This window comes from Rhodococcus sp. IEGM1339 (genome assembly GCF_050321925.1).
Taxonomy (GTDB): Bacteria; Actinomycetota; Actinomycetes; order Mycobacteriales; family Mycobacteriaceae; genus Rhodococcus; species Rhodococcus pyridinivorans.
Genome location: NZ_JBNQFT010000010.1, coordinates 57,672 through 105,242, shown reverse-complemented (window position 1 = coordinate 105,242; position 47,571 = coordinate 57,672). Strand labels below are relative to the sequence as shown.

Below are 47,571 nucleotides of genomic sequence, written 5' to 3'. Positions count from 1 at the left end.
GCCTTGAGCCAGCGGGTGACGGTGCCTTCGGTGACCGACTCGCCCAGTGCCGGCATGGTGACCGGGGTGCCCTCGCCGCTACCACCCGAGGATGCGGGCTGCGCGGGGGCGGACGGAGCCGGAGCGGCCTCCTCGGACGGCTCGGTGGTGGGCTCGACGGCCGGCGCCGACTCCTCGGCCGGGGGGGACTGCTCGGCGGGAGCGGACTGCTGAGCCGGGGCCTCGCTGCCGATGACGGCGAGCTGTCCGCCGACCTCGACGGTCTCGTCCTCCTGAGCGGTGATCTCGGTGAGGATGCCGGCGACCGGGGAGGGGATCTCGGTGTCGACCTTGTCGGTGGAGACCTCGAGGAGCGGTTCGTCCACGGCGACCTCGTCGCCGACGGCCTTGAGCCAGCGGGTGACGGTGCCTTCGGTGACCGACTCGCCCAGTGCCGGCATGGTGACCGGGGTGCCCTCGCCGCTACCACCCGAGGATGCGGGCCGCGCGGGGGCGGACTCCGCGGCGGGCTCCTCCGCGGGAGCCTCTTCGGCCGGTGCCTTTTCGGCGGCGGGTGCGGACTCTTCGCCGGCTTCCTCACCGGCGTCACCGATCACCGCCAGTTCGCCACCGATCTCGACCGTGTCATCCTCCTGGGCGACGATCTTGACCAGCACGCCGGCTGCAGGCGACGGGATCTCGGTGTCGACCTTGTCCGTGGAGACTTCGAGCAAGGGCTCGTCGACTTCGACCGTGTCTCCTTCCTGCTTGAGCCATCGCGTGACAGTTCCCTCGGTGACGCTCTCACCAAGCGCTGGCATCTGGACGGAGAAGGCCATGTCTGTTGACTCCTCGACGGTTGTGTTCGTGTGTGTTGAGTTGTACCGACTCGTGGTCGCCGACCATTGTGTGGTCGTTGACCATTGTGCGCGGGCCAGGAACCCCGTGCCTGCTGGTTCACGTGTTCGGTCGGGCCGATACCGGCGGGGCATGGCCCCTCCCATCCTTGCACCTATCTTTCGGTGATGTTCGGGGAGGGGCGGATCACCTCACACCGGGGTTCCGCTGTTACCGATCACACCGGTCCTCTCCCTTGCCCCGGGCGGGGCCAGGCGGGGAGAGGACCGGTGCGGAAGATCATCCGTTGGCGGCGATGTCCTCGATCACGGCGAGCATGGTGCGCACGGGCACGCCGGTGCCGCCCTTGCCGACGTAACCGAACGGTCCGCCGGTGTTGAAGGCCGGGCCGGCGACGTCGATGTGCGCCCACTGCACACCCTCGGCGACGAACTCCTTCAGGAAGATGCCGGCCGTGAGCATGCCGCCCCACCGGTGGGGGGAGACGTTCGCGAGGTCGGCCACGCGGGACTCGAGATCACCGCGCAGTTCCTTCGGGAAGGGCATCGCCCAGCCGTTCTCGCCGACCTCCTGGGACAGCGCGGCCACGCGGTCGCGGAACTCGTCGTGACCCATGACGCCCGGCGTCCGGGTGCCGAGGGCGACCATCTGTGCGCCGGTGAGGGTCGCGGTGTCGATGAGGTAGTCGGGATCGTCCTCGCATGCGCGCACGATGGCGTCGGCGAGGATCAGGCGACCCTCGGCGTCGGTGTTGATGACCTCGACGGTGGTTCCACCGTACTGGGTCAGCACGTCGCCCGGACGCTGCGCGGTCGACGACGGCATGTTCTCGGCCATCGGCACGGTCGCGGTGACGTCGGCGGCGACACCGAGCTTCGCGGCGAGCACGACGGTCGCGACGACCGCGGCGGCGCCGGCCATGTCGGAGGTCATCGCCTCCATGCCGGCGGCGGGCTTGATGGAGATGCCGCCGGTGTCGAAGGTGATGCCCTTGCCCACGAGCGCGACCTTCGGGGCCTTGCGCTTCTTCGACGAGTAGGACAGGCGCACGAGACGCGGGGGACGCGACGAGCCCTTGCCGACGCCGACGATGCCGCCGAAGCCCTTCTTCTCGAGCACCTTCTCGTCGAGGATCTCGACCTTCAGACCGGCGGCCTCGCCGAGTGCCTTCGCGCGCTCGGCGAACTCGGCCGGGAACAGGTGGCTCGGCGGGGTGTTCACGAAGTTCCGGGCCGTCGCGACGGCCTCGGCGATCGCGACGGAGCGGGAGAGCGCCGCCTTCGCCGCGCGGTCGCGGGTCGAGGGCACGAGCAGTTCCACCCGCGCGACCGGCTGCGCGTCCTTCTTGGGTGCGGACTTCTCCGACCGGAACTCGGTGTAGGTGTAGGCGCCGAGCGCGAAACCTTCCGCCGCGGCACCGAGGTCGACGGCGGACAGCGTGGTCGCGACCGTCTCCACACCTGTCAGTGCGCGCGCCGCGGTACCGGCGGAGCGGCGGACCTGCTCGGCGTCGATCTTGTCGGCGTCGCCGAGACCGACGGCGAGCACGCTCGCCACGGGCAGGGAGGCAGGCGCCGGCACGCGGGTGAGCTCCTCGCCGCGGCCCTTCGCGCCCACGGCGACCAGGGAGTCGAGCAGTTCGCCGAGAACCGCTTCGTCGATCGGGGCGTCGCCCGCGAGGATCTCGGGGGTGCCGTCGGCGGAGGTCACGCCGATCACCAGGACATCGGCTCGTTTGGAAACCGAACCGGCGAGAACGAGTTCGGGAAGATCGGGAGTGGGTGCACTCACAGGGCATCTCCTTGGAGCTTGGTCGGGAACGAGCGAGTCGTTCTCTTGCGGCGTCGTTCGGTGCGAGGGGAATCGCCTCGATGTAATCGACCCTAATGACAACGACGCCCGGCGTCGCTGTCGGACACGGTGGCGGTGGGATAGCGTCGTACGCCATGAGCGACGAGGAACTGAAGCAGGGCCCCATCCACACCGTGCACGTCGAACTCGGTGCGACCTTCGCTCCGTTCGGCGGCTGGGAGATGCCGGTCTCCTACGCAGGGACGGTCGCCGAGCACACGGCCGTGCGCGAGAACGTGGGACTGTTCGACGTCAGCCACCTGGGCAAGGCACTCGTCGCCGGACCGGATGCCGCCCAGTTCCTGAACACCACGCTCAGCAACGACCTCACCCGCATCGGTCCCGGCAAGGCGCAGTACACCCTGTGTTGCACCGAGAACGGCGGTGTCGTCGACGACCTGATCGTCTACCACGTCTCCGACGACGAGCTCTTCCTCGTTCCGAACGCGGCCAACACCGCAGCGGTCGTCGAGGCGCTGACCGCCGCGGCACCGGCCGGCGTCACAGTGACGAACCAGCATCGCGACCACGCGGTGTTCGCCGTCCAGGGGCCGAAGGCCGTCGAGGTCCTCGAGGCGCTCGGCCTGCCCACCGACATCGCCTACATGGGCTTCGATGACGCCGAGTACGAGGGTGCTCCGGTGCGCGTGTGCCGCAGCGGCTACACCGGTGAACGGGGCTACGAGGTGCTGCCGCGCTGGGACGACGCCGAATGTGTCTTCCGCGCGCTGCTCGACGCCGTCCGCGCACAGGGCGGTCAGGCCGCCGGTCTCGGCGCCCGCGACACTTTGCGCACCGAGATGGGCTACGCGCTGCACGGGCACGAGCTGTCCGTCGACATCTCGCCGCTCGAAGCGCGGGTCGGCTGGGCCGTGGGCTGGAAGAAGCCGCAGTTCTGGGGTCGCGACGCGCTGGTCCGCGAGAAGGAGGCGGGCCCGGCACGGAAACTGTGGGGCCTGCGGGCGCTCGACCGCGGCGTCCTGCGTCAGGACCTGACCGTGCGTCGCGACGGTGACAAGGTCGGGCGGACCACCTCGGGCACCTTCTCGCCGACCCTCAAGATCGGCATCGCCCTCGCACTCCTCGACACCGCCGCCGGACTCGAACCCGGCGACGAAGTGAGCGTGGACGTGCGCGGACGGTCGCTGCGCGCCGAAGTGGTGGCTCCGCCGTTCGTCGAGGACCACACCAGATAGGGCTTCTGCAGGCGGTTGTACCATTGTCCTCCATGACAGGTGTCCTCGAATTCGCCCGCGTCCAGCATCCTTCACCGAGCTCTGCGGAGCGGCGCCAGGAGGTTCTGTCGAATCCCGGTTTCGGGCAGTACTTCACCGATCACATGGTGTCGATCACCTACACCGGCGGGATCGGTTGGCACGACGCGAAAGTCGAGCCGTACGCCCCGATATCCCTGGACCCGGCCGCGATGGTCCTGCACTACGGGCAGGCGATCTTCGAGGGTCTCAAGGCCTACCGGCAGGCCGACGGCAGCATCGCGTCGTTCCGCGTGACCGCCAATGCCGCGCGCATGAACCGGTCCGCGGAGCGGCTCGCGATGCCGTACCTGCCGCCGGAGCTGTTCGTGAAGGCGATCACCGAGCTGGTCGAGGTCGACAACGAGTGGGTTCCCGCCGCCGGCGGCGAGGATTCGCTCTACCTGCGTCCCTTCGCCTTCGCGACCGAGCCGGCTCTCGGCGTGCGGCCCGCGAAGGAATACAAGTTCCTCGTCATCGCGTCCCCGGCGGGTGCCTACTTCCCGCGCGGCGTGAAGCCGGTCAACGTGTGGCTCTCCCGCGAGTACGTGCGCGCCTCCCCGGGCGGCACGGGCGCCGCGAAGTTCGCCGGCAACTACGCGGCTTCGCTCGTCGCGCAGGCGCACGCTGCCGAGCAGGGCTGCGACCAGGTGGTCTGGCTCGACGCGATCGAGCGCAAGTACGTCGAGGAGATGGGCGGCATGAACCTGTACTTCGTGTACGGGTCCGGTGCCGACGCGCGTCTGGTCACCCCGGAGCTGTCCGGCTCGCTGCTCCCCGGCATCACCCGCGACTCGCTGCTCACCCTCGCCAAGGACTCCGGTCTCTCGGTCGAGGAGCGACGCATCAGCACCGACGAGTGGCGCGAGAAGGCCGGCAGCGGTGAGATCACCGAGGTGTTCGCGTGCGGTACCGCCGCGGTCATCACGCCGGTCGGCAGCGTCAAGGACAAGGACGGCGAGTTCACCATCGCCGACGGCGAGCCCGGCCCCATCACGATGGCCCTGCGCGACACCCTGACCGGCATCCAGCGCGGTACCTTCGCCGACACCCACGGATGGATGACGACGCTGCGCAAGTGACGTAGCCACGAACGCGAAGGGGTGTTGCCGGATTTCCGGCAGCACCCCTTCGTCGTTTCCGGACGCAGTGCGATCTAGAACAAGGCCGCCGCAGCCACCGCGACGGCAGAGACCGTGCCCTCGGCGACCGCGCCGAGCACGTCGCCGTTCATGCCGCCGAAGCGCGCGACGCAGTGACGGGCGAAAAGCACCGAGGCGACCAGCACCACCGTGACGACGAGCGGTCCCGCCCAGAGCGGACCGGGCAGGCACACGAGCGACAGTGCCACCGCGGCCACCGTCCACACCGTGATCGGCACGACACCCTGCGTTCCCGCCACGAGCGAGCCGAAGCCGCTGCCGGGCGCTGCCGGGACACCGCGCCGGCACGCGACGACCACGGCCACACGTCCGGAGAAGACCGCGAACCCGACCGCCCCCCACGCGTCGGTGTCGACGAGCGCACCGAACGAGGCGGCCTGCAGACCGAGGACGACGACGAGCGCCGCCACACCGAAGGGACCCGCGCCGCCGCTGTGCATCACCTCGCGCGCCCGCTCGGGCGGGCCGTAGCAGCCGAGACCGTCGGCGGTGTCACTCAGGCCGTCGACGTGCATTCCGCGGGTGCCGACCGCCAGCACCCCGACACACACCAGGCCCGTCACCAGTGGTGGCGTCCCGACGCCGGAACCGATCAGGCAGACGGCGGTGGCCGCGGCGGCGAGTACGGCACCGGCGATCGGCGCCACGGAGATCGCACGTCCGGCGACCGTCCGGTCGATCTCCGTCGGGCCTCGTGCGGGCAGGACCGTCAACCACGACAGGGCCAGCGCGACCCCGCCGAGCCAGGCGCGGATCATCAGTCGGCGTTGGCCGGGGCGCTCTCGTCGCGGGTGCTCACGCCCGCTTCGGAGAAGGTGGCCATCTGCGCGAGAATCGCGACCGCACCTTGCAGCACCGGCAGCGCCGTCACGGCTCCCGATCCCTCGCCGAGGCGCATACCGAGGTCGACGATCGGTTCGAGCCGGAGATGACGCAGCGCGATGGTATGGGCGGGTTCGGCCGACCGGTGACCGGACACCCACCAGCGTGCCGCGCCGGGTGCGAGTTCCTCGGCGACCATCGCAGCAGCGGTGACGACGACGCCGTCGAGGATCACCGGCGTCCGGCGGACCGCGGCCTGCGCGAGGAATCCCGCCATCGCAGCGAAGTCCGCGCCACCGGCGGTGCGCAGCAGGGCGACGGGATTGCGTACGTGGGGCCGCGCCCGCCACATGGCGTCGCGGATCGCGGTGACCTTGCGCATCCACCCCGCGTCGTCGACGCCGGTGCCGCGGCCGACCGCGGCCACGGGTTCGGTGGAGGTGAGGATGGCGATGAGAACGGTTGCAGGAGTGGTGTTCCCGATCCCCATATCGCCCGCGACGAGGAGATCGGCGCCTTCGTCGACCTCGCGGTCGGCGAGCGCACGGCCGGCCTCGATCGCGCGGACCGTCTCGTCGTGCGTGAGCGCGTCCTCGCGGTCGATGCTGCCGCTCGAGTGACGGATCTTGAACTCGGACACCTCGGGGGAGGTGTCGCTCTCGACTGCCATGTCGACGACCCGCACTCCTGCGCCCGCGGCGGCGGCGAGCACGTTCACGGCGGCGCCACCCGCGGACAGGTTCGCCACCATCTGCGCGGTGACCTCCGGCGGATAGGCCGAGACCCCGTTGCGCGCGACGCCGTGGTCACCTGCGAAGACCACGACCCGCGGTCGGCGGAAGGGATGGGGCGGGACCTCGCCCTGACAGGCGGCGACCCAGCACCCGAGTTCCTCGAGCCGTCCGAGTGAGCGGGCGGGTTTCGTCAGATCCCGCTGGCGTTCCTCGGCGGCGACGCGTGCTTCGAGATCGGGTGGGTCGACGCGCGGGAACTCGACGTCGGCGGGGGAATCGGAACCGCTGGTCACAGGTCACCTCTCGGACGGATCTTCACGCGAGAACGCTATCAACCGCCCGCTCTGGCAGAAATCCGATGCTATGCGTCATCACTGCCACTTCTCGGCGATCGGATTCGGTCGGAGGATCGAGACATGATCGAACTCACAGTCACCGGCCTGGTCCTGTCCACCCTGGTCATCGGTCTCGAGGTGCTCCGCCGGCGGACCGCTACCGCGCCGGCCTGGGTCCGGCGCGCGCCCTGGCGACTCCACTGGGAGCGCCCCGCACGGACGACTCGGCCGCGGCACCGCATGTCGCAGGACGTGCAGGCCGCGGCCGAGATCCGGAGCTACCGCCGGTGGTGTGCGGGGCGCCTCACAACTGAGGTCGCCGGGAGGTCAGACGGCGTCCCCCGGGCCGACCCGGGGGAGCGGTGCACGCAGCTTCTTGATCTGGGAGGCGCGCACGAAGGCGTACCAGCCGAGGCCGAAGCCACCGTCGGTCGAATCGGGGAAGCGCTCGCGCACCTTCTTGTTGACCATTCGCCCGAGATAGATGCCCTCGATGATCATCAGGAACATCATCACGAACATCGCGAGCGTGACGTACTGCTGCACCACCGGCCCGAGGAACATCGACATGATGAGCACGAGCGCGAGCGGCATGAACAGGCCGACGAGATTGCGCCGGCTGTCGACGATGTCGCGCACGTAGGCGCGCACTGGGCCGCGGTCGCGGGGGAGCAGGTACTTCTCCTCGCCCGCGAGCATCCGGTTGCGACGCTCGGACGCGTCGGCGCGACGCTGCGCGGCGGCCGCCTTGCGCTCCTCCTTGCTCTGCGACTTGCGCGCGGCCTTGCGGCGCTCGCGGGCTTCCTTCGCAGTCAGGGGAGCGGGGGCGACGGGACCGCGACGACGGTTCTCGGCGTCGCGCCGTTTGGGCGTCGGACGCCCCTTACCGGTCGTCGCCTTCGCGGACGCGGAATCGTCGGGAGTCGCGGCCGGGGAGTCCTCGGTCGCAGGAACCTGGTGATCGGCGGAGTCGTCGGAACCACCGCGGCGTAGCAACTTCACACCACCAGGCTATGGGATAGTGGAGAGAAGCGGGAAATTCCGCACGCCATACCACGCTCGGCGCAACTCGTCCACGAGGAATAGATTCCGGCGCGGTACCGTTGAACCATCGGGTTTCGACACGAACGACAGGGAGCGCCCATGACTGTGCAGCAAGAGACCGATACTCACGGCGTCATCCTGACCGAGGCCGCCGCTGCGAAGGCGAAGGCACTGCTCGATCAGGAGGGCCGCGACGACCTCGCACTGCGTATCGCCGTGCAGCCCGGAGGCTGTGCCGGTCTGCGGTACCAGCTGTTCTTCGACGACCGCACGCTGGACGGCGACCTCACGAAAGAATTCGCCGGTGTGACGCTCGCCGTCGACCGGATGAGCGCGCCGTACGTCGAGGGTGCGTCGATCGACTTCGTCGACACCATCGAGAAGCAGGGCTTCACCATCGACAACCCGAATGCCACGGGGTCGTGCGCCTGCGGCGACTCGTTCAACTGAACCGAGAACGCACCTCGGAACCCCGGCGCTTCACGGCGCTGGGGTTCCGTCGTTTCCGCGGTAGTACCGTGGGACCGCTCCGGCTCTCCGTGTGAGCAGCCACACCATCGACATCCGCGGAAAGGCTCAGCCACGTGACCATCGCCGTGACCGGCTCCATCGCCACCGACCACCTCATGCGCTTTCCCGGCCGGTTCGCCGAGCAGCTGCTCGCCGACCAGCTCGCGCACATCTCCCTGAGCTTCCTCGTCGACGACCTCGTCGTCCGGCGCGGCGGAGTGGGCGGCAACATCGCCTTCGCGATGGGTGTCCTGGGCGGAACGCCGGTGCTCGTCGGCGCCGTCGGCGCCGACTTCACCGAGTACCGCACCTGGCTCGAGGACCACGGGGTCGACTGCTCGTCGGTGCGGATCTCGCAGACCGCCCACACCGCCCGCTTCGTGTGCACTACCGACCTGGACATGGCGCAGATCGCCTCGTTCTACCCCGGTGCGATGTCCGAGGCCCGCGAGATCTCCATCGCCGACGTGGTGAGCAAGCACAGCGTCGACCTCGTGCTCGTCGGCGCCAACGATCCCGACGCGATGATCCGGCACACCGAGGAGTGCCGCCGGCTCGGCGTCCCGTTCGTCGCCGACCCGTCCCAGCAGCTCGCCCGCCTGGACGGGCAGCAGGCCGAGCAGCTCATCGACGGCGCCGAGTACCTGTTCACCAACGAGTACGAGTGGGGACTGCTGCTGCAGAAGACCGGTCTCACCGAGGACGAGGTGCAGACGAAGGTCGGCATGCGCATCACCACCCTCGGCGGTGACGGCGCGACGATCGTCGACCGCGACGGCAACCAGGTGCAGGTCGGTGTGGTGCCCGAGCGCGCAAAGGTCGACCCCACCGGTGTGGGCGACGCCTTCCGCGCCGGCTTCCTGCTCGGACACCGCTTCGGTCTGAGCATCGAACGGGCCGCGCAGCTGGGCTCGCTGGTCGCGGTGCACGTCCTCGAGACCACCGGCACGCAGGAGTGGAACTTCGACCGCACCGACGCCCTCAAGCGTCTCGCCGACGCCTACGGCACCGCCGCCGCCGACGAGATCGGCGCGATTCTCGGCGCCTGAGCGGCGGAACACCCGATCCTGGAAACGCGACGGCCGCGAACATCCCTGGGGATGTTCGCGGCCGTCGCGTACGGGTCGGGTGATCAGATCTCGACCGGGTAGGCCGGCTCCTGGATCTGCGGCACGATGCGCTTCTCCACGAAGATGCCGTGCCAGACCATGAAGCACAGCACCGTCCACAGACGACGGCTGTGATCGATCGGGCCGGTCCGGTGCTCGTCGAGCATCTTCGCCACCGCGCCCTTGTCGAGCAGGTGATCGGTCTGCGACTCGGCGATCACCTCGTGCGCCCAGTCGAACAGCTCCGTGCCGGCCAGCCAGTGCCGCAGCGGCACCGGGAAGCCCAGCTTCGCGCGGTGCAGCACGTGTGGCGGGACGATGCCCTCCAGCGCCTGCCGCAGCGCATACTTCGTCGTCTGTTTCGTGATCTTCTGGTCCAGCGGAACCTGCGACGCCACCCGGAACACCTCGGAGTCCAGGAACGGCACGCGCAGCTCGAGCGAGTTGGCCATCGTCATCTTGTCGGCCTTGACGAGGATGTCGCCGCGCAGCCACGTGAACAGGTCGAGATGCTGCATCCGTGCCACCGGATCCCAGCCGGCAGACTGCGCGTAGATCGGGGCGGTGACGTCCTGGTGCGTCCATTCCGGACGGAAGTCGCGCAGCACCGAGCGCAGCTGCGCGTCGTTGAAGCTGCGGGCGTTGCCGTAGTAGCGCTCCTCGAGCGTCATCGAGCCACGGTGCAGCAGGCTCTTGCCTCGGGTGCCCTCGGGGATGCGCTCCGAAAGCTTCCCGGCAGCCCGGCGCAGCGCCGGCGGCAGGAACTCGAACGGACGCAGCGACAGCGGCTCGCGGTAGATCGTGTAACCGCCGAACAGCTCGTCGGCGCCCTCACCCGACAGCACGACCTTGACGTGCTTGCGGGCCTCCCGGGCGATGAACCACAGCGGCACGAGCGCCGGGTCGGCCACAGGGTCGTCGAGGTACCAGATGATCTCGGGGATAGCCGCGGCGAACTCGCTGGGGGAGACCACCCGCACCACGTGCCGGGCACCGATCGCGGCCGCCGACTCTGCGGCGACGTCGACCTCGGAGTAACCCTCCCGCTCGAAACCCGCGGTGAAGGTGATGAGCTTCGGGTTGTGGCGCATCGCCAGCGCGGCGATGGCCGTCGAATCGATGCCACCCGAGAGGAACGACCCGACGGTCACGTCGGCGCGCATGTGCTTGGCCACCGAGTCCTCGAGGGCCTCGGCGATCTCGCGGTAACGATCCTGTTCGCGGCCCGCCGCGAACGGCCGGACCGGGAAGGTGGGATGGAAGTATCGCGTGATCTCCGGCTCGGCGCCGGGCGTGATACGCGCGTAGCAGCCCGACTCGAGGCGGCGGATCCGCCGGTGCAGCGTCTCGGGCTCGGGAACGTACTGCAGCACCGTGTAGTGCTCGATCGCACGAGGATCGAGCTCGGTGTCGATGCCGATCACGTCGGCGAGCTCCAGCAGACTCTTCTTCTCGCTGCCGAAGGCGGTACCGCCGGTGCCGGTCGCGAGGAACAGCGGCTTGATGCCGAACGGGTCGCGGGCGACGAACAGCTCGCGGGTGTGCGTGTCCCAGATCGCGAAGGCGAACATACCCCGCAGGCGCTGGACCGCGCGCACTCCCCAGTGGTGGTAGGCCGCGACGATCGCCTCGCTGTCGCCCTCGGTCGCGAAGGAGGTACCGAACGTCTCGGTGAGCTCCTTGCGCAGTTCGAGATAGTTGTAGATCTCACCGTTGAAGGTCAGCGCGTAGCGGTCGGGCTGCTCCGGCGGGCCCCAGCGCAGCGGCTGGTGCGAGTGCGCGATGTCGATGATCGACAACCGGTTGAATCCGAAGACGAGGTCGGCGTCGTGCCAGGTGCCGTGCTCGTCGGGGCCGCGATGGCGCAGGCAGTGCATCGCGGAGTCCACCTTCGCGACGGCGTCGTCGCTAGTGCCGTCAGTGGTCAGAAACCCGAGCAATCCGCACACGCGTGGGTTACCTCATTCCGGTCGGGGGTGTCGCGAAGAACCCCGGTGGGTGCCCAGCGCGGGACACCGCACCGCGCATGACACCGGGAACTACCACTCGGGGTCCGGCGTTGGTTCTACCGAAGTATGCCGCAGACGGTCGACATCGGGCAGCCGCGCCCGGACGCCACTGACGATCACTCGCCCGACAGGAGAAAACCGACGTCACGAGCCGGGTCTTCCGGTCGAAACGCCCAGTCCGACACTTTCTTCGTGCCCCGGCGATGGATAGCGCCCGGGTTTGGTCTACGCTGCGTAGTAATTGGGCCGGCCCTCCGGGTGTGCCCTAGTGGAATTGCGGCGATCAGGAAGGCGTGAACGTGGCGCAAGGTCGGATCCTTCGGCGGTTCGGGCTCGCAGCATCACTCGGCATTGCAGCCTTGGTGCTGACCGGGTGCTCGAGCGAAGAAATCCTTCGTTTCGGCTGGCCGGAGGGCATCACTCCTCAGGCCGAGCGTATGCGTGAACTGTGGACGTGGTCGGTTGTCGCCGCCCTCGTCATGGGAATTCTCGTGTGGGCACTCACCTTCTGGGTGATCATTGCCTACCGGCGTCGGAAGGACGATCCGGAGTTCCCGCGTCAGACGGCATACAACGTGCCGCTCGAGCTGGCTTACACCGCGGCGCCGTTCGTCGCCGTGTGTGTCCTCTTCTACTTCACGGTCGTGGTGCAGAACTACGTCCTGGAGAAGGAAGACAACCCGAACGTCGTGGTCGACGTGACGGCGTTCCAGTGGAACTGGAAGTTCGGCTACCGGACGATCGATCTGCAGGACGGCACGGCCCCTTACAACGGTATCGACGAGGTCGCCGAGGCGGCAGTCGCACAGGAGCCGTTCGACCCGTCCACCGCGCACGGTGAATCGGGTGAGGAGCACGAGGCTCCGGGAGCGATCCACGGCAAGCCCGCCGAGGACCTGTCCTACCTGCACTACGACAAGATCGAGACGATCGGCACCAGCGAAGAGATTCCGGTGCTCGTTCTTCCCACCGGGAAGCGCATCGAGTTCCAGCTGGCGTCCTCCGACGTCATCCACGCCTTCTGGGTGCCGGAGTTCCTGTTCAAGCGCGACGTGAACCCGAACCCGCGTGAGAACAACTCCGATCCGGTCTTCCAGATCTCCGAGATCGAGCGTGAGGGCGCGTTCGTCGGCCGCTGCGCCGAGATGTGCGGCACCTACCACGCGATGATGAACTTCGAGGTCCGCGCGGTCAGCCCGGAGGACTTCGCCCGGTACATCGAGCTCCGCAAGCCGGTCGAGGACGGCGGCGAAGGCCTGTCGAACGCTCGTGCGCTCGAAGCCATCGGCCAGAGCCCGATCGCGACCTCGACGACTCCGTTCAAGACCGACCGCACGGATCGGTCGGCGACCGTCGCCGCAGGCGAGTGACGGCCACCCCCTCCGACAAGGACAAGTGCTGATATGAAGATCGAAGCCAAGCTCTTCGAGGTCGTGACGGTGTTCTTCGTGCTCGTCGCCATCGTGTACGGCGTGTTCACCGGGCTCTCGGACAAGGGCATCGAATGGGCCGGCCTCACGGCCATCGTCCTCTCCGCCGGTCTGACCCTGATCGTCGGAACGTACTTCCGCTTCGTTGCTCGTCGTCTCGACACCCGTCCCGAGGACTACGAGGACGCCGAGATCAGCGACGGTGCGGGCGACCTCGGTTTCTTCAGTGCGGGTAGCTATTGGCCGATCCTGCTCGCCGGCGCAGCAGCGTTCGCCGCCATCGCACTGGCCTTCTACCAGCCGTGGATGATCGTCCTCGCGGTCGCGCTCATCATCGCGGCAGCAGCCGGCCTGGTGTTCGAGTACCACATCGGACCCGAGAAGCACTGAGCCGGTACCCTCGACCACACGGGCGCCGCACCTTCGGGTGCGGCGCCTGCGTTGTTTCCGTCGTCGTTCTCGAGGCTCAGTTCTTCAGGGAGCCCGACGCGTGGTGAGGACGACCCTCGCGGTCGCTGCAACCGTACGATTCGGATCGTCGGTCAGAGCCTCGAGCGCGTCGTCGGCGGCCGACCCGGGGATCTCCGCGAGTGCCTGCGTGAGACGTAGCCGGACACCGGCATCGTCCGAGCCGCCGAGCGCGTGCTGCAGCAACCGCACGATCTCGGCGGACGACAGCGGCCGATCTGCGAGCAGGCCGAGTACCTCGGCGGCCTCGACGTCCGACCGGCCGTCCACGATCATCTCTACGAGCACGGGGACGGCCACGTCCACCCCTCGCGCCCCGAGCGTCAGAGCCGCCGTGGAACGTGCTTTGGGATCGGCGTCGTCGAGGGCCCCCTCCAGGAGCCTCGTCGATTCGGGCACACGGAGTTCCGCGAGTGTCGCGATCGCCCGTCGCCGCACCGGCACCTCGTCGGAGTGAAGGCCCTCCGCGAGTGCCGGCAGCGCAGCGTCGAATGCCTCCGCTGCTCGGGCGAGCGACCAGCGCAGCGCGCCGGCGACGAACGGATCCTCCTCTGACAGCGCCGCCCGGACCAGCGCTGCGACCGGCAGCGTCGTGTCCTCGTCCTGGGACAGGATCGCCTGCTGGCGGCGGGAGCCGGAATCGGATTCGAACGCGCGCAACAGCGCGACGAGGCGCAGGACGTCGTCCCAGCCGCTGGGGGAGGCCGAGTCGACGCCTTCGAGACGAGCGAGGAGTTCGGTCTCGGCGGCGATCCGTTCGCGCGTGTGCCGGATCAGCTCCTGCACCAGATCCGCCGGAGCGAAATCCGGTTCCCCCAGCGCACGTCCGACCTCGTTCAGCGACAGGCCGAGACTCCGGAGACTCTCCACGTGGAAGAGCCTCCTGAGGTCGTCCTCGGTGTACTCGCGGTAGCCGCCCGAGGTACGGCCAGTCGGCGTCACCAGCCCCAGGCGGTCGTAGTGCCGCAGCATGCGGCTGCTGACACCGGAGCGCCGCGAGACCTCACCGATCAGCACCGGCTCACTCCCGGATACCGTCCGCGCCGAGTGCGGCGACGCGTTTCGCCGACTCCACAGAGAGGACGAACGCGCTGTCGGGGTCGACGCGGATCCGTTCGGTGGCCTCCGCGTGAGCGCGGACGCGCGGGTCGGGGCTGTTCATCGCCGTGTCCAGGACCGGCGCCGCGGCCTCGTCGAGTGCCGCGAGAGCGCGACCGAGGCTCAGTTGTAGGTCGCGGTCGCCGCGGCCCAGTTCGGCGCCGAGAGCCGCAGCGAGGCCGCTTTCCGAGCCCGGTGGCACGAGAGCGACCGCCGCGCGCCACGCGCTGCGTGCCACCTCGTCGTGCTCGTCGTGGAGCATCCCCGAAACCTTCGGCCATGCGACGGGATCGCCGATCTTCGACAACGTGTGCAGGGCCTGACTGCGTGCCTGTGAGACATCCGAACCGAGCTCGGCGAGCAGACGCGGCACGGTCACCCCGGCCGGCAGACGGCACAGCGCCCAGGTCAGCATGTCGCGGACGAAGAAGTCCGGCTCCACCGCGCACCGGTCGACGAGAGCGGTCACCGTTTCGGGATCGGGTGCGGTACCCGACTCGAGTGCGGCGCGCAGACGCACGGAGGCGTCGTCGGCGGACAGGGCCTCGACGAGGCGGGTGGACAGGGCCTCGACGAGGCGGGTGGACGGGTCCTGATGTGTGCGCATGGGAGGCACCTCCTTCACGACCCATTCGAGCGCTTGTCACAGTGTCAAGGTCAAGACGTACGCTCCGGACGATATCCGGTGGGGGATGGGAGAACCCCCGAACGACGAACGGGGCCCCGGACCGTGATGGTCCGGGGCCCCGTTACGAGCCGCTGATGCGGATCAGTGCTGCGACTTGTCGGGCAGCTGGGCTGCGCCGTCTCCGTTGCCGTGGACGCGCTCCTGGTACTCGCGGAGCGTGTTCCGCAGCTCGAGCTCGGCCTCGTGGTGGGCGGCCTCGAGAGCGGCGGCCTCGTCGGCCGGGTCCGGGCTCCACCAGCTGCCGGAGCCGGGCTTGCCGGCGGTGCCGAGCTTGTTCATCCGCTTCGGAACCGGGGCGGCCTGGTACTCCAGCGGAATCGGGTGGCCGTGCTCGTCCACCGGGCCGAGCGGCTGGTGGATCTCGATGTACTCGCCGGTCGGCAGGCGACGGACGATGCCCGTCTCGATGCCGTGCTCGAGCACCTGACGGTCGCTGCGCTGCAGACCCAGGCAGAACCGGTACGCGATGTAGTAGGCGAGCGGCGGGAGCAGGACGAGACCGATGCGGCCCATCCAGGTCGTCGCGTTGATCGAGATGTCGAACTTGTACGCGATGATGTCGTTGACACACATGATCGTGGCGACGGCGTAGAACGCCAGGGCCATGAACCCGATGCCGGTGCGGACCGGCACGTCGCGCGGACGCTGCAGCAGGTTGTGGTGTGCGTCGTCCTTCGTGAACTTCTTCTCGATCCACGGGTAGACCGTGAGCACGACGAACACCAGGCCCATGATCAGCGCGATCCAGAACGGCTGTGGGATCGTGTACCGGCCGAACAGGTACAGCTCCCAGGCGGGCCAGATACGGGCCATGCCGTCCGTCCACATCATGTAGATGTCGGGCTGCGAGCCGGCGGACACATGCGACGGGTTGTACGGGCCGATGTTCCAGACCGGGTTGATCTGCAGCAGGCCGGACATCAGGGCGAGCACCGCGAAGGTCATCGCGAAGAGAGCACCCGACTTGACGGCGAAGACCGGGAGGATACGAACGCCGACGACGTTCTGCTCCGTGCGGCCGGGGCCGGGGAACTGCGTGTGCTTCTGGTACCAGACCAGCGCGAGGTGCGCGGCGATCAGGGCCAGGATGATGCCCGGGACGAGCAGCACGTGCAGGACGTAGAAGCGCGGGATGATCAGCTCACCCGGGAAGTCGCCACCGAAGATCGCCCAGTGCATCCACGAACCGATGATCGGGATCGAGAGCGTGATGCCCGAGAACGCGGCGCGGAGGCCGGTGCCCGAGAGCAGGTCGTCGGGGAGGGAGTAACCGAAGAAGCCTTCGAACATCGCCAGGATGAGCAGCAGCGAGCCGATCACCCAGTTGGCCTCACGCGGACGCCGGAACGCACCGGTGAAGAACACGCGCAGCAGGTGGACGACGATCGACGCTGCGAACATCAGTGCTGCCCAGTGGTGGATCTGTCGCACGAACAGACCACCGCGGACCTCGAAGGAGAGGTTCAGGGTCGTCTCGTAGGCGCGGGACATACCCACACCGCGCAGCGGCGTGTAGACGCCCTCGTAGATGACGTGCGCCATCGAGGGGTCGAAGAACAGGGTGAGGAAGATACCCGAGATCAACAGGATGACGAAGCTGTAGAGCGCGATCTCACCCAGGAGGAAGGACCAGTGGGTGGGGAACACCTTGTTGATCTGGCGGCGGATGCCCGCGGACAGGTGGTAGCGAGAATCGAGATTCTCGCCGATCTGTGCGGCGCGGGACGGGGTTGCAGTACTCACGGGCGACGCTCCCAGAATGCCGGGCCGAGTGCCTCGATGAAGTCACCGTTGGCGACCAGGAAGCCCTCTTCGTTCACTGTAATCGGAAGCTGCGGCAGTGCGCGAGCAGCGGGACCGAAAATCGGCTTGCCGTACTCCAGCGCATCGAACTGCGACTGGTGGCACGGGCACAGGATGCGGTGCGTCTGCTGCTCGTAGAGCGAGGTCGGGCAGCCGAGGTGCGTGCAGATCTTCGAGTACGCGAAGTAGTCGCCGTAGTTGAAGCTCTCCTGGCCCTTGCGCTTGACGACACGCTCGGTGTCCTCGGTGCGCAGGCGGATGAGCATGACGGCGTTGCGGATGCCGCGCAGGCTCTGCAGCAGAGCGTGGTCGTCACCGCGATCGGACTCGCGGAACGGGAACACCGTCTCCATACCGCCGGCGTCGAGGTCCTCCGGGCGCACCAGGACGATGTCCTGGGGGCGGCCGGTGTCGCGACGCAGGTAGATGGTCTCGCCGGGGTAGCGCGGAGTCCAGCCCGACACCCACAGCGACGACTGGTCACCCTCGGCCCACGGATTCTTGATCAGGCCGCCGAGCGGCATGATCAGACCGAGGCCGAGCGCGCCACCACCGAAGATCGCGGTGCGCTTGATCAGCTTACGGCGCGGCAGGGTGGACGTCTCGAGCGAGTCGGAGAGCTCGGCGACGATCGTCTTGCGATCGACCTCGGGCGAGCCGCCGTCGTGCCGATCCTGGATCGACACCTCCTCGGGGATGAACTTCTTGGTGAACTGCACCGCGCCCACGCCGATGCCGAGGATGGACAGACCCAGGGTCAGTCCGAGCATCGGGGTGTAGAGGCTGTACCAGCCGTAGTTCTCGTCGCCGATGCCCTGGTACTCCCATGGCCAGAACAGGTAGATCGCGATGAACGCGACACCCGCGATGCCCGCGAGGGCGAACCAGAAAGCGACGTTGCGCTCGGCCCGCTTCTCGGCACGCGTGCCTTCGACGGGCCAGCGATCCTTGCGGAACGCGACGTCGACGCCGTCGAGGTTCGTGCCGAGCGTGACGAGATCGTCCCGGCTCATCCGGTCGAGATCTTCGACCGTGTGCTTGTTCGGCGTTTCGCCGCCACTCATGACCTTGCTCCGATCCACAGTGCAGCGCCGACGACGGCGACCATGCCGACGACCCACATGGTCGGCCCTTCGGCACCGGGGCCGAAGCCGCCGAGCCCGTAGCCACCCGGGTCTCTCGTCTCACTGGCGGACTTGATGTACGCGATGATGTCCTTCTTCTCCTCGATCGTCAGCTGACGATCGGAGAACTTCGGCATGTTCTGGGGGCCGGTGAGCATCGCGGTGTAGATCTGCTGCTCGTTGGCCGGATCCAGGTTCGGTGCGAACTTGCCGGACGAGAGCGCGCCGCCGCGTCCGGTGAAGTTGTGGCAGGACGCGCAGTTCTGGCGGAAGAGCTCCGAACCGCGTCCGATGTCGTTGCCGCGCAGTGACGACTGGGCGATCTCGCCGTTCTCGTCGCGGATGACCGTCGGGCCTCCACCGTTGGCCTGGATGTACGCGCCGAGCGCGTCGGTCTGCGCAGCGTCGAACTTCGGGTCCTTGCGGAGGGCCTGGGCCTCGTTGCGCATCATCGGCATGCGGCCCGAGGAGACCTGGAAGTAGACGGCGGCCTCGCCGACACCGATGAGGCTGGGACCGCGGTCCTGGACGCCCTGAAGATTGACACCGTGGCAGGTCACGCAGGAGGTCTCGTAGAGCTGCTGACCCTCGCGGATCAGAGCGCTCTGGTCGTCCTGCGCTGTAGCCACCTGCGGGGCAGGTGTCAGTGCGGAGGCGATGAAGCCTGCGCTGAGGAGACCGAGCGCAAGGACCAACGCTCCGGTGACGCGCCGGCGCATCTTGCGCTGGCGGCGGGACTTCGCAGCATCGGCTGCAGAGGATCGACCGGGCATGTCACCCTCGGAGGCGAGAGGTGGGGATGAACTCATCTGTATCCCTTTTTTTATGTCGGGACGGACTGGACGTCAGGGGGCTGCCTGGGCGTTCAGCTGGCTAACGGATGAAATAAATCGTGGCAAACAGCGCGATCCAAACGATGTCGACGAAGTGCCAGTAATACGAAACGACGATGGCCGCAGTGGCCTGCGCAGGCGTGAACTTGCTGACCTTCGTGCGGAACAGCAGGAACACGAATGCGATGAGGCCGCCGATGACGTGCAGGCCGTGGAAACCGGTGGTCATGTAGAACACCGAGCCGTACACGCTGCCGGGGATGGTCGTGCCGTCCTTCACCAGGGTGATGTACTCGTAGCCCTGACCGAGCACGAAGAAGGTGCCCATGCCGAGGGTGATGATGTACCACCGTCGCAGGCCGAAGACGTCGCCGCGCTCGGCGGCGAAGACGCCCAGCTGGCAGGTGAAGGAAGAAGCGATCAGCACCATGGTGATCGGTACCGCCAACCACAGGTTCAAGTGGGTGGGCGGGGGCGGCCACATGCCCTCCGGGGCCTGTGCCCGTGCCACGAAGTACATGGCGAAGAGCCCTGCGAAAAACATGAGCTCACTGGACAACCACACGATGGTGCCGACGCTGACCAGGTTGGGCCGGTTCAACGAGTGCACGCGCTGTGTGATTGCAGATCCTGAAGTCCCTACTGCGCTCGTCACGCTGGCTAGTATGACCCGTCGTAGTACGTCTTGGGCAATCGGGGCCGAAATCGGCGCGTCCGTGCAGGTCCCGGACCTGTATTTCTCCAGGTGGGCACTCGGTGGCGGGTGCTCGGAGGGGTGTCACACGGGACATTTCGGAGGGTCGCGGAGGTCACGTGCGATCGTGGTGACATGAGTACCGGAAAGGGTGTTCGGGGGTGGCTGCGTTCCCTGATCGGTCGGCGCAGCGAACCGCTCGACGCGAACCGGCCCGACCTGGTCGTGGTCGTCTCGTCCTTCGACGACGCGGAGGCGTGTTCGACGGCGCTCGAGCGTGCCGCCCAGGCGACACCTGTGTGGCAGGCCGAGGACGAGGCGGTTCTGCGGCACCACCTCGCCCTGCCCGCCGACAGGGTGGACCGGGCGGCGGAACTGGCCGGGCAGGACGGCTACGTCGTGGCCGGGACCGGCGACGGGAACGTCCCAGCCGCGGCCGTCGCGGGCGCCTCGGTGATCCTGCAGCGCGTGCAGGTCCTCGATGCACTGCACTGTGCGCAGGAGAAGTCGCGCATGGCCTCGCTCGCCCAGCGGCTCGGTGGAACGGCCCTGGGATGGGACGCTCTGCAACCGCAGGATTCCGCTGGCTAAGCTGACCGGTCGGAGGGCACGCCGGTGCCCGGTGAGGAGCGAGATGCGGCGAGGGCAGGTGCGATGAACGCGACGCGAGACGCGGACGAGGTGACGCAGAACTGGCCCTCCGTCCTGGGAGTGCTCACGGCCGGGCAGAACCTGTCCGCCGCGGAGGCGCGATGGGCGATGAGCGAGATCTTCTCCGACAACGCCACTCCCGCTCAGATCGCGGCCTTCGGTGTCGCTCTGAAGATGAAGGGCGAGACACCCGAGGAGGTGCGGGCACTCGCCGACACGATGCTCGACTACGCCCGGTTGGTCCCGGTCGACGGTGACGTGGTCGACGTCGTGGGCACCGGTGGCGACCGGGCGAACACCGTCAACATCTCCACGATGGCCTCGCTGGTCGTCGCCGCAGCGGGTATTCGCGTGGTCAAACACGGCAACCGCGCCGCCTCGTCCAAGAGCGGCGGCGCCGACGTGCTCGAAGCGCTCGGAGTGCACATCGATCTCGGACCCGACGAGGTGGCCCGCTCGGTCGCCGAGGCCGGGATCGGATTCTGCTTCGCGCCGGTCTACCACCCGGCGCTGCGTTTCGCGGCCGCACCGCGCAAGCAGATCGGCATCCCGACGGTCTTCAACGTCCTCGGCCCGCTCACCAATCCGGCCCGCCCGAGCGCCGGCCTGATCGGGTGCGCCTTCGAACCGCTCGTCCCGACCGTCGCCGGTGTGCTCGCGCAGCGCGGCAATTCGGCGCTCGTCGTCCGAGGCGACGACGGTCTCGACGAACTGACCACCTCCACGACCTCGCGCGTGCACGTCGTCCACGGCGGCGAGGTCCGGGTCGTGACGCTCGATCCGCGCGATCTCGGTATCGAACGGGTTCCGCTCGAGGCACTCCGCGGAGGCGACGCCACGGAGAACGCGGCGATCGCGCGGGCGATGCTGGCGGGGGAGACAGGGCCGGTGCGCGATGCCGTGCTCCTCAACGCCGCCGGGGCAATCGCGGCTTTCCGGGGCGTCGACGGCGTTCTCGAGGATGCCCTCACGGCCGGGCTCGAGACGGCGGCAGAGGCGATCGACAGCGGCCGGGCCACGGCCGTCCTGGAGCAGTGGGCCGAGGTCACCACGCGGCTGGGTGCCGGTTCCGGACACAAATGACCGGAGAAGAATAAGGACACACGAACGACGGGCCCGCACTGCATCGGTGCGGGCCCGGCGGTCGTCGGTGGTGCTGCGGGGTGTCAGTTCCCGATCGAGAAACCGGCCTCGACGTCGGCGCTCGAGTACGACTGGAATGCGATGTGGGTGACGGTCTTCGTCACGCCGCCGATCTTGTTGATGCCCCGGGTGACGACCTCCGCGATCTTCTCGTGGTCGCGGACCCGGACCACGGCCACGAGGTCGACGTCGCCCGCGCAGGAGTACACCGTGTCGACACCGTCGAGGTCGGCCACCGCTTGCGCGGTCTCGGGGATACGGTTCGCCTCGGCATCGATCAGGACGATCGCGTTGATCATGGGGTCTCCTTCAACCTTCCTCGGGGATTGCATCAGCCTAAGCGGTGCGGGTCGTCGGCGGAGAGGAGCCTGCGGACCGCGCGGGCGTCGCGGGCGAGCTCGGCCCACGTGCTCCACCGGCCCGCACCCCGTGTCGGTTCGCACCAGCCCTCGCTCGCCCGGACGATGCGGATGCCCTCGCCGTCGAGCCAACGTGCGACCAGACCGATCTCCTCCGGGGGCGCGCCCCGGAGCGGGCCGGGTGACGGCCGCACCGTCTCGGCCGCGGCGACGATCGCCTCGACGACGGGCATCGGGCGCACACCGCGCGGTGCCACTCCGGCGGACGCGAGACGACCGGCGCGCACGACGGCGAACTCCCACCCGCCCTCGGCCCGCGGTCGCGCGGCGACGAGTTCGTCGACGGCCGCCAGCGCCGCGAGGCGTTGCGTGCGCCGCAGCGCGACGAGGGCGGCGGCGAGGCGGTCGCGGAGGCGGGCGGCGTTCTCGAACAGCTGGTCGCGCACGAGGGCGTCGAGTCGCTGCTGCGCCGATTCGACGGCGTCGTCGGCGGTTCCGCGGACGACCGCGCGCGCACGCTCGACCTGGGCTGCGTAGGCGGAGGCGTCCTGGACCCCGAAGGCGGCTGCGGCGCAGCCCCCGACCGCGACGGGCGGGCAGCGGTCGCCGTGGCGGGCCGTACGGCCGATCCTGCGCGTGCACGTGCGCAGACCGCACATCTCCGCGAGCAGTGCCGCGACATCCGCGGCGTCGGCGCGCACCGAGAACGGGCCGACCGAGTCGGGTCCGGGGGTGCGGCTCACGGCGAGGCGCGGGAACGCCTCGTCGGTGAGGATGATCCACCAACCGCGCATCGGATATTTCGACCGGCGGTTGTAGGGAGGGGTGTGGGCCGCGATCAACCGGAGTTCGCGGACGCCGGCCTCGAGCCCGTGGGCGCATTCGACGTGATCGATGCGTGTGGTGAGCGCGACCATCTCGCGCAACCGCGGTCGCGTCTCGGAGCCCGTGAAATAGGTACGGACACGCCGGTGCAGGTCGACCGCCGTGCCGACGTACAGCACCTCGTCCGACGGGCCGCGGAACATGTAGACACCCGGTTTGCGCGGCAGATGCGCGGCGAGTGCGCGTTTGGCCCTCTGCTCGGCGGTGACCACCGGCATATAGTCGCGCAGTTCGGTGAGGCTGTGGACGCCCTGGTTGCCGACCCGTTCGATGAGGGCGTGCAGGACGTCCACGGTGGCGCGTGCGTCGTCCAGGGCGCGGTGGGTGGGCACGGTGGAGACCCGGAACAGTTCGGCCAGCGCGGACAGCTTCACCGACGGCGCTTCGTCGCGTCCGAGGACGCGGCGGGCCAGCTTGACGGTGCACAGCACCTGGAAGCGGGGCCACGCGAGTTCGCACTGCGCCGTGGCCGCCTCGAGGAAGCCGACGTCGAATCCGGCGTTGTGTGCGACGAGCACCGCTCCGGACGCGAATTCCAGGAAGGCGGGCAGCACCTCCTCGACCTTGGGCGCCGCATAGACCATCGCGGTGGTGATGCCGGTGAGCTGCACGATGTACGGGGGGATGGGTCGCCCCGGATCGACGAGGGTCGCGAACTCGCCGAGCACCTCGCCCCCGCGGATCTTCACCGCGCCGATCTCTGTGATGGCGTCCTCGGCTGCCTTCCCGCCGGTCGTCTCGAGGTCGACGACGACGAAGGTGGTCTCGCGCAGCGGAGTGTCGAGCTCGTCGAAACCGAGTTGCACGCCGAGGGCGGATGGTTGCGGCGAGGTCATTCGGCAGAGCCTAGGAAGCGTCACCGACACGCCGTCGAGCGGGCTTCGGAGCGGGGTTCGGAGCACGGGGAGACGAGGATCACACTGCGTTCTTTTCGGCTCGATGAAGGGTAAACGGAGGCCGGAGAACAGACCGATCGGCCTCCGGGAACGACAATCCGGCGAATCGGGCGCATCGCCTCGTCGACGGTCGATGAGTCAGCGTGCCCTGACCTGGTTCTTCCGGAAGGAACTCGGGTGAAACGGGCGCCGGGCCTCTCCCGAGCGGAGGTGCGCCGGACAGTGGCCGTTACCGCGCCGTTATCGGACCGTGGCCCCGCGACGGCATTCCTCCAGGGGTGGGCCGAGAAGGTCGGGTCGCACGGCAAGGCGGTCGACTTCACCGATGCCGTTTCGTAATCTTTTCGAGACCGAGCGGAGAGTTTCCGCCCCACCCCCGGGTCGGAGCCGCACGGTTACCGCCTAATCGCTTCTCCCGTCTGCGGGAGCGGTGAGCCGGGGACCCACACGTAGTACTCGGGGTGAATCCCCTCCGCTGCTCGCGGGGAGGGGTAGGGCTGATCTTCCGGCCCGAACCCGTCAGCTAACTCGGTCGGCGGGTGAACGGAAGAAACGGAGAACGTCCCCTCGTGGTTTCGAACAACAGCACGCGCACCGTCCGGCGCGCACTCGTCGCCGGTGCCATTGCTCTCGGAGCAGTCACCGTCTCGGCCGGCCCGGCGATGGCCGAGCCGATCAACATTCCCGGTGTCGGAACGTTCGACCTCCCGGCCGGTGTGACCGTGCCGCCGGAGATCGCCAACATCGTTCCGCCGGCCCCCGAGGCCGCCCCCGCGCCTCAGTCCGGTTCCTTCACCGCCCCCTTCAGCTCTGTCGGCCAGCGCGCTGCCGACGCCGCGCAGTCGAAGATCGGTGCCCCCTACGTCTACGGCGCTGCCGGCCCGAGCTCCTTCGACTGCTCGGGTCTCGTGCAGTGGGCCTACAAGCAGGCCGGTCTGAGCGTGCCGCGCACCAGCTACGAGCAGGCCTCCGCCGGTGCCCCGGTGGACGTCGCGGCTCTGCAGCCCGGGGACGTCGTGTCGTTCTACGGCGGCAGCCACACCGGCATCTACATCGGCGGCGGCAACATCGTGCACGCCTCCACCTCGAGCCAGCCGGTCAAGATCGCACCGCTGAACTCGATGCCCGTCGACGGCGCCCGTCGCTTCTGATCGGTCGGCGCCCGTCGCTTCCGATCGGTCGGCGCCCGTCGCTTCCGATCGGCTGAGCACCCCCGCTCCAGCGCCGACGCACTGCCCGAGGAGGGTGGGTCCGGTACGTACCGGACCCACCCTCCTCGGGTGTCTGCACGTCCTTTCCGATGCAGGAACTGCTTGCACAAATGACCGCTGCGTGGGAAGGCTACTCGCAGGTAGACACAAACCTATGCAATTCCGTAACCTGATCGAGACCTTTGGGAAAGGATGCGAGCCCACGTGGTTTCCGACAGGACGAAGCACCTCGTACGAGTGCAGGACAGGCGACGGACCGGCCGTCCGGCGCTCGTCGTAGCCCTCGTGATGATGGTCCTCGGTTTCACCCTGGCGCCGGCGACGGCGCAACCCGCAGGGGAGAGCCCGGCAGCACGCCTCGAGCACCTCGCGGATCTGTCGCGTCGCAGCGAACAGGCCACCGAGGCGTTGCACGCCGCCGGGGCGGATCTCGAAGCGAAGGTCGCTGCGCAGCACGAGGCCGAGGTGCGTGCCGGCCAGGCCGACGACGCGCTCGGCGCCGCTCGCGCCGAGATCGCCCGCTTCAAGCCCACCGTCGACAAGCTCGCGCGGGCCAACTACCGCGGTGCGCGCACCAACCGGCTGTTCGCCGTCATGGTGAGCGACTCGCCCCAGCAAATGCTCGACCAGATGGTCCTGCTCGACGTCCTGGGCGAGCAGACCTCGCGTGAGGTCGAGGGCTTCCGGGCGGCCACCGCCGCTGCGGCCGAGGCGGCCGTCGCCGCGCAGCATGCCGCCGACGAGGCGCGTGCCGCCGCCGAGCAGGCCCAGACCCTCCGCGACGAACTCCAGCGGCGACAGGCCGAACTCGAGGAGCAGATCGAAGGGGTCCTGAACGCCTTCGAGGCGCTGAGCGACGCGGAGAAGGCCGAACTCGCCGGCACTCCCTTCCCTCCGGGCCTCGACGCCGAGAAGATCCTGCAGCACCTCGTCCCCGGCAGCAACGGCGCCGCGCTCCGCGCCGCCCTGTCGCGGATCGGCTCGCCGTACGTGTGGGGCGCGACCGGCCCCGACCAGTTCGACTGCTCGGGACTCATGGTGTGGGCGTACAACCAGGTCGGCAAATCACTGCCCCGGTCGAGTCAGGCCCAGGCGCAGGGCGGCATCCCCGTCTCCCGCGACAATCTGCAGCCCGGCGACCTCGTGATCTTCTACGACGACGCCTCCCACGTCGGCATGTACGTCGGCGATGGCAACATGGTGCACGCGTCGACCTTCGGTGTGCCGGTGAAGGTGCAGTCGATCGATCGCTTCCCGTTCCACAGCGCCCGGCGGTACTGACCGGGTAGAGGCGGGATCGCAGCCGGTGGGCGAGGGCGTACGGGACCACCCTCGGACACCGACCTAGACTGACGCGGTGCCCGCGCGATCGTCCTTCACCGCCGGTACCCGCAAGTGGGAACGTCTCGGCCTGGCCGGACTCGTGGTCGCGCTGGTCACGGCAGGACTGCTGCTGGCCGTCGACCCGGTGGACACCGACGACGCCGACAGTCGGGTACGGGCCGAACTGCAGGTCGTGCTCGACGACTGGGCGCACGCCGTCCGGACCGGCGACGACGGGTCCCTCGCGGAGTTGATCGACGACGCGTCTCCGGAACTCCTCGACGCCGAACGGGAGCGGATCGCGGCGATCTCCGCCGTTCCCCTCGCCGATCTCGGCTACGAAGTCGCCTCCGAACCCGCGCTGCCCCTGCCGCCCGAGACGATCGCCCGGTTCGCGGCCGACGAGGTACGGGCGCACCGCGTCCACCTGCGGTACGCCGTGGACGGAATCGACGACATACCCACCCGGCGACCGGTGACCGTGCTGTTCGTCCACCGGCCGCAGGGCTGGCGGATCGCCGACGACGCACCCGATCTCGCCGGGGCGCAGACCGTCACCTGGCGAGGGCCCTGGGACCACGGCAGCCTCCACCTCGCGACCGCGCAGACCGAGGGTGGTCGCTCGCTCGTGATCGGACACCCGGACAACGCCGCCTTCGTCGACGACCTGGCAGGCGACCTGCCGTCGGTGGTCGAGGCTGTCGACGACCTTTGGGGCGATTCCTGGCCGCGACGCGCACTGGTGGTCGTGACGTCCTCACACGAAGAGTTCTCGCACCTCGTCGGGCCACGACACGACGGCGACGACATCGCGGCCGTCGCGGTCTCCGACGATGTCGACCACGAGCGCGGGATCGCCACCGGGCAGCGCATCGTCTTCAACCCGGCCGCGAGCGACCGGCTGGACGACACCTCCCGCCGGATCGTGCTCGCGCACGAGACGGTGCACGTCGCCGCACGCGCCGGCACCGTGGACGGCTCCCCGATGTGGGTCCTCGAGGGCTTCGCCGACTACGTCGGCCACCGCACGGCCGCGGAGGGCCTCGCCACCGGGCCGGTCGACGTGCAGCGGATCGCGCCGACGCTGACCCGGCAGGTACGGGCGTCGGGTGCACCGACGTCGCTGCCCGCCGACGGCGACTTCATCGGCGACCGGTCGACGCTCGCCTACGAGAGCTCCTGGTCGATCGCCGCGTACACCGCGGACCAGTTCGGACACGACACGCTCGTCTCCCTCTACCGCGCCCTCGCCGCGGGTCCCGTCACCGACGAACACCTCGACGACGTGCTCACAGACCTGCTCGGCGTCGACACCGCCGGCTTCGTGGGCGGTTGGGGTCGCTGGCTCGGAGAGCGCATCCGCGACATCCGCTGACCGGGACGGTCCGGGCCGGGCCCATCGGCACCGTCCGGAGCTCGGGACCCGTCGGCGCCTTCCCGTCGCGCTGCTTCTACGGTGGTCCCATGTCGCGGACCCTGCTGGTGACGAACGATTTCCCGCCCCGACCGGGGGGCATCCAGTCCTATCTGCACGCCTTCGCGAACCAGCTGCCGTCCGACGACCTGGTCGTCTACGCGCCGCGGTGGCGCGGCGACAGCCATGTGAAGTTCGACGCACGAGTCCCCTTCGAGGTCGTCCGTCATCCCACGACACTGATGCTGCCGACACCCGACGTCGCGCGACGGGCCACGCGGCTGCTCACCGAACACGACTGCGACACCGTCTGGTTCGGAGCGGCTGCACCGTTGGCGCTGCTGGCGCCCGTGCTGCGCCGCGCCGGCGCTCATCGCATCGTCGCCAGCACCCACGGCCACGAGGTGGGATGGTCGATGCTTCCCGCCGCCCGGCAGGCGCTGCGGCGGATCGGCGAGCACACCGACACCGTCACCTACGTCAGTCGTTACACGAGGGGGCGGTTCGCCTCGGCATTCGGCCCCGAAGCGGGTCTCGAACACCTGCCGTCCGGGGTGGACACCGACGTCTTCCGGCCCGATCCGGCGGCCCGCGCCGAACTGCGGGCACGTTACGGTCTCGGCGACCGGCCCACCGTGCTGTGTCTGTCGCGCCTGGTGCCGCGCAAGGGACAGGACGTGCTCATCCGCGCGCTGCCCGCGATCCGGAAGCGGATCGACGGTGCCGTCCTCGTCATCGTCGGCGGCGGACCGTACGAGTCGCGCCTGCGGGAGCTCGCGCGCCGCACGGATGTCGAGGAGCACGTCGTATTCACCGGCACCGTGCCGTCGGCCGAGCTCGCCGCGCACCACACCATCGCTGACGTGTTCGCGATGCCGTGCCGGACCCGCGGCGGCGGTCTCGACGTCGAGGGCCTGGGCATCGTGTACCTCGAGGCGTCCGCGACCGGGGTGCCCGTCGTGGCAGGCGGGTCGGGTGGTGCCCCGGAAACGGTGCGCGACGGTCGCACCGGCTACGTCGTCGACGGCACCTCCGTCACAGCCGTCGCGACCGCGGTGTCCGGTGTCCTCGCCGATCCCGATCGTGCCGCCGCGATGGGCGCGGCCGGTCGAGAGTGGGTCTCCAGCGATTGGAGATGGGACGTCCTGGGCGCAAGATTGCGCGGTTATCTCGACGCCTCGGCGCCCCCGAACGAGACGGTGACGCCGTCGGCGGGGTGACCGGACGGGCCGCCGACGCGATATGTGAAGCTGTTCTGCGTGAGCAGCATTCAGGTGGCGGACCAGACCTTCGTAGCGGCGCCTCCGGAGCGCATCGCCGAGGAGGTCGCGGCCCTCGATCGGTGGCGTGCATGGTGGCCCGATCTCGTACTGACCGTGCGGCAGGACCGAGTCGAGAAGGGCATCCGGTGGACGGTGTCGGGTCCGCTCGACGGAACGATGGAGGTGTGGATCGAGCCGGTTCTCGACGGCGCGGTGATCCACTACTTCCTGCACTGCGAGCCGGCCGGTGTCGCGCCCGAGCGGGTGGCGGGTCTCGACCTCGCGGGAATGAACCGTACGCGCCGGGTCCAAGGGAAGGTGATGACCTTCGACGTCAAGCAGCGTCTCGAGGCCGGTCGTCCGGCAGGTGAACCGCCTCGACACTGAAGCCACCGAAGGAGCGTCGTCCCGATACCGTTGTTCCCACGGTGTGTGATAGACCCTCGGGGCGGGACTGATCGGTGCACACCCGAGGGACCGAGAAAGGGAGCCGTCACCACATGGCCGAGAAGACGAAGAGGTCGATCACCATCGACGCGCCGGCCGAGCGTGTCATGGAGGTCATCGCAGATTTCGATGCCTATCCGACGTGGGTGTCGGCGGCGAAGACCGTGGAGGTCGTGGAACATCGTCCCGACGGCCGCGCCGAACGCGTGCGCTTCGTCCTCGACGCCGGCATCGTCAAGGACACCTACGTCCTGCGGTACAAGTGGGCGTCCGACAACCGTGCCGTGAGCTGGGAGCTCGAGAGCGGTGAGATCCAGAAGGCCCAGTCCGGTTCGTACGTGCTGACCGAGGCCCCCGGCGGCACCACGGTCGTCGACTACCAGCTCACCGTGGATCTCACGATCCCGATGATCGGTCTGTTCAAGCGCAAGGCGGAGAAGGTCATCACCGACACCGCGCTGAAGGAACTCAAGAAGCAGGTGGAGGGCTGAACGTCCGGCACGCCCCGGCCCGCGTGCGATGGTTCCTCGGAAAGGGCGGCGCCGGGAAGACGACCCTTGCCGCGGCCGAGGCGCTCGCGACCGCCCGTGCGGGAGAACCCGTGCTCGTCGTGTCCATCGACCGGGCGCACTCCCTCGGCGACGTGCTCGACCTGCCTCCGGCCACGAACCGGGACGCCGGCGCGACGGACATCCGCACCGTCGAGGACAACCTCGGCATGGTCGAGATCGACTCGCTGCAGCTGCTCCGCACGCGCTACGCGGTCCTCGCCTCGATGGCGGCGCTCGCCGGGACGCACGAGCACGCAGACCAGTTCGACCTGCCCGAGCCCGACGAACTGACCGGGCTTCCCGGCGTCGAGGAACTGCTCGTGCTCGCCGAGGTCGCGCGACTCGCGGACAGCGGACGGTGGGCTCTCGTCGTCGTCGACGCCCCGGCCTCCGCCGACGCCCTGCGCACCCTCACCGCGCCGCGCACGGTCTCCGATTCGCTGGAACGGATCTGGCCTCAGCACAGCCGGGTCGCGGCGGCCACCGGTCCGGACCCCCGCACGGGTGTCTTCGTCGCGCTGTTCGATCGGTTGCTGTCGGGGATCACCGCGGTACGCGACCTGCTCGACGATCGCGGACGCAGCGCCGCGGTGATCGTGGCGACGCCCGACCGCGCCGGTCGTGCCGAGCTCGCACGGGTGCGATCGTGGCTCGCCCTGTCCGGCATTCGCGTCGACGCGGTCGTCGTCAACGGCGTCGTCCCCGCGGTGGGCGGTTCGGGTGCGGCTGCACGGCTGCTGGCCGATCAACGGGCCGCGCACGAGGCGATCGTCGCCGAGATCGGGGCGGCCGTCACCGACGTTCCCGTGATCGTGTGCGAGCGCCGTGCTGCGGAGCCGGTAGGGTTGGCAGCTCTGGAGGAGCTCGCCACGGCGCTCCGCCGCGATGCACTCGTTCCCTCGTCGGAGACCGACGAGCCGGTCCGGGTGCAGCAAGAATCGGGAACGGGGGTGGAGTCGGTGTACGCGATGCGCATGTACCTGCCGCTCGCCGATCCCGCGTCCCTGACACTCGGACGGATCGGCGACGACCTCGTCGTCGGCGCCGACGGCATGCGACGCCGGGTGCGACTCGCCTCGGGGCTGCGGCGGTGCACCGTCTCCGATGCCGAGTTCGACGGAACCGATCTGGTGGTGCGATTCGTACCGGATCCGGCGGTGTGGCCGCTGTGAGGGACGACCACGAAGCCCTGATCTCCGAGTTGTTGTTGCTCGCCGACGCCGTGCTCGACCGCGTCGAGGGCACGGTGCAGCAGTTCGTCGCCGCGACCGGCGACGCGTCTGCTCATACCGCCCCCGATACCGCGACCGGTTCGACGGCGCCGGGTGACGCCGAGGCCGCGACCACCCCGAAGGGGTGCGCGTGGTGCCCGCTCTGTGCCGCCGCAGCCCTGGTTCGCGGCGAGAACCACGAACTGGTCAGCAGGCTGGCGTCGAAACTGGCGGCGTTGATCGCGTTGCTGCGGAAGTTCCTCGCGCAGTTCCTGCCCTCGACCGGTGGCGTCCCGCCCGAGCCGACCCCCGATCCGCCGACACGGGATCGTCCGGCCTTCGAGCCGATCTCCGTCAACCTCCGCACGTGAACACGCACGACCCCGGGCTCACGGTCGGGATCGACATCGGGGGCACGAGCATCCGCGCGGCAGCCGTCGACCGTAACGGCGACGTCGTCGACAGTGTGCGCACGCAGACGCCGTCCTCCGCGGTCGCCCTCGAGAACGCGCTGCACCGGCTCGTCGAGCATCTGCGTGAGCGCAACGACATCGGCGCGGTCGGGCTGGGGGTCGCGGGTTTCCTCACCGAGGACCGCACCACCGTGCGGTTCGCACCGCATCTGCCCTGGCGCGATACGCCGCTCGCCGAGACGCTCACCGAGCGCTTCGGGTTGCCGGTCGTTCTCGAACACGACGCCAATGCCGCGGCCTGGGCCGAGTACCGCTTCGGCGCCGCCGCGGGCAGCACGATCGCGGTGATGGTCGCGCTCGGAACGGGCATCGGCGCGGCCCTGCTGCTCGACGGCAGGATCTATCGCGGTGCCTACGGTGTGGCGCCCGAACTCGGTCACCTGCAGGTCGTGCCCGACGGGCGGCCCTGCCCGTGCGGCAAGCAGGGATGTTGGGAGAGGTATTGCAGCGGAACGGGTCTCGTGGACACGACCGTCGAGATGCTCGCGGCCGAACCCGGGCGGTCCGTTCTCGCGGGCGAGATCGCCTCGGATCCCGGATCGCTCACCGGCCGACGGGTCGCCGGTGCGGCCCACGACGGCGACCCCGTCGCTCTCGCGGCCTTCGACGATTTCGCCCGCAGGCTCGCGCTCGGACTGGCGCTCGTCGCCGACGTCTACGACCCCGAGCTCGTCGTCATCGGGGGAGGGGTCTCCGGTTCCGCGCCGTTGTTCCTCGACGCCGCGCGCGAGCACTACGCGGCCGTGACCACCGGCGCCGGCCATCGTCCTCTCGCGCGCGTCCGGGTCGCGCAGCTCGGCGACGCCGCCGGGCTCATCGGTGCCGCCGATCTCGCCCGATCCGCGATCGAAACCTCACGACCGCCGCTGTAGTCGAATTCCACTGGAGGTGAGATTCGCCGGAGGTGAGATTATCGTCACGTCGACGTTGAAAGGGTGGGGTCGAGCACTGGGGCGATGTGCGAGGGGCAGTCGCGTCGTCGTAGAGTCGACCGGCGGGCGGTGCTGCACCGATCCGTGTGGGGGATGATCGGATTCGGGAAGGATGCCATGTGGTACTGGCTGTTCAAGTACGCCCTCCTGGGGCCGCTGCTGTGGCTCATAGGACGTCCGAAGTTCGAAGGCGGCGAGAACATTCCGGCGCACGGACCGGCGATCCTGGCCAGTAACCACCGGGCCGTCCTCGACTCGTTCTACCTTCCCCTCCTCGTACGTCGGCGCATCACCTTCCTCGCGAAGAGTGAGTACTTCACCGGCACCGGACTCAAGGGCGCCTTCCAGCGCTGGTTCTTCTCGTCCGTCGGGCAGGTCCCCATCGACCGCACCGGCGCCGACGCCGCGCAGGATGCGCTCAACGCCGGGGTCCGGGTGCTCGGCCAGGGCAAGCTGCTCGGCATCTATCCCGAGGGCACCCGCTCACCCGACGGACGCCTCTACAAGGGCAAGACCGGCCTCGCGCGACTGGCGCTGGAGACCGGCGTCCCCGTGATCCCCGTCGCCATGATCGGCACCGACCGGATGAACCCCATCGGGTCGAAGATGTGGCGACCGGCGAAGATCACCGTCCGGATCGGTGAGCCCATCGACTTCTCCCGGTTCGAGGGCATGGGCGGAAACAGGTTCGTGGAGCGCACAGTCACCGACGAGGTCATGTACTCGCTCATGCAGCTGTCGGGCCAGGAGTACGTCGACATCTACGCCGCCTCCCTCAAGAACAAGGGCTCGGCGGACGAGTCGGGGGTCGGGGACACGGGCGCGTCGACGAACGGCAGTGCCGCGACCCCGCCGCAGGACGGTCCCGTCGCGGACCGCGTTCCCGACACGCGTGCCGGGTGAGCAGGTGCGCTACTTCTACGACTGCGAGTTCATCGAGGACGGACGCACGATCGAACTCGTCTCGATCGGTGTCGCCTGCGAGGACGGCCGCGAGTTCTACGCGGTGTCGACCGAGTTCGACCCGACCCGGGCCGGAGCCTGGGTGCGCCGCAACGTCCTCCCGAAGCTCCCGCCCCCGGCGCACCCCGCCTGGAAGTCGCGATCGAGGATCCGCGACGACTTGCTGAAGTTCCTCGTGCCACGACCGGGCATCCGGCCCGAACTGTGGGCGTGGATCGGAGCCTACGACCACGTCGTGCTCGTCCAGCTGTGGGGCACCATGCCCGAACTCCCGGACGTCCTGCCCCGCTTCACCCGCGAGCTCCGGCAGTATTGGGAGGACTCGGGCTCACCGCCCCTGCCCCCGGCGCCGGACGACAACCACGACGCCCTCGCCGACGCCCGCCACAACCTCGCAAAGTTCGAAGCGATCGAGGTTGCTCGCCGGTCGCGGTGACGCGGGTAACGGGGTGCTGCGCCGCTTCCGGCCGTCACGCCATATCCTGGACGGGTGAACTGGACTGTCGACGTGCCGATCGACCGCTTGCCCGAACTTCCCCCGTTGCCCGAGGAGCTGCGTACCAACCTCGACGCGGCGCTTGCAAAGCCGGCGCTGCAGCAGCCCAGCTGGCCCGAGGAACAGGCCGCGGCGATGCGCACCGTGCTCGAGAGCGTGCCTCCCATCACCGTGCCCCGCGAGGTCGAGGAGCTGCAGAACCAGCTCGCCGCCGTCGCTCGGGGTGAGGCCTTCCTCCTCCAGGGTGGCGACTGCGCCGAGACGTTCGCGGACAACACCGAGCCGCACATCAAGGGCAACATCCGCACGCTGCTGCAGATGGCGGTGGTGCTGACCTACGGTGCGTCGACGCCGGTCGTGAAGGTCGCGCGGATCGCCGGCCAGTACGCCAAGCCGCGTTCGTCCGACACCGACGCGCTCGGTCTGCCGTCCTACCGCGGCGATATGGTCAACTCGCTGGTCGCCGATGCCGAGGTGCGCAGGCACGATCCGTCGCGCCTCGTGCGCGCCTACGCGAACGCGAGCGCCGCGATGAACCTCGTGCGTGCCGTCACCGCCGCCGGTGAGGCCGACCTGCACCGCGTGCACGACTGGAACCGGGCCTTCGTCTCGGCCTCGCCCGCCGGTGCCCGCTACGAGGCGCTCGCCTCCGAGATCGATCGTGGTCTGCGATTCATGGACGCTTGCGGTGTCATCGACCCGAATCTGCGCGCGGCGACGATCTATGCCAGCCACGAGGCTCTCGTCCTCGACTACGAGCGCGCGATGCTGCGCCTCGACAACTCGGGCGACAAGCCGCGCCTGTACGACCTGTCGGCCCACTTCCTGTGGATCGGTGATCGCACCCGCCAGCTCGACGGCGCGCACATCGCGTTCGCGGAACTGCTGTCGAACCCGATCGGTCTGAAGATCGGTCCGTCGACCACCCCGGAGATGGCCGTCGAGTACGTCGAGCGCCTGGATCCGCACAACACGCCGGGCCGACTGACCCTGATCTCCCGGATGGGTCACTCGAAGGTCCGCGATCTGCTGCCCGGCATCATCGAGCGCGTCGAGGCCTCCGGTCACAAGGTGATCTGGCAGTGCGACCCGATGCACGGCAACACCCACGAGGCGTCCACCGGCTACAAGACCCGTCACTTCGACCGCATCGTCGACGAGGTGCAGGGCTTCTTCGAGGTGCATCGCGCGCTGGGCACGCATCCGGGTGGCATCCACGTCGAGCTCACCGGTGAGGACGTCACCGAGTGCCTCGGCGGTGCCCAGGACATCTCCGATCTCGACCTGCACGGTCGCTACGAGACGGCGTGCGATCCGCGGCTGAACACGCAGCAGTCGATCGAACTCGCGTTCCTGGTCGCGGAGATGCTCCGCGGTTGATCGCAGCGGAGATGCTCCGCGGTTGATCACAGCGGAGATGCTCCGCGGGTAGGGGACAGGCGGTCGGATCAGGGCAGTGCGGTCAGCGTGACCGTGCTGCCCTGTTCTGCTCTCCGCCCCGCCCCGGGATTCTGGCCGATCACGACCGAGCGGTCGGAGTCGCCGAGTTGCCGCACCTCGACCTCGAATCCGAGGCGGGTGAGCTCGTCGCGGGCCGAGCCCACCGAGCGTCCCAACATCGACGGCACCTTCACTGCATTGGATACAAGGAGGGTGACGGTTCCGCCGGCGCTGACGTCTTCGCCCTCCTCCGGGTCGGTGCCGATGACCCGCCCCTCGTCGACATCGGCGTCGAAGACCTCACGGATGTCCCCGACGGTCAGGCCTGCCTCGTCGAGGATGCGACGCGCCTCGTCGACCGGGCGCCCGGTCAGATCGGGCAGGGTCACGGGCGGCGATCCCTTGCTGATCACAAGCGCGACCTCGGACCCCACGGGCAGGACGGTGCCGGGCGCGGGGTCGAGCGCGGCCACTCCGCCCTCGGGCACCGTGGTGCTGAACGCGGTACCGCCCTCGACCGGTTCGAAGGTGCGGCTCCGCAGTTCGTCCTCGACGACGGATCTCTCACCGGCGCCGGGAATGGACGGGACGGTGGGTCTGCCGAGCGACACGAGCAACGCGATCGTGTCGCCGTCGGGCACACGTGAGCCCGCGGTGGGGTCGGTGCCGAGGACGGTGTCGACGGGAACGTCGTCGGAGTACTCGCCCCGGATCTCGCTGGACAATCCGGCCGCCTCGATCGCGGACACGGCCGCCGCCTTGTCGAGTCCCAGCACGGTCGGGACGTCGCTGAGCCGGCCGGCGCCGAGCCACCACCCGGCGATCCCCATGAACAACGCGAGCACGATGATCGCGGCGATCCAACCGGCGGCGGACCGGCGCTGACGGCGGCGGTCGACGGCGTAGTCGGGCGGGGGCGCCACCGGTTCGGTGTCGGGACGCGGATGGGTGCGGGTCGCGACCCGGGTCGGGTGCGGGCGCGTGGCCGGTGCATTCGGGCCGGGCGTGGCCGGCACGGCGGTCTGCACGGTCGTCGGAGCATGCGAGTTCGCGGCCGAGCCGGTAAGCACCGTCGTCGCCGGAGCAGGATCGGCAGGCCCGGAAGCGGCGCCGTCGATGGTGCGGGTCGGTGCCGCGGCATCGGGATCCACCACGGGTGGCGTCCGCACCGCGGATCGTCTCGGAGCCGGAACCCGGTAGCGGGGGAGATCGAGCGTGTCGCATATCTCGCCGAGCGCGACGGCCATCACCTGCGCGTCGGCGTAGCGTTCCGTCGGTTCGCGTTCGGTGGCCCGGCGGACGAAGGCGTCCAGTTCGGGAGGAACCCCGTCGATGGCCGAACTCGGATCCGGCACGTCCTTCTCCACGCGCTGGTACGCCACCGACAGGGACGTGTCGCCGGTGAAGGGAGTGCGGCCGGTGAGCATCTCGTACACGAGCACACCGGCGGAATAGACGTCGCTACGCGCGTCGGCGCTGCCGATGGTCACCTGCTCCGGAGACAGGTACGCCGCGGTGCCGAGGATCACGCTGCGCGAGGTGGTGGTCGCGGCGGCGACCGCCCGGACGAGCCCGAAGTCGGCGATCTTCACCTCACCGTTGCCGGAGATGAGGATGTTCTCGGGCTTGATGTCGCGGTGCACGAGACCCGCCCGGTGGGCGACGGCCAGGGCCCCGAGGACCGGTGCGGCCACGGCGGCCGCGGCGTGCGGCGGCATCGGCCCGCGTTCGCGCAGCAGCTCGCGCAGGGTGCCGCCCTCGACGAGCTCCATCACGAGGAAGACGTGATCGCCGTCCTGGCCCTGGTCGTAGACCGCGACGAGCCCGGGATGCGTCAATCGCGCGACGGATCTGGCCTCGAACTCGAACCGTGCCAGGAATTGGGGATCGGCCGCGAACTGCGGATCCATGATCTTCACGGCGACGGGACGGTCGAGACGCATGTCGGTGCCGCGGTAGACGGTCGACATGCCGCCCCGCGCGATCTGCGATTCGATGCGATAACGCCGGTCGAGCACGACGCCGACCAGTCGGTCGCCTCCAGCGGTCACCCGGTGTACCCCCGTGTCTCGTGCGTGATGGTGGGACGCCGGTACCCGGGCCTTCGAGGTATCGACGTGACGAAGCTCCGGCTCCGCGTGTGCGGAGCGATTTCGTCCCCGTCGATCGTAGCCAGCTCCCGTGGACGGTAGCCGCGTAGCTGCCGGCGCGGCCGCAGCGATAACGTGGTGGGGTGAGTGCAATCCCTTACTGCGACGACGTTCTCGACCGCTCCGTGCCCGTGGTGCAGCTCGTCGACGTGGCCAAGAGCCTCGGCGTCGCCACCTCCCGCGTACACCAGATGGTGCGCGACCGGCAGCTGCTGGCGTTCAAGCGCGACCGCGTGCCGGTCCTGCCCGAGGCCTTTCTCGACGAGGAAGGAAACGTTCTCAAGGGTCTTCCGGGCCTGATCGCGGTGCTACACGACGGCGGTTACGAGGACGACGAGATCCTGCGGTGGCTCTTCGCCGAGGACGATTCTCTTCCCGGTGGATGCCCTGTGGCCGCGATGCACACGCAGTCCGCGCGCGAGGTCGTGCGGCGGGCGCAGGCGCTCGCCTTCTGAGTCTCCGGGGCGTCGTTACCGCTTCCGGAGCAGCGAGCCGGCGACGTACTCGGTGATCATGACCGCGGCGCGCGTGCGGCGCGGAACCGTCGCGCGCCGGTCGAGCACCCGGAACCCGCTGCGTTCGACCTCGTCGAGAATCCGCCCGTAGAGCGTGAAGGCTGCGCGGATACCCGGCCGGATCCGGTCGGGGAGTACCTCCAGCCCGGGTTCGGCTTTGCGATACTCGGCGCGGGTCAGCGCGACCGCGTGGGCGAGTGCCCGCCGGACCCTCGGGTCCATCGCGCCGGTGCGCCGGCATTCCTGCAGCAGGTCGATGTCGACCCCGAAGGCCGACCACAGTTCGAGCGGGATGTAGAGACGTCCGCGTTCGAGGTCCTCGCCCACGTCGCGGATGAAGTTGGTGAGCTGGAACGCCGCCCCGAGCGCGGCTGCGGCGGGCGGGGCGGCCGGATCGTCGACGTCGAGGATCGGCAGCAGTTCGAGACCGATCACCGCCGCCGAGCCGTACATGTACTCGCGCAGTTCCTCCATGGTCCCGTAGCGGGGCCGGAACTCGGGCGTGCCGGGCACGTCCATGCGCATGGATCGGATGAACGCCTCGAAATAGTCGATCGGGATGCGGTACTGCCCGATCGTGTCGGCAAGCGCGCGGACCACGAGACCGGTGTGGTCGAGCGGGCCGGGAGCGCCCGCGAGTGCGGCGTGCAGACGGCTGTGCGCGTCGTCGACACCACGGATCGCGGCCTCCGGGTCGTCCACGGCGGTGACGTCGACGATGTCGTCGACGTGTCGGGCGAAGCCGTAGAGCGCGTGCACGGCGTGTCGTCGCGAGGCGGGCAGCAGCCGGGTCGCGAGGTTGTAGGTGCGTCCGTGTTCGGCGGTGAGCTCGGCGCAGTAGGCGTAGGCCCGGGTGAGATCGTCTGCCGCGATCCCCGTGGGGCGCTCAGGCACGGTCGTCCAGGGCAGCGCCGGCGGGTGATGCCGGTCGAGGTCGTAACCGCAGGCGCAGCGGGTCGTAGGTGACCAGCGAACGGGCCGCGACGATCGAGGCGAACACCGCGAGCGCGACGTGCGCGATGTTGTACATCCCGATCGACCCGTCGGGGTTGAAGATCAACATCAGCCATGTCGACAGTGCGACGAGCACCATGAGCACCCGGGGCGACATCGCGAAGGCGGCGGCGACGGCGAGCGGCCAGGAGTAGTACCAGGGCAGCGCGGCGGGCGACAGCAGGGTCACCGCAGTCAGCGCCACGACGATCCCGAAGATCGCGTCGCGCTCGGTGCGGCGGAAGCGCCACCACGCCCACACGAGGATCACCACCAGCGCGATCGCGCAGAGCATGCGTGTGATGTCGAGGACCGATCCGAGCCGCCACGGAGTGACCCAGGTGACGGCGTGCGCCATCATCGTCGGCAGCGACAGCCAGTTGATGATCTTCGACGAGCCGGACAGGGCGGTGAGCCAGCCGATGCCGACACCGGCGAGCAGCGAGGTGCCACCGAAGACCGCGGCGAAGACCCCCAGTCCCAGGCCGACGGCCTTGGCGAACAGGCGCACGGGCGCTGCCGGTTCGCGTCCCTCGGCAAGCGCACGATCGCGTTCGTGGATCATCCACACCCACACCAGGAAGGGCAGTGCCAATCCTGCGGTGGCCTTGATCGCGGCGCCGAGGGAGACCAGGGCGATGCCGCCGAGGTGCCGGCCCTCGAGCACGAACACGATGCCGGCGATCATGAGACCGACCATCAGCAGCTCGTTGTGCACACCGCCGACGAGGTGGATCAGTACGAGCGGGTTCAGCACTGCGAGCCACAGGGCAATCGCGGGATTTCCGCCCATGCGACGGGCGAGTTTCGGCACGGCCCACGCCATGAGTGCCAGGCCGGGAAGCATGGTCAGGCGCCACAGCCAGGTGCCCGTCACCACGTTGTCGTCGGTGATGGACGTGATGCCCGCACCGAGCAGCAGGTGGACGGGCCCGTAGGGCGTGGTCGTCGTTGTCCACACATTGCTGACGTTGTCGAGCAGGACGCCCGGATTGACGACCGGGCCCACCTCGTACGGGTCGAAACCGTCGCGCAGCAGTGCGCCCTGCGCGAGGTAGGAGTAGGCGTCGCGGCTGAACATCGGTGTCGCGACCAGCAGGGGAGCGGTCCACGCGGGCAGCACCGTCCACAGATCGCGCACCGTGACGTGGCCGGCGAGGGTCGCCCGGCCGACGCGCACCCACGCTGCGATCATGAGGAGCACACCGACCCACAGGATGATCCGCGAGAGCAACTGGCCGTGGCCGAACCGCAGCCACGACAGATAGATGTCCTCGAGCAGCGGGTCGATCCGCCGGACACTGCCCGATCCGAAACTGCCGAAGGTCATGAGTACCGCGCCCCACGCGCCGAGCAGCGCGGCATGGCCGGCGGGACTCCTCAGGAATGCGTGCTTCGGACGCTCACCCGCCGGTGCGGCCGTCCCCTCCGGCGCGGGCGAGGTCTGCGGCTCGGCGTCGGGCGAGGCAGGGGACGACATCGGTACGGTTCCTCCCCCGTGGACGTGTGGATGCGCGGCGCGCAGATAGCTGGCGAACGAGGACAGTTTAGTGGAGACGCGGAGCGTGGTGCGCCCGGTGTCACCGCCTTCGCGGAACACCGAGCCGTTCGGCGGCGAGCCTTCCGGACAACAGCACGGTGGGGACACCGACGCCCGGCACCGTCGCCGACCCCGCGAGCACCACGCCGGGAACGGCCGGATCGAGGTTGCGACGCCGGAACGGTCCCGTCTGCCGGAAGACGTGAGCGCTCGAGAACGGGCTGCCCGCCTGCATGCCACGAGCGTGCCAGGTGGCCGGCGTGTCGATGTGGTCGACGCGGAAACCGTCCGTGATGCCGCCGTATCCGCGGCGGTCGAGGACGTCGAGCAGTTCGTTGCGATAGGGCACCGCGAGCTCGGCCCAGGCCAGCGGAGCGCTGTCGAGGTTCGGGCATGGCGCCAGCACCGACAACGGTTCGTGCTCGACGCCCTTACGGGTGAATCGCAGGCCGGGATCGGACAGTGCCGGTCGCGTGATGAGCAGCGAGGGATCCGACATCGGCCGGCCGCGTCCGCGGCTGCGGGTGATCTCCGCGAAGGTGCGGTCCCACGCCCCGCCGAAATCGATCACGTGGTGGTGTTGCGCCGCCCAGCCACGGGTCACCCCGGTGGGGATCGACCCGTGCAGCACGACGGCCGACGGCGCGGCCAGCGTGCGGCGGCACCGTCGGCGCGGCAGCAATCCGTCGACCACCGGGGTGTCGGGGGTCAGGACGGCCGCGTCGCACGGGAAGCGCTGTCCGTCGCGGGTGCGGACACCGTCGACCCGACCGGCGGAGAGGTCGAGCGAGGTCACCTCCCGGCCGAGTTCGAGCCGTCCGCCGGCCTCGACGAACGCCGCGGCCATCGCGCGGGCGACCGACCGCATGCCGCCGTCCACCGCGTACACGCCCAGCGACGTGTCCATGTGGGCGATGGCCCCGTAGACGGCGAGGGCCCGTGCCGGAGCGACCCCCGCGTACAGCGCCTGGAAGGTGAAGACGCGGCGCAGGCGCGGGTCGGTGACCCTGCGGTTCACCTGCGCGCCGAGCCTGCCGAACCCGCCCAGTCGGAGCAGACGCGCCAGATCGCGCAGCGCCGCCGGGGACGAGACCAGGTCGAGCGGCGAGTCGAAACTCGCGTCCATGAAGCGGTCGAACTCGGCGTCGAAGATGTCGGCGAGCCACGCGCGCAACCCCAGATAGCGGCGTGCCTCGTCGGGACCGCACACCCGTGAGATCTCCGCGACCATGGCGTCGGGGTCGGAGTGCACGTCGATCGAGGTGCCGTCGGCGAACCGCGCGTGGTAGGCGGGGGACAGTCGCCGGGTGCGCAGGGCCGGCCGGACGGAGTTGCGGTCGGTGCCCACCGCGGCGAGCGCGTCGTCGATCAACTCGGGCATCGTCAGCACGGTGGCGCCGTTGTCGATCTCGTAGCCCGGGCCGTGATAGCTGCCGACCCGGCCGCCGACGTCGTCGGCGCGTTCGAGCACCGTGACGTCCTTACCGGCGCCGCGCAGGTACAGTGCCGCCGACAGACCGGCGAGACCGGCACCGACCACGACGACCCGGTCGGCGCCGGGAACGGTCCGCACCGCCCTCACGCCACCCGTCGCGTCGCCGCGACCGCCGACTCGCGCAGAAGGGCCTTGCCCTCCTCGGTGGCGCCGGACGCCTCGAGCGCCTCGAACGCGCTGTCGGTCAGTTCCGAGATGCGGTCCTCGATTCGGGCGACCGCGCCGAGATCGACGAGCAGCGAGCGGAGGTGCTCGACCTGCGCGTCGGACAGATCGGTCCCGATCGAGGTGCGCAGCAGCTCGGCCGCGGCCGGATCGGAGGCATCGGCCGTCTCCAGTGCCAGCGCGTACAGGACGGTCCTCTTGCCCGAGCGCAGGTCGTCGCCCGAAGGCTTGCCGGTGACCTCGGGGTCGCCGAAGACACCGAGCAGGTCGTCGCGCAGCTGGAACGCCAGGCCGATGTCGGTGCCGAAGCGGCGGTATGCGGCGATGAGGTCGTCGTCGGCGCCGGCGAGGGCAGCGCCGATGTGCAGGGGGCGTTCGATCGTGTACGCCGCGGTCTTGAACCGGTTGACCCGCGTAGCGGCCTCCACCGATTCGTCCGCCGCCACTTCGTTGGCGATGTCGAGGTACTGCCCGCCGAGCACTTCGGTGCGCATCGCGGTCCAGGCCGGGACCACGCGCGCGACGGTCGCGGGGTCGAGCCCCGCCGAGTGCAGCATGTCGTCGGCCCAGACCAGGGCGAGGTCGCCGAGCAGGATCGCGACCCACTCGCCGAACTGCTCCGGCCTGCCGTGCCAGCCGGCCTTCCGGTGCTGCTCGGTGAACTCGACGTGCACGGTGGGGAATCCGCGGCGCGTGGTGGAGGCATCGATGATGTCGTCGTGGACGAGCGCCGCGGCCTGCACGAGCTCGAGCGCGGAGCACGCCTGCAGGACGGCCTCGGCGTCCGGCCCGGTCGGGTCACCACCGGCGCCGAGCCAGCCCGTCCAGGCGAAACGCGGACGCACCCGCTTGCCGCCGCGCAGCACGAATGCCTCGAGCGTGTCGACGGCCTGCCGGTATCCATTGCCCACCGAGTCGACCAGGTCGGAGCGTGAGGTGAAGAACTGCCGGAGGGAGTCCTCCACCCGATGGGGGAGCTGCTCGGCAGACAGGTGAACGGCGCCGGTAGACAGGACGAAACCTCCAGGTCGATGGGTGACGGCACCTCGGAGGCGGGTGAGCCGGAGGTGCCGCGACCAGCCTATCCGCACAGTCGGGTCGTCGCCGGTAGCGACCGCCCCGGGGGCGCCACCTATGCTGGACCGGTGACAAGCGACTTCGTCAGGGCAACCGAGGACGGCGGGATTTCTCGGACCCCGTCGATCGTGGACCGTCTCGGGTCCGCGCGTTCGGGCCGCATTCCGTTCTCCGTCGAGTTCTCGCCGCCTCGCGACGCCGAGGCCGAGGGACGACTGTGGCGCGCCGTGCGGACGTTCGAACGTCTCGGCCCGGCCTTCGTATCGATGACCTACGGCGCCGGGGGCTCCACCCGCGACCGTACGGTCCGGGTCACCGGACGCCTCGCCGAGGAGACCACCCTCCTGCCGGTCGCGCACCTCACGGCCGTCGGGCACAGCATCGACGAACTGCGCGCGATGATCGGCGCCTACGCCGACCGCGGCATCACCAACATCCTCGCGCTGCGCGGTGACCCGCCGGGCAACCCGCTCGGCGAGTGGGAAAAGCACCCCGAAGGTCTCGAATACGCCGACGAGCTCGTGCGTCTGGTGCGCGAGCTCGGCGACTTCCACGTGGGCGTCGCGTCGTTCCCCGAAGGACACCACCGGTCCCCGGACCTCGATCACGACACCCGCTATCTCGTGCAGAAGCTCCGTGCGGGTGCCGAGTACTCGATCACCCAGATGTTCTTCGACGTCGAGCACTACCTGAGGCTGCGCGACCGGGTCGTGGCCTGCGACGCCGAGCAGGGGCTCAAGCCGATCATCCCCGAGATCATGCCCATCACGTCGCTGCGCTCGGCGCGGCGCAGCCTCGAACTGTCGGGTTCGCACCTGCCGCTCGTTCTCGAGGAGCGGCTGCGGCGCGCGGCAGGCGACGGTCCGGAGGAGAACCGCGCCGCGGTGCGCGAGGTGGGCATCGAGGTAGCGACGGAGATGTGCGAGCGGCTGATCTCCGAGGGTGCGCCGTGCCTGCACTTCATCACGCTCAACTTCGCCCGCGCGACCGGCGAGGTGCTCGACCGCCTCGGCTACGAACTCGAAGCTCCCGCCGCGGTGCAGCCGGCCTGACATCCGGCCCGCGAGCCGGCCTGACATCCGGCCCGCGCCGGTTCGGGGTCAGGGCAGGACGCGGGCCTTCCACGCCGCGCGTCCGCTGCGCCGTGCCCGGATCGACGACGCCGTGAGCGCACTGACCGCCAGGACCGATGCCGGGTGCGCCGCGGCGTCCAGCAGATCGTCGACGGGACGGTCCGGAGCGTCCGGGTGTCGGCGTCCTCCCCGCTCGGTGACGCGCGCGAGAAGGCGTGACGTCACGCCCGCGGTGGCACCGGCCACGCCCCAGCGTCGCGTCCGTCCCCCGCCGAGAAGCGCCGCGGCCGGGGGCACGAAGTAGGCGAGGAGATACAGTGCGACCACCGCGGCCGCCCCGACCGGGGATCCGAACGCCGACCACAACCAGCGGGTGTAACCGCCGATCAGCGGGCGGGCTCCGTCGTACATCCGGCACGACGCCAGTCCGCCCGCGGCCGCGACCGTCGTAGGCAGTCCGGCGCGACGCAGTGTCCGGGCCAGATCCAGATCCTCCGTGGGACTCGCCGCGACCGCGGCGTGCCCGCCGATCGCCGCGTAGGCGCGCGCGTCGAAGACGAGGAACTGTCCGCACGCGACCGCCATCGACGGCCGGTGGGTGCGGTGCGAGACCGCGACGGGGAGCAACGAGAACCACGACCAGAACAGCAGGGGCTGCACGAGCCGTTCGAGCGCCGATCCGGTGAGCTGGTACGGGAACGGTGAGACGAGCGCGGCGTCCTGGTGGCGCAGCAGAGCGACGGCGGCGGCGAGCGCGTCGGGTGCGAGCCGGACGTCCGCGTCGACGAACACGACGATGCCGCTGTCGGTAGTCGATCCGGCGTGGGCGACGGCTGCGGCGCACGCGGCCGCCTTCCCGGTCCATCCTTCGGGCGGTGGCTGTGTCGATCGGACGACGGTGATGCGCTCGTCGCCCTCGGCCGCGGCCGTGGCCAGGTCGGCGGTGCCGTCGGACGAGTCGTCGTCGAGGATCACCACGCGCAGGGCGTGCAGTCCTGTCTGTGCCCGCAGGTCGGAGACGATCGCGGCGATGCGGGGCGCCTCGTCGCGGGCGGGGACGACGACGGTGACCTGCTCGTCGACCACCGGTCCCGGCACGAGACGAGGGAGCGAGACCCGGTTCGCGACGGCAACGGCCGCGCCGTAGGAGGCGACGAGAGCGCCACCGGCGACGAGTCGCGTGAGACCGGGGGACGGGTCGCGCGGAAGGCGGGTCAGGACCGCGTCCCGTTCGCCGACGACCACTGCGGCGCGGGATTGCGGGTGAACCAGGCCGCGCCGGCGATGATCAGCGTGACACCGAAGGCGCCGCCGGCCATGATTCCGGCCCAGCCCGCGAAACCGCGCGTGTTGGGATCGGCGTAGCGCACCTCCGCGCGGAGGGTGCTCACCTCGCCGGCCGGAATCTTCCAGGTCACGACCGAATCCGACTCGCGGGTGCCGTTGGTGGTCGCCACCCGGGCGGGGAACGCGATGGTGAACTGCACGTCGGTGCCCTGGGTGGGAGCGGACTCGAGATCCACACGTCCGTTCAGTGCCACCAGATCGCCCGAGCGCTGCAGGTTGAGCTGGAACATGCCGGCGCTCTGATCGGACATCGTGGCGAGCTGCTGGACGTCGCCGAAGGTGAGGTCGTTGAAGAAGACCTGGCTCCCGACGTAGCCGTCCTGCGAGTACTCCTGCACCCGCACCTTCCCGGCCAGGGCCGAGGGAGCGGTGAGTTCGGGGCCGGGATCGTTCTCGTCGGCGGGGATGGTCGCGGCGACGATCTGCCCCGACACACGGTCGTCGGAGGAGATCCCCATCGTCGCCTGCACGCGCAGGCAGCCGGTGAGGAGCGGTAGGCCGAGGAGCACGAGCCCCACGACCGCGACGACACGACGGCGGACGGACAGGATGGACGACTGCACGGAGAACATGGTGCCAGGCACGGTCATCCTCGTCGGTTCTTCGGGTCGCTCGCGGCGAGTCGTGCCTCGTCCCGCCCGGGACCGGACACGCTTGCGCGCCACGACCGGACGAGTGAGACCAGCAGGGGAAGACCCAGTACCCCCATGACGACCAGCCCGTAAACCGCGGAGTAGCCGAGTTGGGGAGCGTCGAGGAATACGCTGTGGGCGAGGGCCGAACCGAGCCACGTCCACAGGAACAGCGCAATCGGCACGGCGTCGTGCCGGGGCGCGTCGGCACGGTCCGAGCGGGAGTCGACGAGCACGAGTACGGTCGCCATGATCGCGGCGACGAGGAGCCAGCCCGCGTAGTTGGTGAGCGGGATGTGCTCGATCCCGGGCAGGCCGCCGGCGTTGCACCACGACCAGTGCCCGTCCGCCACCATCTGGGGGTCGAGATAGAGATCCCAGCCCAGCATGCCAACGGTGACCGCCGCGACCCTGCCGGGACCGTTGCGGACGAGGCGGGAGGCCACGCACCAGACGGGGTACAGGCCCGCCGACCACGCCAGCGGCACCACCAGCGGGACGTCGAGTGCGGCCGGCCCGAGCCTGTCGGTGACGTAGCTGTAGCAGCCGTAGGGATAGCCGGTCATCGTGCCGACCACCTCGGACAGATACCCGATGCCCGCCGAGCTGACGAACAGGACGACGGCGAAGGTGATGCCGCGGTTCAACGCGGCGTGGACGAGGCAGGCGGCGGTGAGCAGCGTGACGACCGCGACGGTCGCGGCGTCCCGGGCGCCGCCCTCGGTGAGGGGATAGGCGATCTGGGCGAGGACCGCGGCGACGGCCGGGACGATCGGAAGGACCGTCCGCCACCGGGCCGGTCGGGGCGGTGCGGGGACGCGGGTGTCGGTCACCGCGACACCCAGCCCTTCACGCGGTCCACGAGACTGCCCTTGGCGTCGGCGAGGGCGACCCAGGCGGCGTTGCGGCCGCTCGCACCGGAGACTCCACCACCGGGATGGGTCGAGGCGCCGGTGAGATAGAGGCCGGGCGCGTCGGGCACCCGGTAGCCGGACAGCTCCGGCAGCGGACGCCACAGGAACATCTGGTCCAGCGACATCTCCACGTGCATGACGTTCCCGCCGAGCAGGCCGAGTTCGCTCTCGATGTCCGCGGGGGTCTGCACGTGGCAGTGCTCCACGC

At 69.6% G+C, this 47,571-nt stretch carries 45 protein-coding genes and 1 riboswitch (1 of these 46 cut by a window edge); of the genes, 22 read left to right on the top strand and 23 right to left on the bottom strand.

Annotation, left to right across the window (positions count from 1 at the left end):
• Both ACQR3U_RS12390 and ACQR3U_RS12385 read right to left on the bottom strand, forming a co-directional pair.
• Positions 1-818, bottom strand: an 818-nt coding sequence (locus tag ACQR3U_RS12390) for a biotin/lipoyl-containing protein (protein ID WP_428692122.1), incomplete at its 3' end; no start/stop codon positions are given.
• Between the two features lie 298 nt (positions 819-1,116).
• A complete protein-coding gene (locus ACQR3U_RS12385) occupies positions 1,117-2,628 on the bottom strand; it encodes a leucyl aminopeptidase (protein ID WP_138843606.1) in 1,512 nt (503 codons plus the stop codon).
• Between the two features lie 155 nt (positions 2,629-2,783).
• Between ACQR3U_RS12385 and gcvT the strand changes: the two genes are divergently transcribed.
• The gene (gcvT, locus tag ACQR3U_RS12380; RefSeq protein ID WP_230810252.1) at positions 2,784-3,884 is read left to right on the top strand and encodes a glycine cleavage system aminomethyltransferase GcvT; all 1,101 of its coding nucleotides are present in this window, start codon (positions 2,784-2,786) and stop codon (positions 3,882-3,884) included.
• A gap of 32 nt (positions 3,885-3,916) precedes the next feature.
• Positions 3,917-5,023 (top strand): branched-chain amino acid aminotransferase, encoded by a 1,107-nt coding sequence (locus ACQR3U_RS12375; RefSeq protein ID WP_024101305.1) that lies wholly within the window; start codon positions 3,917-3,919, stop codon positions 5,021-5,023.
• Positions 5,024-5,097: 74 nt separating this feature from the next.
• Here the strand turns inward: ACQR3U_RS12375 and ACQR3U_RS12370 are convergent, their stop codons facing one another.
• The 3 genes from ACQR3U_RS12370 to ACQR3U_RS12360 all read right to left on the bottom strand — a co-directional run bounded on the left by ACQR3U_RS12370 (position 5,098) and on the right by ACQR3U_RS12360 (position 7,997).
• Positions 5,098-5,862: an adenosylcobinamide-GDP ribazoletransferase gene (locus ACQR3U_RS12370; RefSeq protein ID WP_230810253.1), complete on the bottom strand. Its 765-nt coding sequence runs from the start codon at positions 5,860-5,862 to the stop codon at positions 5,098-5,100.
• Positions 5,862-6,953, bottom strand: a complete 1,092-nt coding sequence (cobT, locus tag ACQR3U_RS12365) for a nicotinate-nucleotide--dimethylbenzimidazole phosphoribosyltransferase (RefSeq protein WP_006554402.1) — start codon at positions 6,951-6,953, stop codon at positions 5,862-5,864. Before cobT ends, ACQR3U_RS12370 begins: the two co-directional genes overlap by 1 nt.
• 369 nt (positions 6,954-7,322) lie before the next feature.
• The gene (locus ACQR3U_RS12360; RefSeq protein WP_016693856.1) at positions 7,323-7,997 is read right to left on the bottom strand and encodes a DUF3043 domain-containing protein; all 675 of its coding nucleotides are present in this window, start codon (positions 7,995-7,997) and stop codon (positions 7,323-7,325) included.
• A gap of 141 nt (positions 7,998-8,138) precedes the next feature.
• Here ACQR3U_RS12360 and ACQR3U_RS12355 point away from each other — a divergent pair, with 141 nt between their 5' ends.
• Both ACQR3U_RS12355 and ACQR3U_RS12350 read left to right on the top strand, forming a co-directional pair.
• Positions 8,139-8,489 (top strand): HesB/IscA family protein, encoded by a 351-nt coding sequence (locus tag ACQR3U_RS12355; protein WP_006554400.1) that lies wholly within the window; start codon positions 8,139-8,141, stop codon positions 8,487-8,489.
• Positions 8,490-8,623: 134 nt separating this feature from the next.
• Positions 8,624-9,598, top strand: coding sequence for a carbohydrate kinase family protein (locus ACQR3U_RS12350; protein ID WP_230810254.1), 975 nt, complete (start codon positions 8,624-8,626; stop codon positions 9,596-9,598).
• An 83-nt stretch (positions 9,599-9,681) separates the two neighbouring features.
• Here ACQR3U_RS12350 and asnB read toward each other — a convergent pair whose 3' ends face one another.
• The gene (asnB, locus tag ACQR3U_RS12345; protein WP_006554398.1) at positions 9,682-11,607 is read right to left on the bottom strand and encodes an asparagine synthase (glutamine-hydrolyzing); all 1,926 of its coding nucleotides are present in this window, start codon (positions 11,605-11,607) and stop codon (positions 9,682-9,684) included.
• A 353-nt stretch (positions 11,608-11,960) separates the two neighbouring features.
• Here asnB and ctaC point away from each other — a divergent pair, with 353 nt between their 5' ends.
• On the top strand, positions 11,961-13,037 hold the full coding sequence (ctaC, locus tag ACQR3U_RS12340) for an aa3-type cytochrome oxidase subunit II (protein ID WP_006554397.1): 1,077 nt from the start codon (positions 11,961-11,963) through the stop codon (positions 13,035-13,037).
• Positions 13,038-13,070: 33 nt separating this feature from the next.
• Positions 13,071-13,487: a cytochrome c oxidase subunit 4 gene (locus ACQR3U_RS12335; protein WP_006554396.1), complete on the top strand. Its 417-nt coding sequence runs from the start codon at positions 13,071-13,073 to the stop codon at positions 13,485-13,487.
• 84 nt (positions 13,488-13,571) lie between these two features.
• Here ACQR3U_RS12335 and ACQR3U_RS12330 read toward each other — a convergent pair whose 3' ends face one another.
• The 6 genes from ACQR3U_RS12330 to ctaE all read right to left on the bottom strand — a co-directional run bounded on the left by ACQR3U_RS12330 (position 13,572) and on the right by ctaE (position 19,766).
• Positions 13,572-14,582, bottom strand: coding sequence for a HEAT repeat domain-containing protein (locus ACQR3U_RS12330; protein WP_230810255.1), 1,011 nt, complete (start codon positions 14,580-14,582; stop codon positions 13,572-13,574).
• 4 nt (positions 14,583-14,586) lie between these two features.
• Positions 14,587-15,270: a HEAT repeat domain-containing protein gene (locus ACQR3U_RS12325; RefSeq protein WP_052040080.1), complete on the bottom strand. Its 684-nt coding sequence runs from the start codon at positions 15,268-15,270 to the stop codon at positions 14,587-14,589.
• A 162-nt stretch (positions 15,271-15,432) separates the two neighbouring features.
• A complete protein-coding gene (gene qcrB, locus ACQR3U_RS12320) occupies positions 15,433-17,094 on the bottom strand; it encodes a cytochrome bc1 complex cytochrome b subunit (protein ID WP_230810256.1) in 1,662 nt (553 codons plus the stop codon).
• Entirely contained in the window at positions 17,091-18,218 is a 1,128-nt protein-coding gene (qcrA, locus tag ACQR3U_RS12315) for a cytochrome bc1 complex Rieske iron-sulfur subunit (protein WP_006550010.1), read from the bottom strand. Before qcrA ends, qcrB begins: the two co-directional genes overlap by 4 nt.
• On the bottom strand, positions 18,215-19,051 hold the full coding sequence (qcrC, locus tag ACQR3U_RS12310; RefSeq protein WP_230810286.1) for a cytochrome bc1 complex diheme cytochrome c subunit: 837 nt from the start codon (positions 19,049-19,051) through the stop codon (positions 18,215-18,217). Before qcrC ends, qcrA begins: the two co-directional genes overlap by 4 nt.
• A gap of 100 nt (positions 19,052-19,151) precedes the next feature.
• Positions 19,152-19,766 (bottom strand): aa3-type cytochrome oxidase subunit III, encoded by a 615-nt coding sequence (ctaE, locus tag ACQR3U_RS12305; protein WP_006550008.1) that lies wholly within the window; start codon positions 19,764-19,766, stop codon positions 19,152-19,154.
• A 174-nt stretch (positions 19,767-19,940) separates the two neighbouring features.
• On the opposite strand from ctaE, the gene ACQR3U_RS12300 reads away from it, so the two are divergent.
• Both ACQR3U_RS12300 and trpD read left to right on the top strand, forming a co-directional pair.
• Positions 19,941-20,396 carry a hypothetical protein gene (locus tag ACQR3U_RS12300; protein ID WP_230810257.1) on the top strand — a complete coding sequence of 152 codons (456 nt, stop codon included), beginning with the start codon at positions 19,941-19,943 and terminating at the stop codon, positions 20,394-20,396.
• A gap of 63 nt (positions 20,397-20,459) precedes the next feature.
• A complete protein-coding gene (trpD, locus tag ACQR3U_RS12295; protein WP_019289774.1) occupies positions 20,460-21,539 on the top strand; it encodes an anthranilate phosphoribosyltransferase in 1,080 nt (359 codons plus the stop codon).
• Between the two features lie 83 nt (positions 21,540-21,622).
• On the opposite strand, the gene ACQR3U_RS12290 is transcribed toward trpD, so the two are convergent.
• Positions 21,623-21,898 carry an Lrp/AsnC family transcriptional regulator gene (locus ACQR3U_RS12290; RefSeq protein WP_230810258.1) on the bottom strand — a complete coding sequence of 92 codons (276 nt, stop codon included), beginning with the start codon at positions 21,896-21,898 and terminating at the stop codon, positions 21,623-21,625.
• Between the two features lie 32 nt (positions 21,899-21,930).
• Positions 21,931-23,679 carry a DEDD exonuclease domain-containing protein gene (locus tag ACQR3U_RS12285; protein ID WP_230810259.1) on the bottom strand — a complete coding sequence of 583 codons (1,749 nt, stop codon included), beginning with the start codon at positions 23,677-23,679 and terminating at the stop codon, positions 21,931-21,933.
• A 449-nt stretch (positions 23,680-24,128) separates the two neighbouring features.
• Positions 24,129-24,293: riboswitch (cyclic di-AMP (ydaO/yuaA leader) on the top strand.
• 15 nt (positions 24,294-24,308) lie between these two features.
• On the opposite strand from ACQR3U_RS12285, the gene ACQR3U_RS12280 reads away from it, so the two are divergent.
• The 12 genes from ACQR3U_RS12280 (at position 24,309) to ACQR3U_RS12225 (ending at position 35,402) form a co-directional block, all read left to right on the top strand.
• Positions 24,309-24,890, top strand: a complete 582-nt coding sequence (locus ACQR3U_RS12280; RefSeq protein WP_024101293.1) for a C40 family peptidase — start codon at positions 24,309-24,311, stop codon at positions 24,888-24,890.
• 297 nt (positions 24,891-25,187) lie between these two features.
• A complete protein-coding gene (locus ACQR3U_RS12275; RefSeq protein WP_006554173.1) occupies positions 25,188-26,231 on the top strand; it encodes an NlpC/P60 family protein in 1,044 nt (347 codons plus the stop codon).
• A gap of 76 nt (positions 26,232-26,307) precedes the next feature.
• Positions 26,308-27,648: a hypothetical protein gene (locus ACQR3U_RS12270; RefSeq protein WP_230810260.1), complete on the top strand. Its 1,341-nt coding sequence runs from the start codon at positions 26,308-26,310 to the stop codon at positions 27,646-27,648.
• Positions 27,649-27,737: 89 nt separating this feature from the next.
• Positions 27,738-28,907 carry a glycosyltransferase family 4 protein gene (locus ACQR3U_RS12265; RefSeq protein ID WP_230810261.1) on the top strand — a complete coding sequence of 390 codons (1,170 nt, stop codon included), beginning with the start codon at positions 27,738-27,740 and terminating at the stop codon, positions 28,905-28,907.
• A 39-nt stretch (positions 28,908-28,946) separates the two neighbouring features.
• The gene (locus ACQR3U_RS12260; protein WP_230810262.1) at positions 28,947-29,336 is read left to right on the top strand and encodes a polyketide cyclase / dehydrase and lipid transport; all 390 of its coding nucleotides are present in this window, start codon (positions 28,947-28,949) and stop codon (positions 29,334-29,336) included.
• Between the two features lie 113 nt (positions 29,337-29,449).
• On the top strand, positions 29,450-29,887 hold the full coding sequence (locus tag ACQR3U_RS12255; RefSeq protein WP_006554169.1) for an SRPBCC family protein: 438 nt from the start codon (positions 29,450-29,452) through the stop codon (positions 29,885-29,887).
• A gap of 23 nt (positions 29,888-29,910) precedes the next feature.
• Complete coding sequence (locus tag ACQR3U_RS12250; RefSeq protein WP_006554168.1) at positions 29,911-31,119, top strand: ArsA family ATPase; 1,209 nt, start codon at positions 29,911-29,913, stop codon at positions 31,117-31,119.
• The gene (locus ACQR3U_RS12245; RefSeq protein WP_039585177.1) at positions 31,107-31,529 is read left to right on the top strand and encodes a hypothetical protein; all 423 of its coding nucleotides are present in this window, start codon (positions 31,107-31,109) and stop codon (positions 31,527-31,529) included. Before ACQR3U_RS12250 ends, ACQR3U_RS12245 begins: the two co-directional genes overlap by 13 nt.
• Positions 31,526-32,503: an ROK family glucokinase gene (locus ACQR3U_RS12240; RefSeq protein WP_006554166.1), complete on the top strand. Its 978-nt coding sequence runs from the start codon at positions 31,526-31,528 to the stop codon at positions 32,501-32,503. The genes ACQR3U_RS12245 and ACQR3U_RS12240 overlap by 4 nt, the downstream gene beginning before the upstream one ends.
• 177 nt (positions 32,504-32,680) lie before the next feature.
• On the top strand, positions 32,681-33,466 hold the full coding sequence (locus tag ACQR3U_RS12235) for a lysophospholipid acyltransferase family protein (protein WP_006554165.1): 786 nt from the start codon (positions 32,681-32,683) through the stop codon (positions 33,464-33,466).
• Positions 33,467-33,470: 4 nt separating this feature from the next.
• Entirely contained in the window at positions 33,471-33,962 is a 492-nt protein-coding gene (locus ACQR3U_RS12230) for a polyadenylate-specific 3'-exoribonuclease AS (RefSeq protein ID WP_006554164.1), read from the top strand.
• A gap of 54 nt (positions 33,963-34,016) precedes the next feature.
• Positions 34,017-35,402, top strand: coding sequence for a class II 3-deoxy-7-phosphoheptulonate synthase (locus ACQR3U_RS12225; RefSeq protein WP_230810263.1), 1,386 nt, complete (start codon positions 34,017-34,019; stop codon positions 35,400-35,402).
• Positions 35,403-35,470: 68 nt separating this feature from the next.
• Here the strand turns inward: ACQR3U_RS12225 and pknB are convergent, their stop codons facing one another.
• A complete protein-coding gene (pknB, locus tag ACQR3U_RS12220; protein WP_121209173.1) occupies positions 35,471-37,513 on the bottom strand; it encodes a Stk1 family PASTA domain-containing Ser/Thr kinase in 2,043 nt (680 codons plus the stop codon).
• A 182-nt stretch (positions 37,514-37,695) separates the two neighbouring features.
• Between pknB and ACQR3U_RS12215 the strand changes: the two genes are divergently transcribed.
• Positions 37,696-38,067: an Rv2175c family DNA-binding protein gene (locus tag ACQR3U_RS12215; RefSeq protein ID WP_024101284.1), complete on the top strand. Its 372-nt coding sequence runs from the start codon at positions 37,696-37,698 to the stop codon at positions 38,065-38,067.
• A gap of 15 nt (positions 38,068-38,082) precedes the next feature.
• Here the strand turns inward: ACQR3U_RS12215 and ACQR3U_RS12210 are convergent, their stop codons facing one another.
• The 4 genes from ACQR3U_RS12210 to ACQR3U_RS12195 all read right to left on the bottom strand — a co-directional run bounded on the left by ACQR3U_RS12210 (position 38,083) and on the right by ACQR3U_RS12195 (position 43,285).
• The gene (locus tag ACQR3U_RS12210) at positions 38,083-39,021 is read right to left on the bottom strand and encodes a phytoene/squalene synthase family protein (protein WP_019289765.1); all 939 of its coding nucleotides are present in this window, start codon (positions 39,019-39,021) and stop codon (positions 38,083-38,085) included.
• On the bottom strand, positions 39,014-40,600 hold the full coding sequence (locus ACQR3U_RS12205; RefSeq protein ID WP_170318566.1) for an alpha-(1->6)-mannopyranosyltransferase A: 1,587 nt from the start codon (positions 40,598-40,600) through the stop codon (positions 39,014-39,016). The genes ACQR3U_RS12210 and ACQR3U_RS12205 overlap by 8 nt, the downstream gene beginning before the upstream one ends.
• A 100-nt stretch (positions 40,601-40,700) precedes the next feature.
• The gene (gene crtI, locus ACQR3U_RS12200; protein ID WP_230810264.1) at positions 40,701-42,233 is read right to left on the bottom strand and encodes a phytoene desaturase family protein; all 1,533 of its coding nucleotides are present in this window, start codon (positions 42,231-42,233) and stop codon (positions 40,701-40,703) included.
• A gap of 5 nt (positions 42,234-42,238) precedes the next feature.
• Positions 42,239-43,285 carry a polyprenyl synthetase family protein gene (locus tag ACQR3U_RS12195; protein WP_230810265.1) on the bottom strand — a complete coding sequence of 349 codons (1,047 nt, stop codon included), beginning with the start codon at positions 43,283-43,285 and terminating at the stop codon, positions 42,239-42,241.
• A 219-nt stretch (positions 43,286-43,504) separates the two neighbouring features.
• On the opposite strand from ACQR3U_RS12195, the gene metF reads away from it, so the two are divergent.
• Positions 43,505-44,449, top strand: a complete 945-nt coding sequence (gene metF / locus ACQR3U_RS12190) for a methylenetetrahydrofolate reductase [NAD(P)H] (protein ID WP_230810287.1) — start codon at positions 43,505-43,507, stop codon at positions 44,447-44,449.
• Between the two features lie 48 nt (positions 44,450-44,497).
• Here metF and ACQR3U_RS12185 read toward each other — a convergent pair whose 3' ends face one another.
• The 4 genes in view from ACQR3U_RS12185 to ACQR3U_RS12170 are tightly spaced (each overlapping or abutting the next) and all read right to left on the bottom strand, a layout consistent with a single transcriptional unit that may run on beyond the window.
• The gene (locus ACQR3U_RS12185; RefSeq protein WP_230810266.1) at positions 44,498-45,715 is read right to left on the bottom strand and encodes a glycosyltransferase; all 1,218 of its coding nucleotides are present in this window, start codon (positions 45,713-45,715) and stop codon (positions 44,498-44,500) included.
• Complete coding sequence (locus ACQR3U_RS12180; protein ID WP_006554154.1) at positions 45,685-46,407, bottom strand: LppM family (lipo)protein; 723 nt, start codon at positions 46,405-46,407, stop codon at positions 45,685-45,687. Before ACQR3U_RS12180 ends, ACQR3U_RS12185 begins: the two co-directional genes overlap by 31 nt.
• Complete coding sequence (locus ACQR3U_RS12175) at positions 46,404-47,282, bottom strand: carotenoid biosynthesis protein (RefSeq protein ID WP_006554153.1); 879 nt, start codon at positions 47,280-47,282, stop codon at positions 46,404-46,406. Before ACQR3U_RS12175 ends, ACQR3U_RS12180 begins: the two co-directional genes overlap by 4 nt.
• Positions 47,279-47,571: the end of a phytoene desaturase family protein gene (locus ACQR3U_RS12170; protein WP_230810267.1), read on the bottom strand. Its footprint extends 1,303 nt past the window's final position; only the last 293 of its 1,596 coding nucleotides appear in the window; its start codon lies beyond the right edge, outside the window — the gene reads right to left on this strand; the stop codon is at positions 47,279-47,281. The genes ACQR3U_RS12175 and ACQR3U_RS12170 overlap by 4 nt, the downstream gene beginning before the upstream one ends.

What these genes read in the sequence shown, in the direction of transcription:
- gcvT (WP_230810252.1), top strand. Translation starts at nt 2,784, where the DNA reads ATGAGCGACGAGGAACTGAAGCAGGGCCCCATCCACACCGTGCACGTC.
- ACQR3U_RS12375 (WP_024101305.1), top strand. Translation starts at nt 3,917, where the DNA reads ATGACAGGTGTCCTCGAATTCGCCCGCGTCCAGCATCCTTCACCGAGC.
- ACQR3U_RS12370 (WP_230810253.1), bottom strand. Translation starts at nt 5,862, where the DNA reads ATGATCCGCGCCTGGCTCGGCGGGGTCGCGCTGGCCCTGTCGTGGTTG.
- ACQR3U_RS12355 (WP_006554400.1), top strand. Translation starts at nt 8,139, where the DNA reads ATGACTGTGCAGCAAGAGACCGATACTCACGGCGTCATCCTGACCGAG.
- ACQR3U_RS12335 (WP_006554396.1), top strand. Translation starts at nt 13,071, where the DNA reads ATGAAGATCGAAGCCAAGCTCTTCGAGGTCGTGACGGTGTTCTTCGTG.
- ACQR3U_RS12325 (WP_052040080.1), bottom strand. Translation starts at nt 15,270, where the DNA reads ATGCGCACACATCAGGACCCGTCCACCCGCCTCGTCGAGGCCCTGTCC.
- qcrA (WP_006550010.1), bottom strand. Translation starts at nt 18,218, where the DNA reads ATGAGTGGCGGCGAAACGCCGAACAAGCACACGGTCGAAGATCTCGAC.
- qcrC (WP_230810286.1), bottom strand. Translation starts at nt 19,051, where the DNA reads ATGCCCGGTCGATCCTCTGCAGCCGATGCTGCGAAGTCCCGCCGCCAG.
- ACQR3U_RS12300 (WP_230810257.1), top strand. Translation starts at nt 19,941, where the DNA reads ATGAGTACCGGAAAGGGTGTTCGGGGGTGGCTGCGTTCCCTGATCGGT.
- trpD (WP_019289774.1), top strand. Translation starts at nt 20,460, where the DNA reads ATGAACGCGACGCGAGACGCGGACGAGGTGACGCAGAACTGGCCCTCC.
- ACQR3U_RS12290 (WP_230810258.1), bottom strand. Translation starts at nt 21,898, where the DNA reads ATGATCAACGCGATCGTCCTGATCGATGCCGAGGCGAACCGTATCCCC.
- ACQR3U_RS12285 (WP_230810259.1), bottom strand. Translation starts at nt 23,679, where the DNA reads ATGACCTCGCCGCAACCATCCGCCCTCGGCGTGCAACTCGGTTTCGAC.
- ACQR3U_RS12265 (WP_230810261.1), top strand. Translation starts at nt 27,738, where the DNA reads ATGTCGCGGACCCTGCTGGTGACGAACGATTTCCCGCCCCGACCGGGG.
- ACQR3U_RS12255 (WP_006554169.1), top strand. Translation starts at nt 29,450, where the DNA reads ATGGCCGAGAAGACGAAGAGGTCGATCACCATCGACGCGCCGGCCGAG.
- ACQR3U_RS12235 (WP_006554165.1), top strand. Translation starts at nt 32,681, where the DNA reads ATGTGGTACTGGCTGTTCAAGTACGCCCTCCTGGGGCCGCTGCTGTGG.
- ACQR3U_RS12205 (WP_170318566.1), bottom strand. Translation starts at nt 40,600, where the DNA reads ATGTCGTCCCCTGCCTCGCCCGACGCCGAGCCGCAGACCTCGCCCGCG.
- ACQR3U_RS12180 (WP_006554154.1), bottom strand. Translation starts at nt 46,407, where the DNA reads ATGACCGTGCCTGGCACCATGTTCTCCGTGCAGTCGTCCATCCTGTCC.